The organism is Vibrio sp. CB1-14, from assembly GCF_040412085.2.
GTDB lineage: Bacteria > Pseudomonadota > Gammaproteobacteria > Enterobacterales > Vibrionaceae > Vibrio > Vibrio chaetopteri.
The window spans coordinates 1,672,473-1,730,143 of the sequence record NZ_CP115920.1; the positions used below are offsets into that span (position 1 = coordinate 1,672,473).

Here is a 57,671-nt window from a genome sequence, read left to right on the forward strand (position 1 = left end):
TTGAGAAGGCCAAATCGATTATTGACAGTGGTGAGCTGGGTAAAACCGTGTCGATTATGGGCTGTGCAATGTTTTACAAGCCTGATGATTACTACGATGAAGGCCCATGGCGCAAAGTAAAAGGCGGCGGCCCAATTCTTATTAATATGATCCATGAAATTGGTAATCTCCGTCACTTAGTGGGTGACATTGTTGGCGTTCAAGCGCTCAACTCTAATGCAACGCGTGAATTTGAAGTCGAAGATACCACGGTTATTTCGCTTCGATTTACGAACGGCACACTCGGCTCGTTTTTACTGTCAGACTCTTCAGCAAGTCCTCGCAGCTGGGAGCAAACATCACAAGAGAATAAGTCCTACGCGACGTACGAGACCGAAGATTGCTACCACGTAGCGGGCACCAAAGGTTCGTTGTCTATCCCAACCATGCAAATTAAGACATTCCAAAATGAAGTTACGCCGTCATGGTGGAATGCAATGGAGGAGCGTCAGGAAGAAGTAACAAGAGAAGACCCACTAAAACGTCAGTTGGAACACTTTTGTGCGTTGATCCGTGGCGATGAAAATACCCCACGCGTGAGTGTTTATGATGGCTTGCAAAACTTATTAGTTGTCGACGCCATTATTAAGGCGACCGAAACAGAAGCGTATGTGTCGGTTCAAGATGTATCTGTGTTAATCGATAAATAGGAGCTCAGAATGAAATACTCAATCGCAACGGTTTGTCTATCCGGTACTCTTGAGCAGAAGATGCATGCAGCGGCAAAAGCAGGATTCCATGCTATCGAGATATTTGAAAATGATCTGACTCAATATCGTGGCTCTGCCTCCGATGTAAAGCGCATTGCTGACAGTATGGGCTTGGACATTTTAGTGCTTCAGCCTTTCCGTGATATGGAAGGGATGCCAGATGGTTTGCGCCAGAAGAAATACAAAATGATGGAGCGCAAAATGGAGCTCGCACACCAGCTTGGCACCAAACGCCTAATGATGTGCAGTAACGTACACCCGCGTTCCACAAATAACTTAGACCGCTGCGCGGAAGATCTTTACGCGTTGGCCGAACTGGCTAAGCGTGAAGACTTGGAGCTTGGTTATGAGGCGCTTGCATGGGGACGTCATATTGCTGACTACGATGACGCATGGAATTTGGTGAACATGGTGAACCACCCCAATCTTGGTGTCGTGCTTGATACCTTCCATATGTTCGCACGCGGCAACACGTTAGACACATTACGTAATGATATTCCGGTAGAAAAGATTGCTCTGGTTCAAGTCGCCGATGCGCCAAAAATGCAAATGGACATCTTGCAATACAGCCGACATTACCGATGCTTCCCAGGACAAGGAGACTTTCCGGTCATAGACTTTGTGAAGACGCTGAAGGACAAAGGGTATGACGACTATCTCTCACACGAAGTGTTTAATGATGAGTTTCGAGCCTCTTCCCCTAAAGAGAAGGCCGTTGATGGCATTCGTTCTCTGAAATGGCTAGAAGACCAAACAGACAACTTATTTGAAATGCCGAGTGTGTCTGACCTGAGTTTCATTGAGTTTGCTGTCAAAGATCGAGAGGATAACGCGTTTACTGATGTAATTGAGTCGCTTGGTTTCCAAAAAACGCACAACCATAAAAGCAAAAATGTTGACCTTTATCAGATAGGGGACATCAATCTGATCTTCAATTACGAGAAGAACAGTAATGCGCAAAGCTACCTTGAAGGACATGGTGAGTCGGTATGTGCCTTGGGCGTCTTGACCAAAGATTCAGACCGATTGGCGGAGTTGGCAAAACGCTATAATAGCCCAGCGATATTCCAGGCGCGCCAGGAAAATGAACTAGACATTCCAACGTTAAAAAGCTCAAGTCAGCTTATGATTCATTTACTGGATGAAAATCATGCCGAGAAATTCTACGACGTTGATTTTGTCGCTGTAGAGCCATCTCTGGCCGTCAATGACAACTTATTACGTATCGACCATATTGGTCAGGTCGTGTCGACGGATACGTTATTGTCGAACCTATTTTTCTACAAATCTATCTTTGGCTTTGTTCCTGAAGAGAGCTTTGATCTACCCGATATTAACGGATTGATTACTAGCCGAACCATCAAAAGTCCGAACGAGAAGATTAAGATTGCACTAAACACAACCAATGCTAAGCGCACGTCCGCGCAGAGGTTTCTTAATGAGTCTAATGGAGCGAGTATCAATCAAGTTGCTTTGGAGTGTAAAGATATATTCAAAGCAGCAGAGAACCTTTCGCCTATCTATCAGCTGAAGATCCCCACCAACTATTATCTCGACATACAAGCACAATACGATCTCGATGATGGATTGATTGAGAAGCTGAAACACAACAACATTCTGTACACCGAAGATGAAACGGGCAGCTTTTTCCATTTCTATACAAAAGAAGTGAATGGTCTGTTCTTCGAAGTACTGCAGAGAGTTGATGAGTATAAAAAGTATGGTGAGACCAATGCGTTCATTCGTTTAGCGTCTCAGTCGTACAGCGATTAATGCTCTTGTGACAGCGAATAAATAAGGGTTGATTAGTGACGTTTCTCGGTTGCTGGTCAATTGTTATAAATCTCTCGTCAGTCAACAATTGTTTCGTCAAATAATGTATGTAGATAGAACAAGGTCTGATTCTAAAGCCAACTCGGAAAGAGTTGGCTTTTTTACATCCTCGAAGAAGTAGTTACTGTCGAGTTTGCGCTCTATTGGTGTCGTCAAATGGCCATTTCTGTGTTCGGTGTGCGTTTATGATGAGTGCATCAGCTAACAATGCTCAACAGAAACGAGGAACACGACATGAAAAAGCTAATTACTAACGCGAACGTTTTTAATGGTACTGATGACAAGCTTATCGAGAACGTATCGGTTCTTATTGAAGACAACCTGATTACTCAAATTGGCGACGTCGACCCATCGATCGCTGACGAAATTATTGATGCGAAGGGCGGGATCGTGATGCCTGGGCTAATCGATGCTCACGTTCACATCACGTTATCTGCGGGCTTTACAACGCTTGATGCAATGACAAGAGAAGAGATTGCTATCCGTTCAGCGAAAATATCTCAAGAAATGCTGATGCGAGGGTTTACGACTTGTCGAGATGTTGGTGGCAATACGCTTGGTCTTAAAAACGCCATTGATAGCGGATACGCAACAGGCCCCCGAATTCTGCCATCTCAAGCGGCAATTTCTCAAACTTGTGGCCATTCAGACTATCGCCAAAATCAAGCGCAAGAGCGCCTAGCTAACGGACATGAAGACTCGCCTTTGATGAAAACAGGTACTTTCAAAGCAGCGGTAGAAGCGGCATCTGACTATGGCACTTATGTAGCAGCGCACATCCACACCATTCCGGCAATGAAAAGAGCAGCCGAAGCTGGAGTTAAGTGCTTTGAGCACGCCACGATTATGGATGACGAAGTTGCCCAGATCATCAAAGAGAAAGGGATTTGGGTTGTACCGTCTTACTTCACGTCATCTTTGATTGCTGAGCGCAAAATTCCGCTACCTAACGAAGAGACGTATCGTAAGACCGAGCGCGTTGGCAAGGCGATGTTTAAGTCAGCCGATTTGATTAAGAAGTACCAAATCGAAAACTTGGCGTTTGGCACTGACTGTGTGGGCGCATCGAATGTCCATGAAACTCAGATGCAAGAGCTAGGAGCAATTGAAAAGACGTTCGACACTATTACAGCTCTACGCATGGCAACATCAAACTGTGGACGACTGTTCGAAATGTCTACCTATCAGCACCCATACCAAGAAGGTAAGCTGGGACAAATCGTGGAAGGGGCGTATGCCGACCTTTTAATTATCGATGGCAACCCGTTGGAAGGTGTTGAGTGTGTGATGAGCGATGAGGCTAAGAAAGTGATTATGAAAGACGGTGATATATACAAAAACACGCTGTAGTGATGAGAGAGAAAAGAGCCAGTGTGGCTCTTTTTCGTTAACTGTACGAATTCAGAGGTAGTTTGAAACTATACGATTGAACAGCTAGAACTAGTTTCCTCACAAAGCTATTCTGTATTTCCGGCACTCTATATAGTAACAAGAGGTTAAGAGAGTTTTGCTCCCTTTTAAAACGGTGAAACCCCGATGTTGGTAGCATCGGGGTTTCGAATTTTCTAAAATTCTTGGTTGGTAAGGCCGAGAATCTTTCTATGCATAAGGTTTGGATTAAATCCGATTAATTCCTTGGTAGGGGAATTAGATACGGATGAAGTCCATGTGCTCAACTTTTGGCTTGAACGCGTGACGTTGAACGTCTTGTGGCTTAACCTTAACTTCTTCGCCAGCAACCACTAGAGTGATGCCTTCGTAGAATTCTGGCTTGTCCATTTGGTTTACGATGTCATCGTGGTTTAGAGCAACTGATAGAGGTGCTGCTTCACCACCGTAAACGATTGCTGGGAATTGACCAGCGTGACGTAGGCGGCGGCTCGCACCCTTACCTAGTTCAGTACGTACTACTGCTTCGAATTTCATAGTTTTTACTCTCAAAATAGTAAAATTAACAAATACGTTTTGACATAGCGACCTAGTCAAAACTTAAATCGTTTTAAGGGATCGTAAAGATACTCTCAAAACGAGCGCGGATACTAACATCCATACTGGGGCTCGGCAATAGCAAATTGCTTATATCTCTACTATTTTTCGCCCTTTGCGCGCTTTAGCTTAAGAACTGCGCGCAATCCGCCCATTTTACTCTCTCCAAGCTCTAGTTGGCCACGATAACTGTGCGCCATTTCAGAGACAATATTAAGTCCAAGACCCGTGCCAGGTGTGCTTTCATCCAGGCGAACGCCGCGTTTGGTGACTTCTCGGCATTGCTCTGCTGGAATGCCCGGCCCGTCGTCTTCGATGATGAGTTCGACTTCAGAGTCGTCAATATCATTTGAGTGAACTCGAATTATACTGTTGCCCCACTTGTAAGCGTTCTCTAGTAGGTTGCCAAGCATCTCATCTAAGTCGGCTTTTTCTACAGCGACTTCCAAATCGGTATCCAGCTCGCTAATAAGAGCAATCTCTCGTTCGGCAAAGACCTTGTCAAAGGCGAGTGAGATAGCATCGACGCGCTCGCTAGGTGAAGATTTCACTGCGAGGATGTTCATCGCACCCGCCATACGTGCACGACCTAAGTGGTAATCAATCTGCGCTTGGATTTGAGCGATTTGTGGCTCCAACTTAGCACGGTCTTCAGCAGATAAGCTTTCAAGCTCGTTCTTGAGCACAGATAGCGGCGTTTTAAGTGCGTGTGATAGGTTGCCTGCATGATGCCTTGCTCGTTCAAGAAGCTCCTGATAGTGAAAGAGTAGGGCATTAAGGTCTTTTACCAGCGGCGCGATCTCTTTAGGGTATTGCTCGTCTAATGAGTGCTGTTCGGCAGCCCTTAGACTTTGTAGCTCACGTTGCATTTTCCCTAGTGGACGCAAAGACCAGCTCACCTGGCCAATGATGAGTGCCAATATACCGAAGACCATAACCCCAAGAATGAGCCAGAGCTCACCGGTAAGAGACTCTAGTGTATCATCAATAGGATCTTCATCTTGGCCGATAATAATAGTGACACCGTCACTTGCCTCTGGCAAAAACAAAGTACGCCTTATCGTGATGAGCTTTTCATCTTTGGCGCCAAAGTAATGGGGCTGTTTGTCTTTACCTTTGGTACGCAGTGTTTGATCCCAAAGAGAACGTGAGCGCAGGGTGTCTTGCTTGGTTTCAATTTGCCAGTAGAGACCACTGTATGGCTGAGTGAAGCGAGGATCGGAAAGTTGAGCCGAAAGAATAAGTTGACCTTTGTCGTCGACCTCGAGGTTGGCGGCAATTTCATCCATGGCATGACCAAGTTGAACTTCGAGATCACTGATTAGGTAATCTCGAACTAACCCAGGAATGGATACGCCAGCGGCAATTGTCATCGCGGAGAGCCACAGCGTCGCTGCGAGCAATAGACGAGTTTTGAGACTGAGCTTTTTGGCTCCCTTGCGTAGTCTCTCTTTGGAAAGATTAGGCATTCAATTGATACCCGAGTCCTCGAACGGTTCTTATGACATTTGGAGCGATCTTTTTACGGATGCGTCCGATGAAGACTTCAATCGTATTGGAGTCGCGATCAAAATCTTGTTTGTAAATATGCTCGACCAGTTCAGTACGGGAAATGACTTTGTCGGCATTATGCATAAAGTAAGCAACAACTTTGTACTCAAGTGCCGTGAGACTCACTGCACTGCCTTGCCAAATGACTTTAGACGTTCGTGTATCTAGGCTCAGATCGCCAATTTGCATCAGTGGAGAGGCGTTACCCGAGGCGCGGCGCAGCTGTGCACGGATACGGGCGATGAGTTCAATCATTTCAAATGGTTTGGTGAGGTAGTCGTCTGCACCTGCGTTAAGGCCTTCAACGCGTTGTGTAAGTGTGTCACGAGCGCTAAGGATTACGACTGGCGTGTTAATGCCTTCATCTCGAATACCTTTTAACACTGTTAGGCCATCGATTTTAGGAAGCCCTAGGTCGAGAACAATCGCATCCCAATCTTCAGACGTAGCGCGATAAAGTGCATCAATACCATCTAGAGCCAGCTCAGGTACCCAGCCTGCGCTTTCAAGAGTTTCTAAGATTTGTTCACCCAATCTTGGTTCATCTTCAACAACAAGAATCTTCATTATCTTTCTCTTTTATTTATAGTTGCTTGCGATTTATTTTTTGATAACTCGTTGTAGATTATGGCCTTTGATCTCCATCATCTCCAGTGTCGTTGCATTGTATTCGACTTTTATAACGTCTTGATCATGCAAGAGCTTGAGCTCGTATATCCATTCGTTATCATCTTCTTCAAGCTCGACTTTTATCACGCGACCGTTGAGATCGTTTTCAACCGTCGCAAATAGCTCTGAGAAAGGTTTGATAAGACCTTGTTGAACGGCATCAAAGACTTCGTCTTGATCTTCATCGAACTCTACGCGAGTATCACCCGTTTCTACATCTTGGACTAACTCGTGACCGCTCTGTTTATTAGCAGCTTGGTCGTCAGAGAAAAAGCCTGCGTTTGCCGTTAAAGGTACGACTAGCGAGGCTGAAAGAGCGAGTGTGGCAAAGATTTTATTTACTGGGTAAGGCATAGCAAGATCTCAGCGTTATCAAACATGGTATTAATATAAAGGGCGAAATATGAATCAAACCTGAACAGGTTTTCAGTTTAATTCATCATCGAATACTTTATCGCGCATTTTCCAGAAACGGCCACTTTTACGAGCAATGACAAAAGCGGGCAATCTAAACCTGTGCTGATTGTTTACCACTTTAGTTGGCGAGGTGGCGTCAAACTCACGATGCTTATCCGCCAAATGCGGGCGCACGAATTTAGATAAAAAGGTCTGTTTTTGCTTTTTGGTGCTCAAAGACCAGAACTCACTCACCTGAGCATCGTTGTCGCCAATGTAATTAACACGCAGACTGCTTTTGCCTTTGTCATCCTTATGAACTTGCAGGTTCATGTCGACGCACTCGAAGACTAATGCGTCTTTAAGGTTGAGCGCCTCTTTGAGTTTTTTATCTGGGTCGACCAAGGTAGCGTCGCACTCGTGACAAATTCGAGCGGCAATGTCGTTATCTGCGCCACATTCAGAGCAGTATTTGGCTCTGAATCGATAGTCGCAGTGTTCACGCTCACCAGTCTCTTCATCGGTAAAGTAGCCTTGGCATTTGCGGCCAAAGTGCTCAATTAAAAAACCGTTGGCATCGAGTTTACCCCAAAAGTCATTGTTAAAGCCGCAGGCAGGGCAGGGGATGGTAATGATTTCCGAGTCTGAATCGGGTTTTGGGTTGCCAACTTCAGGTTGATAGAGATCGTATGTGTTTCCTGCATAATCGAGTACTAAACATTCCGTTTTTCCATCAGAAAGGCGAAGGCCACGGCCAACAATTTGCTGATACAGACTGACGGATTCAGTTGGACGCAGTATCGCAATTAAATCGACATGCGGCGCATCAAAGCCTGTGGTTAGTACGGATACGTTGACCAAGAATTTGATTTCTCGCTGTTTGAAGCGGGTTATGATGTCGTCGCGCTCGGGCGTTGGTGTATCGCCTATGACGATTTGACTGGCTTGTTCTGGCAGCAGCGAAAGGATCTCTTGTGCGTGACGCACCGTTGCGGCAAAAATCATCACGCCTTGCTTATCTTCACTGTAGCGGATGATCTGCTCCACAATCTGAGGCGTCGCGCGCTTGGACTGCTCAATCACCAAGTCCATTTCCGACTCCTTGTATTTACCCATGCTGGTGGGCTTTAACTGAGAGAAGTCGTAGCTCAGTACTGGAGCATCAATGAGTTTTGCAGGGGTAAGGAATCCTTCATCCAAAAGGTACTGAATCGGAAGTTCAAAAATACAGTCTTTGAAGAAGCGCGGCTCATCGCTACGCACCAAGCCTTTGGTGTGATATTGGTAAATCCAGCCGACACCAAGGCGATATGGGGTCGCGGTCAGTCCAAGTATTTTTATGCCAGGGTTAATATCGCATAAATGACTGATGACTTTTTGGTAGCTCGATGTTTTGGTCTCTGGCACGCGGTGGCATTCATCGATGACCAGCAATGAGAACTGATTGGCGAATGCATCAAGGTTTCTCACCACAGATTGTACTGAAGCGAAGACGACTTGTTCGGAGGTTTCTTTGCGCCCGAGACCCGCTGAGAATATCGACCCTTTCAGGCCGTAGCCTTCATATTTTGCGTGGTTTTGCTCCACTAACTCTTTAACGTGGGCGAGCACGAGTACTCGACCGCGTGCAAGGCGAGCGAGCTCAGCAATGACCAAGCTTTTACCGGCGCCTGTTGGGAGCACGATGACAGCTGGGGTGTCATTTTTGCGGAAATAATGGATAACGGCTTTAACGGAGTCGGCTTGATAAGGTCGAAGCGTGTACATACGGCTCAGTTTTACTCTACATTTTGAAAAACCCCTCTATAATACCCCACGAAATGAAAACGAGGTATTCATGCGTTTAGATAAGTTTTTGTGTGACGCGTTAGGCGCTACACGTAAAGAAGCCACAAGAATCATCAAGTCAGGTGACGTGACTGTTGATGGCGTGATTCAAAAGAGTGGTGCAATCAAGGTAACAGAAGAGAGCTGTGTTGAGTGGCAAGATCGTGAGGTGCGTATGCAAGGGCCTCGCTACATCATGTTATTTAAGCCTGATGGTTTTGTTTGCTCTCATGAAGATGGTTTTAACCACACGGCCTTTGTGCTGCTTGATGAAGTGAAAATGGAAAATCTCCACTTTGCTGGTCGATTGGACGTGGATACTACCGGCCTGGTGTTAATTACCGATGATGGTCAGTGGTCACACAGAATTACATCGCCAAAACACAAGTGTGCTAAGACTTATCGCGTGTGGTTGGCCGATCCTGTTCAGCCAAACTATCAGCAAGCGTTTGAAGAAGGCATCGAGCTTAGAAACGAAAAAGCGCCAACCCTTCCAGCGCAGCTTGAAATCATCGATGATAACGAAGTGTTATTGACTATTCATGAAGGCAAATACCATCAAGTTAAGCGCATGTTTGCGGCACTTGGCAACAAGGTTGAAGGTCTTCATCGTGAGAGTGTGGGTGAAATTGTTTTGGATGAGATGCTTGAGCCGGGCGAGTATCGTTATCTCACTCAAGAAGAAATTGACTCAGTCTGGAAAAAGTAATACTAATAGTTTGATTTATAAGTTTAGATTCATTTTGTGAACACAGTGGCTGTGAGCCCCTAATCTAATCAGTGCATAGCAGACTGCGCTTTGTGCTGACGACCTTCCTATTCTCGCAGCCAGTTTCACAACCAACCTCACTCAACGGGACGTTGAGTAAAACATGAGCATAAAAGCAAGGAATGCGGCTCATCGACGTTTTAGGAGCGATATGAGTTCTCAAACCACATCGCAGCCCAATACACCCCAACTTGGTTTGTTACTGTTTTTAGTGCTTGGCGCTATTGGTGCATTGACGCCGCTGGCGATTGACATGTACCTCCCTGCGATGCCAACGATCGCGCAGGATATGGGTGTCACCGCTGGCGCTGTGCAAATCACGTTAACCGTGTATACCGCTGGGTTTGCTATTGGTCAGCTTTTGCATGGCCCGCTTGCGGACAGTTTTGGACGCAGGCCTATCTTGTTATTTGGCGTGTTCTTTTTCGGTGTTGCCTCCGCAGTGTGTGCGACCACGACCAGTATTGAATCGCTTACTTTGGTTCGTACTGCGCAAGGGTTTGCTGGTGCTGCTGCCGCGGTGATTATCCAAGCTGTCGTTCGTGACATGTTTGATAAAGAAGACTTCGCGCGCACGATGTCGTTTGTTACCTTGGTTATTACCTTGGCACCTTTGGTTGCACCAATGATTGGTGGTCATCTTGCCGTTTGGTTTGGGTGGCGCTCAATCTTTTGGGTGTTGACCGGCTTTTCGGTGATCGTTATTGCAGCTGTTCTTTGGAAAATTCCAGAGACGCTGGCTCCAGAAAACAGACAACCGCTGCGATTTAGAACCACAATAAAAAATTACCTGCGTCTTTGTCACAACCCAGTTGCGATGGGGCTTATTTTTTCCGGTGCATTTTCATTTGCGGGCATGTTTGCCTTTCTGACAGCCGGTTCGTTTGTCTATATTGATATCTATGGTGTGTCGCCTGATCAATTTGGTTACCTGTTTGGGCTGAACATTGTGACTATGATCATCATGACCAGTTTAAACGGCCGCTTTGTTAAGAAAGTAGGTTTGCACGGTATGCTGCGCTTTGGTATCGGTGTCCAGCTATTTGCTGGCATGGGGCTATTAGTGAGTGGCGTACTTGATCTTGGTATTTGGGGCATTGTGCCGTTTGTGATGCTATTTGTTGGTACGCTGTCTACGATTGGTAGTAATGCTATGGGCTTACTGCTTAGTGGTTACCCGACAATGGCTGGCACAGCTTCGTCGTTAGCGGGTACGTTACGATTTGGCACAGGATCGGTGGTCGGCGCTATTGTGGCGTTTTTACCGAGTGGTACACCGTGGCCAATGATTGCATTAATGGCGATTTGTTCGGTATTATCCGCCGCCTTGTATTGGACGTTTGGAAAGAAAGCGTAATGTCTGCATATTATTCAGAAATTCAAAAGGTCGTGAACTCAGCATTAGAAGAGTTGGCGGCAGAGCACGCAACAGGGAAGTTGATTAACTCACCTGTATCGAATAACCACTTTTTGTTGAGGTGGGTAACACGTGCGATTAAAACTCAGCGTTTTGGTAAAGCGACGAGTGCGAACCTTATCCAATGGCAAAAGACTGGGCGTTCTAAGGGCAATGAGTCGATGCTAGAGCCTACGTTCAAACGCATCTCTGCCTATTACGAAGGCTTCTTCGGTTGCGAGATAGCCCCGATTACTGATGCTAAAATCGAGCAGTTCATTGATGATATGGAACAAGCTGGCTGGGGCGTGTGTACGTCGGAAGTATTGACCGATGGCAGCAAAGTCCAATTCTTCACCGATGGCGCCAACTCGTTTGCTGTGTGTGCTAATCAATGTGATGACTGCTTTGATGGTGAGAACCTAGTGAAACCAATGAGCTGGTTTGTTCGTGGTAACCACGCTGAGTTCGTCACGAAAGCTTATGAGGCTGGATTTATGCTTCACAAAGTGACCGATTATAAGTCGAAAGTGAAATACCACGGTGAGTACCTTGTTTATCCACTTAACCAGGGTACGCAGTTAGCGGAAATTCCGCTTTCATTTAAAGCGTAGCTATTTGGTTTTAAAGAGTTGGTTCAAAAAAGCTGGTTTAGAAAAGCGTAGCTCCATCTTAGTTAATGGGTGCTACGCTTTTTTGTTTCTGAATCAATGTCATACTCGTTTAACTGGGCTTGCTATCTGTTTAGTTAGTTTTGCGAATCGCCTTGCTTTACCAACTATTTAGCTTTACGAACTATTTAGATTTGCGAACAATAGCTCGAACCATGCCTTTAAAAATGAACAGGTGAGCTGGCATCATCGCAAACCAATACAGTAGTCCTAAAAAGCCTTTAGGGTGCCACCAAGCGCTGATGTTTATCTCACGTTTGTCACCATGGTCTGTGATGGTGAACTCTAGCCGTCCAAGTCCAGGCCCTTTCATCCCAAATAGAAGGGATAGAAAGTAAGGCGGCTCGCAGCGAATGACTTTCCATGAATCGATAAAGTCACCCACCTTTAGCCCTGGCCCTTCGGGAGAGCGCCTCACCGGACGACCACCACCAAAGAAGATGTCAAGCCACTCTCGGGTTCGCCAAAGTATATTGGCGAAGAAGTAGCTGTCTTTGGGATCGCCAATGGTTTTAACGACATCCCATAGCTGCTCAGCGCTTTTACTCGTTGTGAAGCTCGCTCCGGTTTTTTTAGGATAATAACCATACCCAGCTTGCCAACGGCTAAGTGCTGCGGGCTCAAAACCCCATACATTGCTGCGAATGAATTCACCGTCCTGCTGAATGCTGGATGCGACGGATTGCTGGTAAGAAATGAGCTCTTGCGGGAAGCGCTGCCTAATCGATTGAGAGTTGGCAATAAAATCATGCTCAAGCCCAGCCAGTAGAGCACGGCCGATACTTGAAGGCACGGATGTGACCACGCCGAGCCAGTAAGAGGCGATTTTTGGGGTGAGAAGTGGTGTTGCCCATAGACGCAACGGCTTGCCTATTTGCTGACAAATGACCTCAAATTGTTGGCGATAGGAGAGTACATCGGGTCCACCGACCTCATAAATCTCGCTATTTGGTTCGGCTTCTTTTGATAGTTCAATAAGATAGTGGTTGAGGTTCTCCAGCGCGATAGGGTTGGCTTTAGAATCCACCCACTTTGGCGCGATAAGCACGGGGAGGTTGTAAACAAAATCGCGCATGATTTCATACGCGGCGGAGCCTGGGCCTATTATCACGCCTGCGCGTAATTCAGTGATGGGTACTGTACTGGTGCGTAGTAACTTGCCCGTTGCTTTACGAGCGGCTAGGTGCGCAGAGTTTCCGGTTTGTGGCTGTATGGCGCTGAGATAAATAACATGCTTTACCTCGCTGATTTCCAGCGCATCGCGAAAGTTTTGTGCGAGCGACAGTTCGTATTCTAGAAAATCATGTCCATGCGCCATTCCATGTACTAGGAAATAGACCAGATCAAATTGCGGAACGAGCGCAAGAGTGGCTTCACGATCGGCTAAGTCTAGGTATTCGAAGGTTAAATGTGAGTGGGGGATAACCCGAGCTTTAAGGTAGTCAATTTGCCGCGCTGCAGCGGTTACTTGATAACCTTGAGCGAGTAAAATAGGGATTAGTTGTGAGCCAACATAGCCCGATGCGCCGAGAACCAAAACTCGTTTCATTTCTATCCCTCGATTTTATTACAAGAAAAACTATCTCTCTAAAACTTAACACATTTTAGAAAATTTTCAGAAAAGCTATTCTGCATAGTCGCTGATTTTTCATTGGCGGAAAAGCAAATTATTGAAGTGCTCTTTTATTATTGAGCGACAGCATATTTTATAAGAATAGCGAACTCGCAGAATAGTCGGGTGATCTAGGGGTTTTTCCTTCCTTGTAGGTCGATTTTAGTGTAGATTCAGTGTCCAAATTTTCGTTTGCGTAAAGAGTTTCAATGCTTAAGTTGTCTGACCTTAGCAAGGGCTACATTGACGGTGGTGAATTCCATCCTGTACTGCAAAGTGCAGAGTTAACACTGGCACAAGGTGAACAACTGGCATTAATGGGTGAAAGTGGCTCTGGAAAGAGTACCTTACTGAATTTAATCGCAGGGATCGATAAAGTAGATTCTGGTGAAATTTGGTACCCTGACTTTGCTATGCATGAAGCGAAAGAGAATAAGCGCACTGCTTATCGCCGCAACAATATTGGTCATATCTTCCAGCAATTTAATTTGCTGCCAACGCTAAACATCGCCGACAATATTCGCTTCTGCCGCCAAATTAAAGGCTTACCTGAAGATCGTGGGTTGTGGCGTCAAATTCTTTCCGCACTCGATTTAATGGCGTTATTAGGACGTTATCCAGAAGAAATTTCCGGTGGTCAGCAGCAACGTGCGGCTATCGCTAGAGCGTTGTATATGGAGCCGAAAATCTTGCTTGCGGATGAGCCAACCGGAAGTTTGGACGAGCGAAACGCTGAGGCGGTCATGCGCTTGTTGACGTCTCTCACTCGACACTTGGAATGTACCTTGCTGGTCGTGACTCACAGTGAAAAAGTGGCGTCGCATCTAGATGGCTCAATTCGCCTTCAAGGAGGGCAATTGCATGTTATGGCCCGTAGTTAAGGCGCTACTGGGACATTATCGTCGCCATCCTCTACAAATTCTTCTCGTTTGGCTTGGTCTAACACTGGGTGTATCACTGCTTGTTGGTGTTACCGCAATCAACCATCATGCTCAGCAAGCCTATGCCAGTGGCGAGCGACTGTTTGCCAATCCGGTTCCTTATCGCATTCGTCCTAAACACGCGGAAACCAAAATCCCGCAAGGTTTCTATATTCAATTGCGCCGTGATGGCTTCAAGCAATGCGTTCCGTTTGATATCCAGAAAGTGACCACTAAAGATGGCTTAGAGCTGAACTTAGTGGGCGCCGATCCTATTTCTCTCCTGCAATTGAAGAACAAGGTCACTATCAGTGACATTGAATCACAAGATTTGATTAAGGTGCCCACCACGATTCTTGTTAGCCATGATCTGTCTGAACTAAAGGGTTGGAAAAATGGCGACTCGATTACTTTAGACAATGGCTTAGTGCTTGGGCCTGTGAAAGTGGATCGAAAAGTCGGCATTAAAGGCATGCAGATTGTCGCGGATATGTCCTTGGTTCGTGCGCTTAAACGTTCTGCGGGTTTGTCTGTCATTGCTTGCGGTGAAATGAGTTCTGGTCAACTAGAACGACTTCGCAAAATGATCCCAAATGGGATGACACTGTCACGCAGTTCTCAATCTGAGCTGGAATCTCTGACCGCCGCTTTTCACACTAACTTGTCAGCGATGAGTATGCTGTCGTTCGTGGTTGGGCTGTTTATCTTTTATCAGGCAATGTCACTGTCATTGGCTCAGCGTCAACCGCTTGTTGGTAGCCTGCGACAAGTCGGAGTGTCTGGTTGGCAATTGGCGCAAGCGCTCTGTATGGAGCTCGCGGTATTGGTCTTCCTAAGCTGGCTATGTGGCAACGTGTTTGGTCTTGTGTTAGCAAACCAACTTATCCCTGCCGTTTCGCAAAGCTTGAGTGATCTTTATGACGCCAATATTGGCTTGAGTATCGAGTGGAGCTGGCAATGGAGCTTGTACAGCTTTGTGCTTGCGATGTCGGGCGCGGTGATTTCTTGTGGCTGGCCTTTGTTCCGCTTGTTGAAGACGCAGCCAGTCCGTTTATCTGCGCGACTTTCTTTAATGCGCTTTACAGGTGCAGAGTTTACTTGGCAGGCATTTTTAGCTTGTGGCCTGTGTGTGGCGGCAGTCGCGATTTATCAGGCTCCGAAGTCTCAAAACTCAGGTTACGCTATTATCGTACTCATGTTACTTAGCGTGGCATTGATTACCCCCTTTATTACTTGGAAGATTTTTACCCTGTTCTCCTACTCACTTCGCTGGGTCAAACTGCGCTGGTTCTTTGCTGATGCAGCGGCGAGTATGAGCTATCGCGGTGTGGCGAACATGGCGTTCATGTTGGCAATGGCGGCGAACATGGGTGTTGAAACCATGGTTGGCAGTTTCCGTGATACCACGGATCGTTGGCTAACTCAGAGATTAGCGGCGGATATTTATGTGTATCCGACCAATAACAGTGCGAATCGCATGAGCCGCTGGTTGGAAGAGCAACCAGAAGTCGAACGCGTATGGTGGCGCTGGGAAGAAGAAATCCCAACCGAATCTGGCTTGATGCAAGTTGTGAGTACTGGTAATTCGGTTGGCGAGATGGATGCATTAACGGTGAAAATAGCGGTGCCAAACTATTGGTATCACCTTCACCATTCTCGCAGCATCATGATCAGTGAGTCTATGGCGCTGAAACGTGATTTGCGCCCGGGAGACTATGTCGACTTGGGAGCGCCGCTAGGGGGTAATTGGCATATTGTTGGCGTCTACTATGACTATGGCAATCCATATCATCAGGTATTGCTGTCGGAAAACCGTTGGCTTGCGAATTTGGCTGGCTCGGGTGATGTCGCCCTGGGTGCGGTGTTAAAAGACAAGACTCAATCGCTGTTTGTCGAGCAGAGGCTTCAATCACGCTTTAGGCTGAGCAGCGAACGTATTTATGATAATACCTCTATCCACAATAAAGCGATGACTACGTTTGATCGCACCTTTGCTATTGCCGATACGCTTGGCAACATCACATTGGTGATTGCCGTGTTTGGTATCTTCTTTGCGACCATTGCCGGGGAGATTACTCGTCAGCGACATACTTCATTACTGCGCTGTCTTGGCGTTTCAGGTAAAGAGTTGGTGATGATAGGTGGCCTACAGCTATTGGTGTTTGGTTTGATCTCCGCAGCGATCGCGATGCCTTTGGGTGTGGCGCTGGCGCAGCTCATTGTCGACATTGTGATTAAGCAGTCCTTCGGCTGGTCACTTGAGCTGCAGATTGTGCCTTGGCAATACTTAGGAACGTGTTTGTGGTCGTTGGCCGCATTGGTTATCGCGGGTGCGCTTCCTGTATTGAAGCTTATTCGCAATACTCCGATTCATTCACTCAGGGATGCGCTATAAATGAATCGAATGCAGAAACTCATTTTAGCTTGTTTGTTGATTGTTGTGGTCGCAGGAACGGTTATCTGGGTGACCAAGCCGGTACACGATGCGATTACAGTAACCAAAACAAGCCAAATTAATGCGGTGTTTGGTTCCCCAGGTAAAAAGGTGTTTGAGCCAGTTTTGCCAGATAGAGAGATCAAGCTACCGCAAGATTTTCGTTTTCATCCAGAGTTTCAGCACGAGTGGTGGCAGTTTGTCGCTCAATTAGAAGATGAAGCAGGGCAAACCTATTGGTTGCGAGTTCGATTCTTCCGTTATGCCAGTGACGATCGCGTTGCTACTGGATGGCAAGATCCTCAAATCTATATTGCTAACGTAGTACTTAATAGTCATCTAGGTATGTTTACTGATCAACGCATAGCTCGTGGCGGTATTGGCCAAGCGGGTGGGTTAAGTCGCCCGTTTCGAGTGTGGATTGATGATTGGTCTTGGCGCTCTTTATCGAGTGAGCCACTGCCGGGTAATTTAAAATTGGCGACCGAGCAATTTGCGGTGAATCTACAGCTTATGGCGGCCGGTCATTATGCTCTGATTGGTGAAAATGGTTACCACAAGAAGCATGACTTACTGCCGCGCGCGTCTTATGCCATTGAGGCTCCATTTGTGAAAACCGTCGGAACTCTGGTGCTCGCGAATGGAAAGGTACTGACGGCTAAAGGCCGAGCTTGGCTCAGCAAAGAGTGGGGCAGTGAGTTAGTTGGTGCGAGCTATGTTGGCGAAGATAACTTTATTCTTTGGCTTAGCGATGATGAAGCATTACTAGTAAGTCGTTATCGATACAAAGATAATATGCCTTACACTAGCGCTGCGATATTGGATCGCCAAGGCAACGTCAAGAATATTCCTACAGACGATATTACTATTCGAGCCGTTAGCTATACCGAATTTGACTCAGGACGGCGCGTCCCACTTAGCTGGCGATTGCGAGTACCTAGCCATGATATAGATGTTGTCATTAAAGCGCGTAAGCGTGATAACTGGGTCAACTTCGTTGTGCCCCAATGGCAAGGGGCTATCATGGCAAATGGCTCCCACCAAGCTCAAGGATTCATGCAATTAAGCGGCTACTAAGCCGCTTTTTTTGTGCGTTACTCAGTTACATCTGACACTTCTTGTTACGCTATCGTGTCATATTGTTGTTCTAGAATGATATTGACGTTGAGTAGACTAAGCTAAGTCATTCATTCATCGCGCCAATCTTTGCTCTATACTGTTACTAATGGTGCTGAATTGGTATACATATCTCGAATCTTGTAAGAGTATTATTCGGTTATTCCTACATTTAACATCCGTAGAATCGATTTTTTATGGTATTTAACTAGATATACAATTTTTAACATTCAAACAATGTGAATAAATATTAAGGGCTTTACATTATGAATGACGTCATTCGTAACTTTTTTAAGATGGAATCTGCAGGGGGCATCATCCTAGTTATTGCTGCGGCAATTGCGATGGTTATCGCCAACTCTCCTCTCAATGAAATGTATCAAGGCGTGCTTCATACCTACGTTTTCGGTCTATCAATTTCACACTGGATCAACGATGGTTTGATGGCAATCTTCTTCTTCTTAATTGGCTTGGAAGTTAAGCGCGAGTTACTTGAAGGCGCTCTAAAGTCAAAAGAGACAGCCATCTTCCCTGCAATTGCAGCTGTCGGTGGTATGGTTGCTCCAGCACTTATTTATGTTTTGTTTAACATGGGTGATGCACAAGCTATGAGTGGCTGGGCTATCCCAGCAGCAACAGATATCGCCTTTGCTTTGGGTATCATGGCACTGCTTGGTAAGCGTGTACCTGTTGCTTTAAAAGTCTTCTTACTGGCGCTTGCTATTATCGATGACTTGGGCGTTATCGTTATTATCGCGCTTTTCTACAGCAGCGACCTATCCACTATCGCATTGACGCTTGGCTTTATAATGACGGCAATACTGTTCGTACTTAATGCTAAGAAGGTGACTAGTATACCTGCCTACCTAGCGGTTGGTGCGGTGCTTTGGGTAAGTGTACTGGCCTCTGGTGTTCACGCGACGCTAGCTGGTGTGGTACTTGGTTTTGCTATCCCGCTTAATGGTAAGCCGGGTGAACATTCACCACTTAAGCATCTAGAGCATGCTCTTCACCCATACGTTGCATTTGGTATTCTTCCTATCTTTGCATTTGCCAACGCAGGTATCTCGCTAGAGGGTGTATCAATGTCAGGACTAACTTCGATGCTACCGCTGGGCATCGCTATGGGTCTTCTAGTTGGTAAGCCACTGGGTATCTTTACCTTCAGCTGGGCGGCAGTGAAACTTGGTGTTGCGAAACTGCCAGAGGGCGTTGACTTCAAACAGATCTTTGCAGTATCAGTGTTGTGTGGTATCGGCTTTACCATGTCTATCTTTATCGCGTCATTGGCGTTTGTAGGTGTGAGCGCAGAGTTTGATACTTATGCAAGACTGGGTATTTTGATGGGCTCAACAACCGCTGCGGTTCTCGGTTACATCCTACTGAACCTATCGCTTCCAAAGGAAGCCGCACCCGAGCCAAAAATTCAATATTAAGCCACTTAGGTATTAAGTACTCAGGCATTAAGTGCTTAGGCATTGCAGTGAGAACAAAACAAACCCAGCTTCGGCTGGGTTTTTTTATGGCTCTAGAAAAACGATAAGCAAAAAAAAGCCCAAACCAACAAGGGTTTGGGCGGATACAAATAGGAGTTAATAAGAAAAAAGCAGCATGTAGTCAACAAAGAGAAAAACAGTGGCATCAGAAACTCATTCTTCGCTGACTACACTTTAATAGACCCACCTGATCGAAATTAGTTCACACAAAAAGCAAAAAAATTAAGAAAACTTCAAAGCCCCTTTAAAACAGCCTCTTGAGAAAGATGTCCGACCAGTATGTGAAAAGTTTGATGTTAATCACTTGTTATCTTGGTGTTGCGGGAGTATATTCAAACATATGTTTGATACGGGCGATTGAAATGACGACGAGACTTACCACTAAAGACAAAATTCTGGACGTCGCTGAAGCGTTATTTGCAGACGGCGGCTTCAACGACACATCACTGCGTACGATCACCAGTAAGGCGAACGTGAATCTAGCATCGGTTAACTACCACTTTGGCGACAAAAAGACGCTCGTTCGCGCGGTACTAAATCGTTACTTGGAAGCCTTTATGCCGGCGGTTGAAACGGCGCTGTACCAACTTAATGAGCGCGAAGACTATGACATGGTTGACGTATTCCAGTCGCTCAAAGAACCATTGCTTGCGCTTAACGATGTTAAGCCGGGTGGTGCGAGCCGCTTTATGTCACTAGTAGGCCGTGGGTATACCGATGTACAAGGTCACCTACGCTGGTTTATCACGACTCGATACACAGAAACATTGGCCATGTTCACTCATTCAGTGATGCGTGCCAATCCTAAATTAGATGCAGAAACCCTGTTTTGGCGTCTGCACCTTACGCTTGGCACCTGCGTATTTACTATGGCGTCGAGTCGGGCGCTCTCTGAAATTGCGCTGAGCTCATTCGAAAAAGAAGTCAGCGCAGAAGCAATTATTGACCAGATTATTCCTTACCTCGCAGCCGGTGTTGCAGCGGAGTAAAACTTTAAAACCAAAACGTATATAGAAACGAAATAATAAAAATACACCTGAACAAAAGGATAGGTATCATGAGCTCTCTACGAAGAAAATGGATCAGTGACCCAGCGTTTAAACTGTTTAAAAAAGTGCTACCGCCATTGTCCGCGACAGAGCGTGAAGCAATGGAAGCGGGTAGTGTTTGGTGGGACGGAGAGCTTTTCTCTGGTAAGCCAAATTTCAAAACGCTGCATCAGTATCCAAAGCCAGTTCTTACCGCTGAAGAACAGTCTTTTATGGACAACGAGCTAGAAACGTTGCTTGCAATGCTCGACGATAACAAGATTGTTAAGGAAGATCGCGACCTACCTAAAGAGGTTTGGGATTACCTGCGCAAAGAGCGTTTCTTCTCTCTGATCATTTCTAAAGAGTTTGGCGGCCGTGAATTTTCACCACTGGCGAACTCAACTATCGTAACTAAGATTGCAACGCGCAGTATTAGTGCGGCTGTATCTGTCATGGTACCTAACTCGCTTGGTCCAGGTGAGCTGCTGTCTCACTATGGTACAAAAGAGCAAAAAGATTACTGGCTACCAAGACTTGCCGATGGTACAGACATTCCATGTTTCGCTCTAACAGGGCCGGAAGCGGGTTCGGATGCGGGCGGTATTCCAGATAAAGGTGTGGTTTGTTACGGTGAGCATGAAGGCAAAGAAGTGCTCGGTATTCGTCTAAACTGGAACAAACGTTATATTACCCTTGCACCGGTTGCAACAGTATTGGGCTTGGCATTCAAGCTTCACGATCCAGATCAGTTACTGGGTGAAAAGGAAGACATTGGTATTACCTGTGCACTTATCCCAGCAGACCATAAAGGTGTAGAAATTGGTGAGCGTCATGACCCACTTCACCTTGCATTTATGAATGGTCCAACACGCGGCAAAGATGTGTTCATTCCTATGGAATGGCTGATCGGTGGCCAAGAGTACGCAGGGCGCGGCTGGCGTATGCTCGTTGAATGTCTATCTGCTGGTCGTGGTATCTCACTTCCTGCGTTAGGTACAGCAATTGGCCACCTAACGACGAGAACAACTGGCGCGTACGCTTATGTCCGTAAACAGTTTGGTATGTCGATTGGTAAGTTTGAAGGCGTAGCAGAAGCGATGGGTCGCATTGGTGGTCTTACTTACCTGCTTGAGGCAACACGAACGCTAACAACAACATCACTGGATATGGGTGAGAAACCTGGGATCGTGACAGCGATTGCTAAGTATCACATGACAGAGATGGCGCGTACGATTCTAAACGATTCAATGGATATCCATGCCGGTCGAGCTATTCAAGATGGCCCAATGAACTATCTTGCATCGAGCTACCTTGGTATTCCTGTCGCGATTACGGTTGAAGGTGCGAATATCCTAACTCGTAACCTGATGATCTTTGGTCAAGGTGCGACACGTTGTCACCCTTACGTTCTACAAGAAATGGAAGCAGCAGCGAATCCAGATGCTAAGCAAGGTGCTGCTGACTTTGATCAGTTACTGTTTAAGCACATTGGTCATGCGACTAAAAATACCTTTGGTGCCTTTGCCGCGGCTCTGACGGGTTCTAAATTTGTCGGCGCACATATGAGCGGTCCAACTAAGGTTTACTACAAAGACTTAACGCGTTTAAGTAAGGCGCTTGCGGTCAGTTCAGACTTCGCGATGCTAACATTGGGCGGCGACCTAAAACGTAAAGAAATGATCTCTGCGCGTTTAGGTGATGGTCTAGCGTATCTATTTATGGCTTCTGCGGCTCTGAAGAAATACGAAGATGATGGCCGTCAGGCATCGGATCTCGACTACGTGCATTATGCGGTTCAGCACTGTTTCCACAACGCGGCTAAGTCGCTAAACGAAGCGTACAAAAACTTCCCAGCTCGTTGGGCAGGTGTCACGCTAAAAGGACTGTTGTTCCCACTAGGCAACCACTTCGAGAAACCATCTGACAATCTAACGCTTGAATTGGCGAAGAGCATGATGGTTCCGGGTGCGCATCGTGACCGCTTGACTCACCTTTGCTACATTGGTGAGCAGCCAAACGACAAGATTGGTTTGATGGAAAACGCGTTCCTAGCGATGTACGACATCCGTGACCTAGAGAAGAAACTGTTTGTCGGCGTGAAAGAGGGCAAAATTGCTCGAAAAGGTCTACTGAAAGATCGCTTGCAGCAAGCTATTGAAGCGAATGTGTTAACAGAGCAAGAGGTCGATAAAATCCTTGCTGCTGATGCACTGCGCTACAAAGCGATTCAGGTTGATCACTTTAGCCACGATTTCTCTGAAGTGAGAACGGATAAAGTTGATAAGCCCAAGCTGAACAGCGTAGCGTAATGGTTCACTGCGTGGCATAAATCAGAACTGTGCCACTTAACGCGAACTAAATGGTCTAAGCGCTCTAGTTTCTAGAGCGCTTTTTTTGTGCGCTATGAGTATGAAAGTGCTCCAACCACTTGGCAAAATCAGAGAAATTGACAGAAATAGGGTGCGAACTGGAAGTGAAACTCTTATCCTACTAGGGATTTTTTGAGGAACTGAATATGATCATCAAACCAAGAATTCGTGGATTTATTTGTACTACTACACACCCAGTTGGTTGTGAAGCTAACGTAAAAGAACAAATCGCTTACACCAAAGCTCAAGGCCCAATTGCAAACGCTCCAAAGCGCGTTCTAGTGGTTGGTTCTTCTAGTGGTTACGGCCTTTCTTCTCGTATCGCTGCGGCGTTCGGTGGTGGTGCAGCAACAATCGGCGTATTTTTCGAAAAACCAGGGACAGAAAGAAAGCCTGGTACAGCTGGCTTCTACAACTCTGCAGCTTTCGACAAGCTAGCGAAAGAAGAAGGCTTGTACTCGAAAAGCGTAAACGGTGACGCTTTCTCTCATGAAGCGAAGCAGAAAGTTATCGACCTAATCAAAGAAGATCTAGGCCAAATCGATATGGTTGTTTACTCACTGGCTTCTCCAGTTCGTAAGCTACCAGAAACAGGCGAACTCGTACGTTCTTCTCTAAAGCCTATCGGTGAGGCATACACATCGACAGCGGTAGACACTAACTCTGACAAGATCATTGAAGCAAGTGTTGAGCCAGCAACAGAGCAAGAAATTGCTGATACTGTTACTGTGATGGGTGGTGAAGACTGGGAACTTTGGGTCAACGCGCTATCTGACGCTGGTGTACTTGCAGACGGTTGTAAGACAGTCGCATACTCGTACATCGGTACCGAGCTAACTTGGCCAATTTACTGGGAAGGTGCGCTAGGTAAAGCGAAAATGGATCTAGACCGCGCAGCGACAGAGCTAAACGCGAAACTGTCTCAAACTGGCGGTAGCGCAAACGTTGCGGTACTTAAGTCTGTTGTAACTCAAGCAAGCTCAGCAATTCCAGTTATGCCACTGTACATCGCAATGGTATTTAAGAAGATGCGTGAAGAAGGTATTCATGAAGGCTGTATGGAACAGATCTTCCGTATGTTCTCACAGCGTCTATACAAAGCAGATGGCAGTGCAGCTGAGGTTGACGATAAGAACCGCCTACGTCTAGATGACTGGGAACTTCGTGACGACATCCAGAAGCACTGTGCTGAACTATGGCCACAAATTACGACTGAAAACTTGAAAGAACTGACGGACTACGTTGAGTACAAAGAAGAGTTCTTGAAACTATTCGGTTTTGGTATTGAAGGCGTAGACTACGAAGCTGACGTTTCAACACTCGTAGAGTTTGACGTTATCGACCTATAATCGAAAGCGATTGAACTAAAATGAATAAGGGGCGCATGATGCGCCCTTTATAGTATCTAGTGAACAGTTGTTTGCAATGAACCGTTGTCTAGGTGCCAGTAAACATCAGGAAAGAATGATGAGGATAGTACCCGCTAGAGTCATCAGGATGTTGGCTATTGCATAAGTACCAGCATAACCCAAAGCAGGAATTGTCGAGCGAGCGTGCTCGTTAACAACATCCATTGCTGGTGCACACGTTCTCGCGCCCACAATGGCACCAATAAGCAGCGCGCGGTTCATCTTAAGCACATAGTTACCAACCAAGTAGGCGAGTACAACGGGTAGTACACTGACTAAAAAAGCAATCAGAATAACCTGAGGGCCGACTTGCGTTAGGTGCTCAAACATTTTGCCACCAGCGCTTAATCCGATACCCACCATAAAGAACATAAGACCGAGATCTTTCACCATGTTCAGTGCCCCTTGCGGTACATAGCCGAAAGTAGGGTGGTTGGCACGCAAAAAGCCTAGGGTAATACCAGACAAAAGTAGGCCAACAGCATTACCTAATCCAAAGGATACTTGGCCAAAACTCATGGTGATTAGGCCAAACATAATGCCAAGGATAAAGAAGCTACAAAACGCCAACAGATCGGCCATTTGGCTATGGATCGAGATAAAACCAATTTTCTCTGCTAAGCCATGCACACGGCTCTTTTCACCACTAACCTGTAGGATATCCCCTTTAGCCAGCACGATGTTAGCGTCCATAGGCATTTCAATTTGAGCGCGAACAACGCGATTCAAGAAACAGCCATACTCTGACAAATTCAGGCTAGAGAGGCTCTTACCTGCAATGTTGTCACTTTTTACTACGATCTCTTCTTCAACAATACGTAGGTCAAGCAAGTTGCGGTCGAATACTTCTTTGCCGTTACGAAAGCTTGGATCCAAACGTGCGTGACTGTCCGGGAAGCCGACTAATGCAATTTCATCACCTTCTTGCAAGATAGCGTCACCATCTGGGTGGGCGAGGATACCGTTGCGTCGAATACGTTCAATGTAGCAACCAGTTTGACGATAAATACCCAGTTCGCGAAGGTTCTTACCATCTGTCCAATCAATCAGCTCCTGACCAACGCGGTAGGCACGAATGATCGGCAGGTACACTTTGCGCTGTCCACTGCCACCTAGCCCGCGCTCTTGCGCAATTTGCTGCGCTGAGTCGTGAAGGTTTTGCTTTTGAAGCTTTGGCAGCAGTTTCGCGAGCATGATCATGCTGATAAGACCAATCAAATAGGCCATCGCGTAACCGACCGAGAGGTTTTCAATCACTAGGTTGAAATCCATACCGCGTGGGATAGTAGCTAAACCGGAGTTCAGTGCATCTTGAGCACCTACGAGAACAGGTGTAGCAGTCAATGCCCCTGCCATTACACCAGCTGATAAGCCGTAATCTAAGCCTAGATAGTGGCTGGCGAAGTAGGTAACCGTGAGCGCGGTCACCAGGACCGTTAAGCTTAAGATCAAGTAGTGTTTGCCATCTCTGAAGAAGATACCAAAAAAGTTTGGACCGGCCTCAATACCAACACAGTAAATGAACAGCATAAACCCGATAGTCAGCGCTTCAGCGTTAAAACTGAATCCGAGGTGTCCCATGATAAGGGAGGTAATCAGCACCCCAATAGAGTTACCGAGTTGAAGGTTGCCAAAGCGAATTTTGCCAAAGGCTAAGCCAATCGCCAGAGCGACGAAGATCAGGAGAATTGGGTTTTGGTCAAGCAAGTTGACGACGTCTATGTTCACTAGTACGACTCAAACAGACAGTGTGAAAGAATGATTAAAGTGTGGCGATTGTAGCGGAAATTTTCAAAAAGATAAGTGAAATTTTTTCGGTTTTGACATTAGTTCAATTGTGGGGGGTAACAAGTTAGAAATCATAATGTTATCCAATAGGTCTTGTTTGATTTATACCAAAGGTGTTCCGAGTCGCAAAAAAGAAAGCCAGCGCAAGGCGCTGGCTTTGAAGATGATTTCGTCAACTATACTTGAGTTGACTGTATGGGCATATTAGTCGAATAGACCCAAGTTTGCTTTAGCGTAAGCTTCAAATTCAGTACAGCCACCGATGTGGTCTTGATCGATGAAAATCTGTGGCACAGTTTCTACTGGCTTACCAACCGTTTTCTCTAGGTCTGCTTTTGAGATGCCTTCTGCATGAATATCAACGTAACGATAGTTAAAATCGTCGCGTTTAGCTTTTAGCGTTTCAGCATGCTCTTTTGCACGAACACAGTAAGGACAACCAGGGCGACCAAAAATAACAACGAACATTCAATTTCTCCTTGAAGACTAAACTTTTTGCGTGAACCAGCAGTACCAAAAACAGGGGTTCATCATTTTGTTGAAAACCACTATGCCTCAAGATGAAAAGGAAATAAAGCGTCATTTGTCTCTTGATGCGATAGGTAAAACCTATCAGCACAGAAGTTGCGCAAATCTCTATGACGCTGGATGAAAACAGGGTGTGATGCTGTGCAAAAGTTGAGTATTTAATCGGGTGACATGCGCTAATTGCTTGGCATAAATCAAAAACTGTCGCCAATGAACATAGCATGCTGACGTTAGCTTTGTATGTTTGCTCTACCGAAAAGACTCGCTAAGGTTTGTTTTTCGTATTGCTGGCGGTATAGGCAATGATTCGAATAGTGAGTTGACGGTGTACCTAAAGGAATCCGGTATGTTTCAGTTTATGACTTCGAGTCGAATTATCTTTGGTGAGGGGGCGCTCCAGTCTTCTTTGTCTATCATCAATCAATTTGGTTACAGCGTACTTCTCGTGACGGGGCAAGACCGTCAGCGTGCTGAGCCAGTCATCCATTATCTTCATAATCAAAACATGCGTTATCAGCATGTCGCTATTCGTGGTGAACCGAACATTACTATGGTTGAAGAGACGGCCATTATGGGGCGTCGTTTTAAACCTGACATGGTGGTTGCCATTGGGGGAGGAAGCGTTCTCGATATGGGCAAAGCACTTGCTGCGATCATTCCTAACCAAGGAGATGTTTACGATTACGTTGAAGTGGTTGGACGCAATGTCCCTCTCAAAACCAAGCCCATTCCTATGATTGCCATTCCTACGACAGCGAGTACCGGGGCGGAAGTGACTAAAAATGCCGTGCTTAAATCGGGTCAAGATAAGGTGAAAGTCAGTTTACGAAGCCCGGATATGTTACCTGATGTAGCCATTGTGGATCCTGTGCTGACTTACGGGACTGATGTCTACACCTCTGGCCGTGGCGCTATGGACGCCTTTACCCATTTAATGGAAGCGTATGTTTGCGGAGAGCCTAATCCACTCACTGATATGGTGTGTGAAGAGGGGCTACGAAGACTTAGCTATTCGATTATTCCAGGCTGTAAGCAAGATAATCCGAAGTCACGCGCAGATCTGTCTTTTGCAGCGATGTTAGGTGGAATGGCGATTACTAACGCAAAACTCGGTGCTGCACATGGCTTGGCATCGGCATTGGGTGGAAAGATTTCTGCACCGCACAGTGTGATTACTGCTCGTCTTGCTCCTCATGTCATGATGGAAAATATTAAAGCTGCGAAGCGAGCAGGGCGCAGTGATGTGCTTAATCGCTATAGAACCATGGCGCAGTTACTTACCGGTAGAAACGATGCCAGCATTGAAGATAGCATTCAATGGGTCAACATGATCTTAGAGCGCCTGTCCTTGCCGCATCTTTCGGATTTTGGCGTGTGCGGAACCTCGTTTGAGCAAGTGGCTGCAGATGCAATGAAGTCTGTCGCCATCAAAGGTAATCCAATCCCTCTAACGGAAGACAGGCTTATCTATATCCTGAATCAAGTGTGCCAGTGTCAGTGTGATGGTCATGCTGAGTCTTCAGAAGATACGACCAATATAGAGTACCGAAATAATCCGGTAGAGACAGACTAGTCCTATTGGGTAAGCTAGAAACGGCATTAACGAAAAAGGGAGGTCAATTGACCTCCCTTTTGAGTGTTTCGGTAGAGGAGCATGAGCTCATCTGCAGACAGTGACTAGTAATAGATAGTCACTAGTAATTTGGTGCTTTGTTGTAGCGAGAATCTTTAAGCGCTTCTTTGACTCGCTTCAGGTTATCTCTAAACCCGCTACCACGACGTAAAGTAAAGCCTGTCGCAAGCACGTCAATAATCGTCATCTGTACTACGCGACTTGCCATTGGCATGTAGACGTCGGTGTCTTCTGGTACATCAACGGTAATAGACAATGAGCTAGCTTTATCCAGCGGCGAATCCTTTGCGGTAATCGCAATAACGGTCGCGCCGTTTTCACGGGCTAGGTGAGCGATTTCTACTTGGCTCTTAGTACGACCGGTATGCGAGATAAGGACGATAACGTCATTATCAGAGCAGTTGATGCAGCTCATTCGTTGCATGACCACATCTTCGTAGCACGAGATTGGGATATTGAAGCGAATAAACTTATTCTGAGCATCACGAGCGACAGACGAAGAGGCACCTAAGCCGAAGAAAGAGATGCGTTTTGCTTGAGTCAGCAAATCAACAGCTCGGTTGATTTGCATTGAGTCCAAACTGTTCTTCGCAACATCAAGACACGCCATCGTAGATTCGAAAATCTTGTGGGTGTAAGCGTCCGGACCATCGTCTTCTTCGACGTTGCGGTTCACGTAAGGTGTGCCGTTGGCAAGACTCTGTGCTAAATGCAGTTTAAAGTCTGGGAAACCTTTTGTGTCGAGTCGGCGACAAAAACGGTTTACCGTCGGCTCACTCACATCTGCCATTTTGGCAAGCGTAGCAATGCTGGAATGAATGGCGGTTTGGGGGGACGCCATAATAACTTCAGCAACTTTACGCTCAGATTTGCTGAAGTTTTCTAAATTCTTTTGGACTTTCTCTAATGTATTCATAGTGTTCACAGGGTAAAGAGAACAACTTGCTGACGCTAATTATCCGGGAGCTTATCTCTCTCATTTGTCTAAACGAAAGACCAAGTTACCGTGATATCGAGTTTTTATAATAGGTCGATCAGCGCCAACTCCATAGCCTCAGTATAAACGAAGCACTCGGTTAGCTGTAACAAAAGCTCACATGAAATCTTTAGAATATGACAGGCATCAAACAAAAAACTGGAAGAAAAAAACAATTGAGTGAAAAACGCTCACTTATTGCCAGTTTCTAGCGCAATTTTACCGTATCACTCCCACAAAACAGAAAGAAAGTTTCATAAGTGTGAGAGTGATAGTGATTTCATATAACCGAGAACGAGAAAGGTTAGTCGCAAATTTTATTGGCTAACGCGTTGAGGGCGGACGTTAATGCTGTTGCGGACTGAGCGATTTCTCGCTGCTCGTCGAGCACATTGCTTAGCACTTCTGTCGAGGTTAATGGGTTTGCCAGTACAACTCGGAACACAATGGTATCGCGACCAGACCAACGTATCGGGTTTAGTTGAGTACGAGAAACGAAAGATAAGCCAGTTTCACGTTGTTTTTTCTGAACAAACTTGGTGAGTTGGTTAAGCAGATCATGCAGCTCATCTCGGTCACGTTCTGAAGCCATTTCCAGTGCTAGCTTAACGTTTTCCGGAACATAGCGGTACGTAAGCAAACATAACTCAGGTTTACTAACGAGTTCAAAATCACTTTGTTTGTCGATTAGCTCGGCAAAGTAGCGGGCTTTTTCGATACTTTGGTTGATCAATAACTCATAACCGGGCCTACTAATGATGTGCATTGCAGCATACACCAACATCGCCATTCCTGAGCGTGATCCTTCAAGAGTATGACGCCCTAAGTCTTTCGAACCTTTACGCAAAATATACTGAGCATGGTGTTGAATGCTCTTCATTGCTTGTGGATCTTTGAACAGTACCATGCCCGCACCCATAGGGATGTAGAGCTGCTTGTGCGCATCGATAGTCACAGAGTCTGCGAGTTCAATGCCGTCTAATATAGTGCGGTATCTATCAGACATAAGTGTCGCACCACCCCAAGCGGCATCAACATGGAAATGACAAGATTCTTCAGCGCAAATCGCAGCGATTTCACGCAGTGGGTCAACATTGCCTGTTTCTGTTGTTCCGGCTACACCGATAACAGCAAATGGGTGAATGCTTTGCTGTTTGAGCTCGGCAAATTTATGCTTGAGATCTTCTGGGCAAATGCGGTTGTATTCATCAGTTTTAACGGCAACGAGACCTTGCTGTCCGATGCCGAGCAAATCAGCCGCTTTTTTTAGCGAATAGTGACCACGTTCAGAGACTAAAATGGCGAGTCCTTCATAGCCGTAGTGTTTCATGGCTTTGAACAGGCCTTGTTTCTCTACCCCTTGGAAATCGCCATCCGCTTTTAGAGCACGATTACGTGCGACCCAAAGTGCCGTTATGTTGGCAATGGTGCCACCAGAGCAAAATGCACCTAAGGAATGTTCTGAGCTGTGCATCCACTTATTGTAGAAAGGCTCCGACTCGGAATAGATCAGCTTGTGAAGCATACCGAGGACTTGACGTTCAAGTGGAGTGAAAGCTTTTGATGTTTCGATTTTCACCAAGTTCTGGTTCAGCGCGATCATGATTTTTGATAGTGGCATCAAAAAGTAGGGTAGTGCTGAAGTCATATGACCAATGAAGCTTGGAGAAGAGGTGTGTACTGAGTGCGAAACCAGGGTATCTAATAGATGTTCAGTATGCGCCGACACGAACTCTGGTTGTTCTGGAATAGCGGCACTAGAGAAGTCTTTTTCTATTTCGTGAAGGGGTTTTTCTTCAGCAACAATATGCTCTCGCAAAAACTGGTTCAAGTTTTTGGATAAACTTTCTTCAATTTGGGTAAGCGTAGAGTCAGGTCCTTCTGGGATAGTGAATATTCGAAGGAGGCTCTCAAAGCTGACATCAGCAATTTTTTGCTCAGATACCATATCGTTATCTACTATTATTCCGTTACTGCAAGCGGCACAATCTAAACCAAATGGGCGTGAATGTCTCGCAAAAAAGTCCTGTTATGCCGATTTTTTGCCGTGCCACAGGGCATTGTTACACCATTTGGTTACTTACAATGCAAAAAGCTGGCGTAACAGCCAGCTTGGTGCGAAAAGTTATACGTTGTCTCGGCTATCGATGAATCAATAGCGTTGACCTATTGATAGCTTATTACTTGCAGTCAATCGTTTCCACTTTTTGAATCGATTGATTATAGCGATTAAGCGCAGTTTCGATTTTCTTTGGGTGGCTAAGCAAATCGGCAAACGCGCTGCGTAGCTCATAATTCTGTGGGTGAGGTGCGGCTTGACGATCGGCGAAGCTCTTAGCTGCCATCTGTCCTAGCTTGTCATTACGTTGTGACAGTGTTTTAACGTCTTGCTGCTCAAGCTGAAGCCAAGTTTCTACAGATTGCTCAGTGGCCACTTTCGCTGGTTCATTGCTTAAGTAGTAGTGAACAGCTTCTCGATTCAGTTCAAAGTGATGCTTTCGGCCTTCTAAAAACCACTGGCTTACTTCATCAAGCTCAGGGTATTCGCTAGTGGTCATTTGTGCTAAGTCCTGGTACCACTGAATGGAAGCGTCGATATAAGCATCATACTTATTGGTGTAGCACTGTGTCGCATCCGCAGACATTGCGCCAAATGAAGTGCTAATCAGTGCGGCAGCAGTGAGCCATTTTTTCATTATTCTAATCCTTTGGTGGGCTAACGAGCGTGGGTTCTTATAATTATACCCAAGCAGGGCAAAATTAGCGGCTGCCTGGGAGATGTTTGCAAGCAAGAATACAGGAATAGATAGGCTTTTCCTGAGACCTACCCTGCAAGAGAAACAAAAAACAGCATCAAAACGGGCACCAATAAGCTCAAAATGAAGCCACTGACGATGGCAACGGGTACACATCTTACACCGCCGCTGCTTTGAATGATGGGTAGAGTAAAGTCCATCGCGGTTGCGCCTGCATAACCAATGGCGGTACAGGGACGTTTGCCTATCAACATAGGTATCATAATCAGTGCGACAAGTTCCCGTAGTAGCTCAATCATAAATGAAGCACCGCCGTAAACAGGGCCGAATGCATCACCAATCAATATGCCTGCGAGCGAATACCACCCAAAACCGGATGCGATGGCTAGGCCTTTATATGGAGAGATATCAAGAATAAGTGCGCCGATAATGCCGCCAACCATCGAGCTTGCCACGATGACGGCTGCAATGGTCATTCCTTGCTTGTTGACCAAAATCTGTTTGAGCGTCAATCCGCTGTTGCGAAGTTGAATGCCAATAAAGAATAGAAGGATGATCAATATCCATTCGCTGGCGGTCTCTACCCAGCCAAGCCCAATGGGAAGTAGCAGCCCGAGCACCAACCCAGAACCGACGACAGCTATTAGCTTGAGTGATTCCATTGCCATTGAAGAGAGTGGCAGTTGATTTTTTAGCTGTTCCGTTTTCAATGGCATGAGTTTGTCAATGAGAGGAAGGCAAAGGAGATTACAACCACCAATCACGATAAAGAACGTCGCGGTAACCGTGATGATGGTTTTAAAGTGACTACCAAAGTTATCGAGCGCGGCGAGACTTAGCCCCATTAAAAATAAGATGACATAAATCAGCCATGAAGTGGCTCGGTTGATGACGTCGAGTTTTTTGGTATTAGAAATAGGAAATAGGTAGCCAATACATAGCGGCGTAAAAATAAACAACATCCCTGAAAACATCGCGTTGAGCCTCTTTTGTTATCCTTAATGATCGCCGCTACTGGCTAATTGTTGACATACCTATTGGTAGAAATGGCGAGTGGCTGAACTACATACCAGTGGAATGGATGACTTCAGCAATTTTGTCCTGAAAATCTTGCTCGCTTAATGACGTTAATTGATACATCACGTCTGCACCATCTACATTAATCTCCACTTCGTGCTCTTCTAACGCATCGTGATCTTGTCTGCGGAACAGTAAAATATGGTTGGCAATGCGAGCAACGTCGAGATACGACACTTCTGGGCGCTCTATCTGCTTAACTCGGTTGGAAGCAACTTCGATAAAATCGCAGTCAAATCCCCAAGTATCAAGAACCTGTTCACTTGTTAGTGAGCAGCGTGATTGGAAAATCTGCATAGCAAGATCAGGGTTTAAGTAGTTGCCCTTTTCTATATAGAGGTGGTACTCGTTGACTAAGCAAAATAGGCCGATATCCGCGAGGAAGCCGACCAATAAGGATTTGTCTTGCTCTAGGTGCGTATACTGTTCGTTAGAAATCTCATGAAACTTTCGTGTTACCAACACCATCACAGCTGCCAACTCGCGCGACACCTTCGCACTATTGACCAATACTTCGTGGCATTCATCTGTTAAGTGAACAGAATGCTTAAGTAGTTCGATGGATTGAGCGGTCACAATATCGCGAACGCGGTAGATACCCAATCTTGAGACCGCCGTATTGAGGTCATTACAAGTGATATTACGGCGATTAAATATGACTGAGTTGGCAACTTTAAGAACGGTTGCTGCAAGTCCAGGGTCTTCTAGTAGGCACTCCGCTATGTCAGCAACACCTGTGGATTCATCGTTACAAAGAGCTTGTATCTTTAGTACGACTTCAGAGATGGGTGGGAGAGTGATTTTCCCAGTATTGATAGATTGCTCGACTAAGTCTGCAAATTCCGTTTCGAGGCTTTCGATGAACAGCTGTTGGTTCTCTGGTAGCCAATAAAAAGATAAGTGGTTCATAAATATTCGAGAGGTTAAGCGATGGAGTCAGTGTACCTGCGCCGGTCTGCAATTGACAATAAGATTAGTGATTTAAATTGGTGCAGTTGAATCGTTTGCTGTTTAGAACATCATTCAATTGCATACGCTAGTGCAATTGGTTGTGTATAGTGCTACTTTGTGAAGTGACTCGCAAATGTTTTTTGGATAACTCGCACAACTGTGACATTGAGCCAGACTTAATTTGCAATGTGAACTATTATAAAAACATATAAAAAAGCCCGGCATTTTATACCACTATAGATTGACCGAGCTGATAACAAATTTGATTTTTTTAGCTGCTATTTCTGGTGATCGATTAATCGGGGTAAAGATTAAGGATCAAAGGAAATGATAGAGCAATCTTTTTACAACTACACGACTCAATTTGGCGAATCGCAAAAACGTTCGATGTTTGGTGGCACTGGGCTCTTCAAGGACGGCGCCATGTACGCATTGATTAGTAACAGTAAAGTGTTTATCCGTGGAGGAAAGGGCTTAGACTCTAAACTTCATGGTCTACAATGCGAGAAATTTCGTCATGTGAAAAAACAATCAACTGCGACGGTAAACTATTACGACATAACCCACTTATTTGAACAGCAAGCTCCTGAGCTTAAGGATTTAGTTCAAAACTCAATCGATAACTCAGTTGATCAGCATTGCAGTAAGAACGCGGTCGAGAATCGCCGTTTGCGAGATTTGCCAAACATGCAACTCACGTTAGAGCGCATGGTCAAGAAGTCGGGTATTAAAGATGTAAAAACATTTTTGGAGCTAGGAGCACCAAGAGTGTTTAATCGAGTGAAGCGCACTTATGGCAACGATGTCGATGTTAAGTTGTTGTGGAAGTTCGCCGGTGCAGTAGATGGGGTACATTGGAAGTTAATCCAAGATCCAATGAAGCAACGTTTATTGGAGCATTGTTCACAAATAGAACAGTGATTGCTGTAGCCTAATGATTGAAATAGAAAGGGATTGATACAAAAAGAGGCCGTGTTGTTAAAACAGCGGCCTCTTTTTTCATCGCTAAGCCAGTAAATAATATTAGAACGCGAAGCGCGCTGTAAACATTAGCTGGTCACCGTAGATGTGGTTAATGCGACCTTCAAGACCTAGAGAGAATAGCTCGGTAGAGTGGAAACGGCCGTATACAGAACCCATCCAACGATCTTTGTCACCAACGTTTAAGTAGCCCGCTTTACCGCCGATTTCCAGCTGTGGACCAAGCCATTGACGTACACCCAAGTTAACTTCCATACCGGTGTCAGTTTTGTGGTGATCGCCACTGTCGTGGATGTGCGCTAGCATTTCACCAGTGAAGTCCGCCCAGTTGTTGACTGGAGCATGGAAACCAACACCACCAGAGAAGTCGTAGTCGCCTTCAAATTTAGAATCGATGCTACCAACGATATGAGCATTTGGGTGAATCGACTTACTGATAGCCGCACCAAACGTCATTGGGCTTGCACCAATTCGAGCTTCTGCGTAGTCGTAGCTGAAGTTACTCATCGTAGCTCGTTGCTCTTCTTGGTTTGCGAATGCTTGCTGCGAAGCGATAACCATCAGAGCAGCTAATAGAGTTTTGCGCATAGTGTCTCTAAACCTTTTTGTTTGAACTTAATTCCATGACCATAAGAGTGCACGTCGCTAGATGCTTATGGCAACTTAAAGTATCCCGCTATGATAAATCAAATTCCCCTTACTGCTCCAACAAAAAGTGCTTCTAACGGGGGCAAAACCTCAAAAATTGACAATGTCATACATATTTCAACCAATAATGGGGCTTTGTGTAAGGAAATGGTAATAAAAAAGGGAGCTATCAAACGCATAACTCCCTAAGTCGTGGCGATTTATTTGACTAATGTGACAATAACAGTCTCTACTCGCCAAAGTTGATGCGATTGTCTGAGATCGCATTGAATATTTGTTCTGTATCCAGCACTCTTGCCCAAGGCATTAAGTCTTGAGTATTAGCAATCATATAGTCCGTAAGCTGCTGCTTTACTACTGCTCGTAGTTCATCGCCTTTCCATGGTTTACTGATATAAAAGTCCAGACAAGCATGATTCACTGCCTCAATAGTATCTTCATGGCCAGCCTGTCCGGTAAGGAGCACTTTTTTACAGGACTTAGCGTGTTCATCTTCACTGAGTTCAATAAGGAAACTGACGCCAGTTTGCTCTGGCATGATATGGTCGCAAAGAATTAACGCTAATCTAGCCCCATCACGAGTATGTTCGGCGATCACTTCTCTCGCTTCGTCGACCGATTCAGCGCCTTCAACGATAAAGTGCTCTTCGAAATCATCCAAATCCTGCAACACACTATCGAGTACTTCGCGCTCATCATCGACACATAAAATTAGATATTCAGTCATAGTGGTGCTCCTTGGTTAGTTTCTGTTGTGTGACAGGTATGTACACGGCCATATTGGTGTATTTGCCAACTTCTGATGTCGCTTCAATCCATCCTTGATGTTGAGCCAATATTTGCTGACAGATGGACAGCCCAATCCCTAAACCGAAGTTACCTTCACGCTTGGTGGTGTAGTTAAGTTCAAAAATACGCTCGAGCTGTGCCTGAGGGATCCCGCAGCCGTTGTCAATGAACTCAAAGCAGTTGTAAAAAACATCATCTCGAGAAACTTGACTGCTGCGTATCGTGAGTTCGCCTTTCTCGGGTAGAGCATCGAGCGCATTGGATATGAGGTTGGTCCATACTTGCTGCAAAGTGATGGGCTTACAAAATATCTCAGGTAGCGATCCGTACTCTTTAATTAGGCTGTGGCGCTTGAGACGGTTTTCAAAGATAACTAACGTATCTTCAATGCCTTCATGTAAATCGACTCGCTCGTAAGATTCATTATCTTGTCTCGAATATCCTTTGAGGCTTTTGACCATATCAGCGATGCGCTGAGCACAAACTTGAATGGATCGCAGCGTGGTGCCGGTAGCTTGAAAACGTTCTAGCTTGCTAAGAGTCTCGGCAAGTTTCGCTGGGTTCGTTATGGCTTGCTTGAGCAGCGCATCGTTGTCGTGAAGGTCGAGGTTCACAAGACGCTTTGCTATGCGTCTATCGCCAATTCGTTCGTTTAGCTCTTTTGAGCGCAGTCTGAGCTCTGAGGTCGAAAGCGGTGAAGAGTGTCTGGACTGTTTGAGTACCTCAAGGCCAATATCAAATGTATTGTCTTCATGTTTGGTGTTGAGTATCTCATCGACTTTTATTGATAAGGTTTCACCGCCGCGCAAAATTGCAGACACAGGGTTATTGAGCTCGTGGGCAACGCCTGCGACGAGTTGGCCTAGCATGGCCATTTTCTCTTGTTCGATGAGTTGCTGGTGTGCCGACTCCAATGACTCCAACGTTTTCTGGAGCTCGAGTTTGGTATTAATGCTTCTTTGTAGGCGGCGGTTGAAGTGGCGCAGCAACAAGTTGGTGAATAGGGGCAATAGGTCGGTATTAGAGTGCATTACCTGAGTGAATACGGTTCGGTCGAGCTTCACTACTTTAGTTGGGGTTAACGTCATTGCAGTGGAGAAAGATTGCTCGCCAGTAACAAATGACATTCCGCCAACTATGCCACCTCTGCTATGTCTTACCACCTCTCGCTGTTGGCCGATATCGTCTTTCTTATATAAAGCAACGTGTCCTTCAACAATAAACCACAAGAATTGGTTCGATTGTCCTTCGGCGGTAAGAAGGTGTTCTGCTGAATATTGCCTAACCGCGCGTGTTTCGTCTTTTTCAGCAAAAAATGCCAATAGCGCTTCGATGACTTGTACAGCGAGCTCGTTGTCAGACAGCTCATGAAAGTCATGAATAAAGCTGGCACGATAAGAGTGCATTTTATTTTCAATATGAGCGCGCAGGATCTTTTGCTGATCAAGGACTTTTCCAAAATCAAGAAGTTGGTCTTTCTCATGGTGTACGACATATTGCGTGAGCTCTTTGACCACCGTCTTGTGCAAACTTACTTGTTCGATAGGGTAGGTTAGGCAGTGATCTAGCCGGCCTTCGTTCACTGCGTTTAAGATAGCTTGAATATCGATAGAGTCGGTTTTGCTGATGAGTATTTTCCGCGCCGACTGTGCGTGAGCGGATTGCTCCAACTGAATCAGGAACTCCCCACCATCAAAAAGACGACTGTGGCGTGCGATGACCATTGCAAGGTGCTGCCCTTGCCGGCCGATTTGCTGCACGAGATCGTGCCCCTCGGAAATCGAGGTCGCCAAATGGATGTCGAAATGCGATTGGTACAAAGATAGCTCGGTATCCAGCTTGTCGAGATTAGCGAAATCGCTATCTAAACACAGTACTGCGTATCGATTGTTTTGCGTCATTGCTCAGCTTATCTCATCAGTCATGATTGATTTTAATATATCAATAAAAAGCAGAGGGTTATGAGAAGTAGGTATGAGATTGGAGATCCTAGCGAGTTGAGTTAGACTGAATGAAATACACTTCACAAACTGTTTAAGTTATCTCTATGAATCAACTAAAGAAGTATGGCGCTATTGGCGGCGCTGTAACCTTGGTATTGTGCTGGCCTTTAGCGGTCGGGCACATAGGACAAAAAGTCGTTGAAGACGGCGTTACTCAGCTAAACAATGAAGGCGTGAGCGCCGAGATTGTCTCCTACGATCGCAGCTATTTGTCATCAGTAGTAGAAACGCGCTACCAGGTACAAGATCCTGTGTTAAAGGAGCAGCTAGAAGTCGATGGCTTGCCGACTGAGCTTGTTGTGAAAAGCGATATTAGCCATGGCTTGTTCAGCCTTTCGGCAAACTCAGTATTGGCAAATTTCCCTGATTTTCCGCTACAAATGAAGACGGTGACTCAGCTCAATGGCAACACCGAGTTTGAGATGACACTGGACAGCTGGAGTTACCAAGGCAACGAGCAGCAAACGGTTAGCATGTCGATTTCTCCGTCTGTGATCACAGGTACTGCTACAGTACTTGGCAAGATGACCTTCCAAGCCAATGTTCCTTCGATTCAACTCGATTTTGAGAATGGAGAGCAGCTACGCATTACAGATGTTGTGGGTAACGGCGTGGGAGTGAAAGAAAACGGCTTTTGGCTGGGTGAGCAAAGTGCATCGATGAAGCACTTTACCATTTTGGATCAGAACCACCAAAGTCTGTTTGATATCGATTCTATGGGGTACACCTTCAAATCGTCTCTCAATACTGAAACGGATCGCATTGATACACAGCATATTTTTGATTTGGCTCAGCTAACTTACCCTGAAGGTGGAGAGCTCAGCGATCTGAATATCGATTTTGCTCTCAATTCCTTAGATCGAGCGTCATTTGAAGGCTTGGTGGATGTGTATCAATCGAACCCGTCAATGGCACAAGCGGATATCAATGTTCTAGCACCATTAATCGAGACACTGTTCGCTCGTGGCTTCCAAGTGTCGATGAATGACATGCACTTTAAAATAGCAGAAGAAGAGTTCAAATCTAAGTGGCTATTAGAAGTACCAGAAGGGACAGACAACGTGTCTCGTGACCCAAGTGTTGTGATGCCGGCTATCCAGGGCAACATGAATGCGTACATGTCACAAGGTATGATTAATGCTCATCCGATGTTGGCTCAGGGGGTTGATGAGCTGGTGGTGATGGATATGGTTCAGCAAAAAGAAGCGGGCTACCAGTTGGATGCCAATATTGAAGCGGGTCAGTTGGTGTTTGCTAACGGTCAACGTATTCCGTTGATTGCATTATTCCTGCCCTTGCTCATGGGACAGCCGATGGGACAATAAACGCGATTAGCGTAATTTTTCACCCGTCAAAAGAAAAGAGGCCATGTGCCTCTTTTCTTGCTTTTTATCTTTTTGAAAACGTGATATTACTTGTGGCTCGATTAAGTATTTTGTTAGGAGTAATGGGGTCATGGAGCCGATGTCAGAGAACGTATTCAATTTCAGCGCAGGACCAGCTGGGTTGCCGCGAGATGTATTAAAAAAAGCGCAATCGGAGCTGCTTGATTGGAACGACTTGGGTACGTCGGTTATGGAGATCAGCCACCGAAGTAAGCCGTTTATTCAGGTTGCAGAAGAGGCGGAACAAGATTTAAGAGATCTGCTAAATATCCCTTCAAATTACAAAGTACTGTTCTGTCAGGGTGGTGCTCGTGCTCAATTCTCAGCGGTACCACTCAACCTGCTTGGCGGTAAGCGAAAGGCGACGTACATCGACGCAGGCTACTGGGCACAAAGTGCGGTAGAAGAAGCGCAAAAATACTGTACACCTATCGTACATCAGGCGAAAACTGAGATTGACGGTAAAACCGCAGTACAGCCAGTGAGTGAATGGGTGATTGACCCGGAATCGGCTTACGTCCATTTCTGTCCAAATGAGACCATCGATGGCATCGAAATTAATGAACTGCCGCAAACCGATTTACCAATCATTGCTGATATGTCTTCGACCATTTTGTCGCGCGAAATCGATGTGAGTCAGTATGGTGTCATTTATGCGGGCGCTCAAAAGAACATTGGTCCTGCCGGTATTTGTATTGCCATCGTACGTGATGATTTGCTTGAGCTTGCAAGCGACGTACTACCAACGTTCCTGAACTACAAAGTTCTCGCTGAAAAAGAGTCGATGTATAACACGCCTCCAACGTTTGCATGGTATTTATCTGGTTTGGTCTTCAAGTGGTTGAAAGAGCTGGGTGGTGTTCAAGCTATCGAGCGTATTAACCGTGAAAAAGCAGCCATTCTTTACGATTACATCGATGCGTCGCCGTTTTACAAGAACCAAGTACACAGCGACAACCGTTCACTCATGAATGTGCCATTCCAATTGGCGAAACCTGAGCTTGACGAAAAGTTCCTAGAATTGGCTGATGAACGTGGTCTGCGTGCGCTCAAAGGGCACCGTGCAGTTGGTGGTATGCGTGCATCTATTTACAACGCGATGCCGCTAGAAGGTGTGCAAGCACTCGTCGACTTTATGAAAGAGTTCGAACAGCAATACGCTTAATTGCTCGTATTTACCTTCATTTGTTAATCAAAAGCCGCGTTCATTACGCGGCTTTTTCGATCTCATTCAACAATCTTCTTCTATCTTTACCATAAAATATCCGATAACCGCTTGGTCACGGAACATGCGACTATTCATATTCTTAGTACACATTCACAGTGATAACACATTATGGATATATTAATTCTTTTCGGCTTAATAGCACTCAACGGTTTGTTTGCGATGTCGGAAATAGCGCTGGTGGCGGCTAAAGGCAGCCGACTGCGAATGCTAGCCGATCATCATGGTGCGGCGCAGGTGGCGCTAAAGCTCAAAGATGATCCGACGATTTTTCTCTCCACGATACAAATTGGTATTACTGCCATTGGTATTCTCAGCGGTATTTGGGGGGAAGCTGTGCTTTCTGCACCCATCATGCATTGGTTGGTCAGTATCGGAGTGGAACCAGAGTTAGCAAGTTTGCTTGCGACGACGGGCGTGGTATTGGTCATCACCTATTTTGCGATTGTCGTTGGTGAGTTGGTGCCAAAACGAATAGCGCAAAATAATGCAGAGCGTATTGCGTTGGTTGTTGCGTACCCAATCCATTGGTTGTCTATAGCGACCAAACCATTTGTGTTGCTGTTGACGCTGTCGACTAATTTGATGTTAAAACTGTTGGGTCAGAAGAATAATAATAGTGACACTGTCACAGAGGAAGACATTGTAGCCTTGGTCAAAGAAGGCTCTGAAAGCGGGGTGATTGAACACCAAGAGCAGGAGATGATAGCCAACTTGCTGCAACTGAATGACCGCTTTGTAACCTCATTGATGACGCCGCGATGTGACATTCACTATCTAGACATCGACCAACCACTTGCTGAAATCCTCAAAGATCTTCGTCAAACGAAACATTCAGTTTGGCCTGTCTGTCGGGGTGGTTTGGACAATTTGATTGGTACTATCTCATCAAAAGTATTGCTCGATGAGTACAGTGAACTGTCGATTGGACGTTTGGTCAAACTATTGCGTAAGCCAAGGTTTGTACCTGAATCTATGAAAGGGCTGTCACTGCTAAGCTATATGCAGCAGACGAGCTGTGAAATGACGTTCCTTGTGGATGAGTATGGTGACATTCAGGGGCTTGTGACGCATCACGATTTGCTCACCTCGATTGCCGGTGAATTAGCCATGACGACACAGCATATTTGGGCACGAAAATGCAAAGATGGCAGTTGGCAACTAGACGGCCTCATCCCAATCGCTGTTTTCAAAAGCAAGCTGAACATTAGTGAACTCGAAGGAGAGGGCAGTGAAGGCTTCCAGACACTAAATGGGTTTCTCACTTGGCTTTCGGGTCGTCTTCCTGAGGAAGGTGAAGCGATTTACTATCAACGATTCGTGTTTGAAGTGATGTCGGTTAAAAATAACCGAATTACTCAAGTCAAGGTTCACGAAGTTGTGCTTGAACAAGAGGGAGAACATTAGGCTCTATCGGGTAGATAAACAAAAGCCCTGGACAACTAACTGTGCAGGGCTTTTTTATTCATGCTAGATAGCGAGCCTAAAGGGTTGCTACGTTTTCAAGGATTACAATGTCTGATGCAGCTCGAAATAGCGACCTTTACGGCTGAGAAGCTCATCATGATGACCAAGTTCAAGTACCTCGCCATCTTCAAGCAAACAGACTTGGTCGAATGACTCTAGGCTCACTAATCGGTGAGTGATAAATACCACGGTTTTGCCGATAAACTGAGTCTCAAACAGTGCCATGATCTGTTGCTCGGTCTTTTTATCTAGACCTTCCGTTGGCTCATCCAATAGCAGTATAGGGGCATCATGCAGTAGGGCACGTGCAATACCGACACGTCGCTTTTCACCACCTGATAGCTGACGACCGCCTTCACCCAGCCAAGCGTCTAAGCCTGTTTCTTCCGTTAGATGTCCAAGATCGACGTTGACGAGCGCAGCGGTTAACTCTTCATCAGTGGCATCTGGTTTTGCCATTGAGAGGTTGTCACGTAGCGTACCATTAAGAATGTCCACTTTCTGACTGACAACGCTAGTTGATTGACGAAGCTGTGCTTCACTCCAAGATTGAATGTTCTCTCCCGCGAGTTCAATCGAACCTTTTTGGACATCCCAGTAACGTGTGATGAGCTGCAATAGTGTTGATTTGCCTGATCCCGTTTGTCCAACGACAGCAAGCTTCTGACCCGCAGGGACGTCAAGATCAATTTCTCGCAGTGCCATCTGGCTTGCACCAGGATAGCTAAAGCTTGCTTGGTTCAGTTTGATTGAGTAAGCATCGCTGTGTGCGGTGTCTTCCTGTGGGAAGATCACATCAGGTTTGGCTAGGATGACCTCGTTCAAGCGCTTCGCCGAGGTTAAGGTTTGTCCTAGGTATTGGAATGCACCCGCAATTGGCATCAGTAGCTCAAAACTTGCCATAGTTGCGAATGCCATCAAGGCGATAAGCGGATCTGGCTGGTTACCACCGACACCGTCTGCGGCAAGCCACAACATAAGAATAAGTAGCCAGCCGTTCGCTAGAATTAGTAGACCCTGTGCGAGTCCAGAGATTTTTGCGTGAATGAACTGGTTTTTAATCAGCTCATCTTGCGCGCTAAGGATAGCGTTGCGGTAACGAGACTCTGCTCCGAATAAGGTCAGCTCACTGTAACCTTGGAGCCAATCAAGCGTTTTGATGCGCAGTTCGGCTTTGTTTAGTGTCAGTGCTTCACCGTTTTTCTTACCTAGTCGATAGAATACCGTTGGCCAGATGAGCAGTAGTAGCATCAAAACTGCGCCCAGCGTCAAACCAAGATCAGCGTCAAACCAGCAAAGGACTGCGGTTAAACACAAGATGCCAAATGCGCCAACCACCATTGGGCTAATCAGTCGCAAATAAACATGATCCATGGCATCAACGTCGGCAACCAAACGGTTGAGCATGTCCGCGTCGCGAATGTTGACCGCTTTTCCAGGGATCAGTGGCGCCAGTTTCTTAAAGAAAAAGATGCGCAGATCGGTAAGCAGCTTAAAGGTAGCGTTGTGGCTAACCACACGCTCTCCCCAGCGACCAGCTGTTCTCGCCATTGCCGCGCCACGAACGCCTGCTCCAGGCAACATGTAGTTGAAGGTTTCTCTTGCTATGGTTAGGCCAGCAACGGCAGATGCCGAAATAAACCAACCAGAAAGCGTTAGCAGACCAATGGAGGCAAACAAGGTACAAAATGCCAATACCATGCCAAGCGATAGGCCAAACCAGTGCTTTTTATATAATTTCAAATAAGGGAGTAGGTCACGCATCTAGATTCCCCTTATCTTGGGATTTGGCGGAGTGGTGTGCCGACAACATGCTTTGGAACAGCCCTGACTGTTTGGCTAGCGCATCATAGTTGCCTTGCTGCTCAATTTGACCTTGATTCATCACTAAGATGGAATCGACATCTTTAAGTTGAGAAAGCTGGTGGGTAACCATTAGGGTTGTTTTGCCGGCCGTGGAAGCATGTAGCCCTTGAGTCACTAATCGTTCACTCTTTGCATCTAGACTTGCTGTTGGTTCATCAAGTAACCAGAATCGGCCGTTTTGAACCATAGCACGTGCCAGAGCCAATCGTTGCGCCTGACCAACTGACAGACCACCTGAGCGATCTGTTACCTGATAATTGAGACCATGCTTTTCGACAAACTCAGCAGAGAAAGAGGCCAGAAGCGCATCATTCACTTGAGTATCGCTAACGTTTGGATTACCCAAAGTCACGTTGTCTAAGATAGAACCATGCAGCAGCATAGGGTTTTGACCGACCCAACTAATGGCATCACGCCATGTTGACTGGTCTACCTCTTTAAGCTCAATGTTGTTGACTTTTAGTGACCCTTGGTAAGGCAAAAATCCTAAAATTGCATTGATTAGGCTAGTTTTACCTGCGCCGCTAGGCCCAACCAATGCGGTTGCCTGATTAGCATTGAGAGTAAACGAAATAGGCCCCACAAGTTTAGTGCCATCTGGACTAAAGACTTCTAGGTGTTCAGCTTGAATGGTCACCGCTTGTTTAGCATCAAGCTTAGTGTTGCCATTTGGCAGTGCAGGCACTTCAAGCTCTAGAAACTCGACAATGCTTTCTGCTGCACCAACTGCTTGGGCTTTAGCGTGGTAGAAGGTGCCAAGATCGCGTAGCGGTTGATAAAACTCAGGTGCGAGGATCAAGATAAAGAGACCCGCGAACAGCGTTACGCCTAAACCATAGTGGCCAAAGTTCAGTTCACCGATATAGCTAAAGCCAAAATACACAGCGGTGATAGCGATAGAGATTGAGGTGAAAAATTCAAGAACGGCAGAAGAGAGGAACGCGAGACGCAGTACATCCATAGTGCGCTTGCGAAAAACTTCTGAAGCGCCATGCAGCACTTCGGTTTCTGCTTTAGTACGGTTGAATAGGCGGATTGTTGTCATGGACTGCAAGCGGTCATAAAAGTGACCAGATAGGCGTTGCAGAGCCTTGAAGTTTTTTCGGTTAGCATCCGCTGCTTTCATTCCCACTAGCGCCATAAACATAGGAACTAATGGAGCCGTGACCAAGAAAATAAGCCCCGCTGCCCAGTTTATTGGGAAGACAACGATCAAAATGATAAAGGGAACGGCAACTGCGAGAGACATCTGTGGAAGGTACTTAGAGAAGAACTCTTGCATTTCTTCTACTTGTTCAAGAACCAGCGTTGCCCAGGTTCCTGCAGGTTTACCTTTGATGTAGCTAGGACCAAGCTGTCTTAGCTTGTCGAGTATGAGCTGACGAATATAAATCCGGATTTGTTCACCACATCTGAATCCAGCAATTTCTCTGCCCCAAGCACAAGCCGCGCGGCCAGCAACGGCGACCATTAGGCCGGCAAAATGTGGGATCAGTTCGTGTTTATCGACTTGATCGATAATAAGTTGATGAAGGATGGTGGCGATGAGCGCAGCTTGCGCCAAAAGGAACAGACTTGAAAGAACGCCGAGCCCTATTGCAATCATAAGCCAGCGCTTGGCAAGCTTACTTTGCTGTTTGAGCCACTTATTCAAGCTCAGTTGTTTTTTCTTATCCATGTAGAAGGCTTAATGAGTATTATTATTAGTAGAACCAGCGATTATACAAAAAGAAACCCAGAGGGGGTACCTATGGGTTTTCAATTTTCGATATTGGTATGCTGATAGGAGGTGAGAGCGACTTATGACTCTTCCGCGTCTAGGAATCGCTCTGCATCAAGTGCAGCCATACAGCCAGTACCAGCTGAGGTAATTGCTTGGCGGTAGTTATGATCCATCACATCACCTGCGGCATAGATGCCAGGAATACTGGTTTGGGTTGCGTTGCCATTGAGGCCTGATTGTACCACGATGTAACCGTTGTTCATCTCTAGCTGGCCTTCAAAAAGCGCCGTGTTTGGTTGGTGACCAATCGCAATAAATGCGCCCATGACATCGACCTTTTCAACAAGATCGGATTGGGTGTCTTTAATACGAACGCCTGTTACACCCATATCATCACCCACCACTTCTTCAAGAGTACGGTCTGTGTGAAGGATGATGTTGCCATTTTCGACTTTGTCCATTAAACGCTTCACCAAAATCTTTTCTGCGCGGAAGCTATCACGGCGATGCACTAAGTGCACTTCTGATGCAATATTGGAAAGATATAAAGCTTCTTCAACGGCTGTATTGCCACCACCAACGACCGCCACTTTTTGGTTGCGGTAGAAGAAACCATCGCAAGTTGCGCAAGCCGATACGCCGCGGCCTTTGAATGCTTCTTCAGAGTCCAGACCCAAATATTTCGCTGATGCACCCGTTGAGATAATAACTGCATCTGCCGTGTAGCTTTGGCTGTCACCAAATAGCTTGAAAGGACGTTCGCTAAAGTCCACGTTATTGATGTGATCGAAGATAATTTCAGTGTCGAACTTCTCTGCGTGGGCTTGCATGCGCTCCATGAGTAGAGGGCCGGTCAGGCCTTCCGCATCACCAGGCCAGTTTTCGACTTCTGTCGTTGTTGTAAGCTGTCCACCTTGCTGCATGCCAGTAACTAATACAGGTTCAAGGTTAGCGCGAGCCGCATAAACTGCAGCGGTATAACCAGCAGGGCCTGAACCTAGGATCAGCAATTTACAGTGTTTTGTGTCAGCCATAGTTTTATCTCACTTTCTCAATTCTTATCAACATCAGTAATGGATGTAGCTTTGCTTCCTAATATATTGGGGTTAGGGGGCAGGAATCAACACTAGATTTGTGCTGTCTGTTGTTATTTTGCTCACTCAGTTAGATAAACGCAGTCGAGAGGCGCGGATTGTCTCTGGTTTTGTAAGTAGCCTTATTTTTGATGTGGTTTAACTCTCTGTTAATCTGTATTTTATTAGTGCTTTGTACTGAAAGTTGATGCAAAAGATCATCGAAAGATACATAACTCTGGCCTGCTGTTTTTGAGGGTAATTTTGACCTAGTGAAGTGTTCTATATTTTGGAGTGCTCAATATCAATGAGCGGTGTTATACACTAATAAATTAAAGCTGTATGGGTTATTATTTCTTATTGTTGTTTGAATTGGATTTAAGCGCTGTAAAAAGTTGATCTGGCAGAATGATTGGTATTTAATGGTTTGTAAATAAAATGTAAACAAAAGATGTTGCAGCATAACAAGGAAAGGAGTTAATGATGCTACACACCAGTGAAAGTACCTTACATCTTACTAGTCTCAGTGGCCGCGCTATTGAGCAGCTTGCACCAACATTTTCAACTCTACCTAATACTCAACATGCGGACGGACAATACCGTTTACGCCGCTATTCGGTTATACAGCACCTTGATGGCAAGATTGTCGATACGGGGTTGAGCAGCTTTGTACAGTCAGAGCACTACAATCACTTTCAAGGTGATGTAGTGAGGCAGTTTGAACCTGTTCTTGAATCGACGTTACAAAGTGATGCGATGGGCGAGCTAGTGTCTCTTTTTGCGGCGACGAATAGCTTGCCTAATGGACAAGAGATTGAGATTCACCAGATCCGTATCGCGGCGCTTTATGATGAAACCGAAGTCGCACCGGAAGGCGTGCACCAAGATGGGTTTGACCATATTGCTCTTGTGGGGGTAGGTCGTCAGAACATCAGTGGTGGTGAAATCATGCTCTACAACAATCATGATGAAGCGCCGTTTTTTAAGAAAGTACTTGTTGATGGTGAAGTGGCTATTTTAGACGACGCTCGTTTGTGGCATAACGCCAAGCCTATTCGTTGTGTCGATGAGCAAAGCGAAGGTTACATGGATGTATTTGTATTAACCGCAAAGGGAGCAAAACATGCACTTCACTCCTGATGAAGCGCGCCGTCAGTTCGCGGCTTTAAGCCAAATGCACAACGATAAGCCGGTCGTATTTTTGGACGGGCCGGGTGGCTCACAAGTGCCTCAGAGTGTGCTGAGTGCGATGAATGAGTATCTCGGTGCTTACAACTCTAATCTAGGTGGTCACTATTTTTCTAGCCAGCGCACTGTGGAGTTGGTGGGGCTTGCCAGAGATTGTGGCCGTGATCTTTTAAACGCGCCAAGTGCCGACAATATTGTATTTGGCGCCAATATGACATCGCTGACATTTCAATTGAGTCGTGCGATTGCCAGAGATTGGCAGCAGGGTGATGAAGTGATTGTGACGGCGCTCGATCATTATTCTAATGTGTCCAGCTGGCAGCAAGCTGCGGAAGATCGAGGCGCCGTTGTTAAGCAAGTAAAGGTAAATACTCAGGATTGCTCGGTCGATTTAGAGCACTTTGAATCTTTGCTATCAGATAAAACCAAGTTGGTAGCTGTAACCTATGCCTCAAACACAACAGGTACGATTACCGATATCAAGCGCATTGTTGAGTTGGCGAAGCAATACGATGCGGCGGTTTATGTAGATGCTGTGCATTACGCGCCTCACAGCCTTATTGATGTACAAGCGTTAGGCTGTGACTTTTTGGCTTGCTCAGCTTACAAATTCTTTGGTCCACATTTGGGAGTGGCTTACATCAGCTCTGATTGGCTGCAGACGCTGAGACCTTATAAAGTTGAACCGGCAACAGATATCGGTCCCGGAAGGTTTGAAACGGGTACGCAGAGTTTTGAAGCGCTAGCAGGCTTTATAGCTGCAGTTGATTATTTGGCATCTTGGGGCGAGGGAGCATCACTTCGTGAGCAGTTAATGGATGCGTTTGAATCCCTTGGTAAGCATGAGGAGCTATTGAGCCGCTATTTTTTAAAGCGGTTGTCTCAAGCCAAAGGTCTTACTCTCTATGGCAGTCAAGATATCAGCCATGCAGTGAGAACGCCAACTTTTGCATTGCGTTCCGACAAATATACGCCAGAGCAACTTGCGAGAGCGCTTGGTGAACAGAATATCTGCGTCTGGAATGGTCACTTTTATGCCCTAGGCCTTGTTAGACAATTAGATCTAGAAGATAAAGGGGGTGTGTTGAGAGTCGGCTTTATGCACTACAACACCTTAGAAGAAGTCGATCACTTCTTTGATGCACTTGAAAGTCTATAAATACCTCTAGAAAAACAGCCCGCTAAATGCGGGCTGTTTGATTTGAGCAAGGCTGTTAGGCGTCGGTGTTCACTTCTACTTCATAAGAAGTGAACTTGCGAATGTTAATCACACCAGTATCTAGAATGAGATACTGACCTTTAATGCCTTGAAGAACGCCGCTGACAACTGGCTCTTTATCAAAGTTATGTGAAGTGATTTTCGTTGGATGTTGCTCAACTTGGTAGCTCAGTGGCGTGATAGCTTCGTCAAGGATTTCGATAGCATCATCACCATATTGAGCGCGAATTTCGTCAATCTTATCCGCTACCAATGGCAGTAGTTGCTGAGCACGCTCAACTAGATCAATAGGCTCTCCATCTTGTTTCAGCAGCGTACGCCAGTTGGTTTTATCTGCGATGTGTTTAGCCAGTTCAACTTCAATCAATCCAGAGATGTGGCGCGTTTTTACTTTAAGAATAGGTAAACCTTGGGTAGCACCTTGGTCAATCCAGCGTGTTGGGATTTGCGTATGACGGGTAATACCCACTTTGAGGCTCGATGTGTTGGATAGGTAAACAAAGTGGTCAACCATACAGTTCGCTTCACCCCACTCAGGCTCGCGACATGTCCCCGCATCGTAATGGCAGGTTTCTGGTTTCATGATACACATGTCGCAGCTGGCAAGCTTTTTCATACACACAAAGCAATGACCTTGCGAATAGCTTTTTTTGGTCTTCTTGCCACAAGATGAACAAAAGATGTTGCCCGTATGGGTTAGGGTAATAGATTTTCCCATCAGAGGCGTCAGTGCGATTTCTTCATCGCCAACCGGAAGGCGGTACTGAACCGTTGAGTCGAGGGAAGCGCGCATTTTTGATAGCGTTCCCGAGGCTAATAGTGACATGACATTACTCTTTTCGTTGTTTTGGTCAGTTTAACAAAAGAGAGTCTGTGGGTCTTTGTAAACATTAACAAAATGGTGTGTGCCAGTAGGTGGTAGCGTGTCCTTTGTCTTTTGCGCAGTACATCGCTTGGTCGGCAACCTTGATAAGCTCCTTAGCGTTAGTGGAAGATTCTGGGTACACAGCGACACCAATACTTAATGACAGGTCATAATTAGAGAGCTTTTCCGACCGCACTAGACTATGAGTAGATTGATGGAGTTTACTGCAAATAGAGTGAATCACGTCCAACTGTTTAAGGTTGGATAGTACGACGATGAATTCATCTCCCCCATAGCGACAAACAAGATCACTTGAACGTAGGTTTTTAGAAAGTAGCTGTGCAACCCCTTTGAGGAATATGTCCCCCACATCATGCCCTTCGCTGTCATTTAACTGCTTGAAGTTGTTGATGTCGATAAACAGCACAGCGAAGTGAAGTTGATTTACTCGATGGTGCTTGACTTCACTTTCAAGTTTTTCATAAAAATCTTTCCTGTTGGGAAGGTTGGTTAGGTCATCAAGACGAGCCATTTCTTGAAACTTCTGTTCGGAATTCTTCAACTTCACATAGTGGGCGTTCAAGTTACTTTGTAGGTAATTGAGAGCGCGTGCTAAATCGCCAATTTCATCCTGAGCATCGTATTTATATGGTGTGCTTTTTTCGAGGGTAATACGCTTTGCAAACTGAGCTATGTTAGTTAATGGAATAGTGATAAAGCGAAACAGAGAGAAGGAGAGGATACTGACAATAGCGATTAAGGATAAGGAGGAGAGTCCCAGTGCTTTTGCCGTTTTGTCCATCCACATTCCACCAATAGTGTCTATTTGTTGTAGTCCGAGAATGTATTCAGTTGACGTGTTGTGAATCTTAAATATTGCAGGCAAGAAGTATGCGTACTGAAGTCGCTCGCTATCTGCGTCATTATCTATTTCAAAAAAGGTGGCTTGATTCTGTTCGATAGTCGGTTTGGCTTCAGGGTGATCGATTTGCAGCTTTTCGATTTTCCCTTTTACAAAAGCAAATTGCTTTTCACTGTTAGGGTGCAACAAGTAGCTACCATCGGTATTGGCAATGGTCAGCATGGTAGGGTTGGAAAGTAGTTGTGTGGCACCTTTAAGTAGCCTCTCTATATCGATGGCAATGAGAAGTGACAGGCCTTGGTCGTTGTTTTTCATCAACGGATAAACAATGAAAATGAATGGTTTAGGATCTGGGTAGGAAATTCGATCGTAGTGAGTGGTAACTGACGACACATAGACCGACCCTTTAGCTGCTGCAGTGGCCTCGATAAACACCGGTATGTGCGATAGAGAGTTAAGCTGACTGCTGTTTACCCGCACAACGTTTCCCGTATTGTCTCGTTCAACGCGAACCAGTTCTTTAGCGATAGGCATGCGGCTAACGATCGAAATACTGGAAAAACTTGGGTTGTGATTGAGAAAAGGGTGCACCGTAGTGGCGAGTTGTGCAGCGCCGGAATTGGTTTTTACTTGTTCTCGAACGAGAGAAACGAGCGTTTCGTTGGCGCGCTCTATGTCTTTCAGTTTTTCTTGCAAAGAGCGATACGCAATGTTGGTACTTTGTGCCATCCTCTCTTCAATATTTTTGATGAGTAATGTTTGTGAGCCTTGATAGCTAAGCCAGGCTATGGCAAAGAAAAATACCAACAGAGAACCGGTTAAAGCGAAACTTATTTTCGTGGAGAGTCTCATGGAGTGAACCTCTCTATATGTTTTAGCACTGTAGAAAGGGACTTTCCGCTATAGACTGCATTCCACATAGCTTCGCGCTTACTTCCTGATTCTACAGGTGACAGCCATATGAGCTTCTCCTGGCTTGTTTGTTGAGAGAATTGCCCCAAGGAGCTTTGCAGACCGTGCCGATCAATCAAACTACGCTGAACCCAGGGCTCCAAGAGAAAGTCTATCCAAAGGTGAGCAAGGTCAGTGTGAGCAGAGTCGGCGAGAATTGCCCAACAATCTACCCATGCAAGAGCCCCCTCATCGGGAATAATGTAGCCGACATTCGCCCCACTTTTACGTAACGCATTGAGTTGCTGGTGCCCATAATTGGCAAACATAAGTGATAGCTCAAACTTGTTGAAAAGCTCCGTTGCTTCATTGACTGAGTCGTAGAAGGTCAGTGCATTTTCTCGAAGCGTTATCAATTGTTCGGCAATTTGTTTGTCATGTTGACTTGGGATCTGAAAAGGATCTGGCAACCCAAGGGCGATAGCAGCGAGACTGACATTATGCGTACCACCATCATATCCCAGGACTTTATTCTGATATATCTGAGACCATAGAGCGCGCCAGGTTCTTGGTGGCTGGTCAACGCGATCTTTACTATAAATTAAGCCCATAGAAGAGAAAGTATAGGGAATGCCGTAAACATCGCTGCTGTATGAAGTTTCTGGGTTACTTGAGAGAGGCGTGAACTGGTCACTGAGCCACTTTAGGTTGCTTATCTTACTGGTATTTATGGGGTCTACTTTCAACAGTTTTATGTAGCGTCTTAATTCTGCTGAGTTTAGGGCTACTACATCATATTGTTTATTTGAATCTTCGATATGATTGCGCAATTCTCGGTCATTATTTATGTAAGTAATTTCCACATCAATACGATGTTTTGTTTTAAACGCAGTTACCACATTCTGGTCTGTATATCCGTGCCATGATAAAACTTTCAATGTGTTTTTTGAATATACATTTGGTGAAATGGTTATTGATATGCACAACAATAGTGCAACTAATAAGGTTTTCATTGAGTACCTACAGCAAAACAACAGATTCCATATAGTTTTTAGACCAATGTAACTTTAGCCGAAAGTACTAAAGAAAAAATAAACTATGGTTTGTTAATATACTTGTCATTAATGGGATTTACATCACAAACCACGGCATTTGTGTGGCATGAATCTCTTAAAATATGCAATAGGTGTGCAACCTGTCTCGAAAGTTGGAATCGGTATGATGTATGTGGCCGGGTGGTACATATATAAAATAATTCGTAAGCATTAGTGACTAATATTAACTGGTAATTTATAAATCTTCTTTTTGTATGTGTGTGGTTTGTATTTTTACCGGCTAGGGTTCTCTATGTTTACTAAAGATAAAATAAAAACATCAGGATACTCAGATGTAAATAAACGAGTCGTTATGTTTATTATCATAATGTCACTCGTTGTAAATGTACTTTTTCTAGTTATTCCTCTGTTCTCAATGCAAGTTTTTGACAGAGTATTATCTTCTGAAAGTCGAGAAACATTGCTTATGCTAGCGATATTTGCTTTGTTTCTGTTGTCAATGCAAGCAATGTTAGACTGGATTAGAGGCCAAATAATGCTGCGTTACGGTTATCGCGTTAATCAGCAATCTTCCGATTTTGCGTTTAGCCTATCAATGTTGCAGTCACAGAGTTCAAATGGAGTCCATAGCCAGCCCTTGAGCGATTTGGTGAAGGTGAAAGACACCATTACATCTCCCGGTATCTTTGCATTATTTGACGCACCCTTTGCCCCTATTTTTCTTGCGGTGATGTATTTAATGCATCCACTTTTAGGCCATTTTGCCCTAGCTGGTGCTGGCGTTTTATTCGCTATCTCAATTGCCAGTATCATCATCACTAAGCGTTTACAGCGCCACTTAAGTCAGCATGGTTCTACCTTTAATTCTTTGACGTCGGATTGGCTTAAGAACGCAGAAATTGTTCAAGCATTGGGAATGAACAGTAACCTTATCGCCAAGTGGCAAAAAGAGTCCATTAACCCTACCGTGGACAAAGCGAACGCAGACAGAGTATCGAGAGGGATCCTTGCACTGGCAAAGTACATTCGTATGCTGCTTCAAATTGGCGTTCTTTGTTTGTCTGTAGTGCTGGTCTTAGATAATGAAGTCGGGGCGGGCGTGTTAATTGCCGCTTCAATGATTATGAGTCGCGTGCTGGCGCCCGTAGAGCAAGCGATACATAACTGGCAGGGCTGGCTCGAGGGATGGAAAGCCCATAAACGACTTCGCAAAGCGTTCCTTGAACAAAGCGAAGATCTCGTAGAACTGCCTAAAATCAAAGGGAAAATTCAGTTTGAAAAGGTCGAGCTCGGTCATCAAGGCACAGAAAAGCCACTACTTGAAAATCTGACATTCACCATACCTGAAGGTGAGTGTGTGGCGATTGTCGGTGGCAGTGGTGTCGGTAAGTCGACGTTGGCCAAAGCCATTTTGGGGATTGTGAAACCTGTTAATGGTGATGTCAGGATTGATGGCGCGACGCTCAATCAACGGGATGTATCAGAGCTTGGGTGGCAAATCGGTTATGTCTCTCAAAATAGTCAATTGCTTTCAGGGACAATCGCGCAAAACATCAGTCGATTTGATGTGAATGCAGAGGCAAAGGACATTGTGGATGCGGCAAAGCTAGCCAGCGTACACGAAATGATTCTCTCTCTCCCTAATGGCTACCAAACCTTGGTGGGCAGTTTAGGGGTGCAGCTATCGGGTGGACAGCAGCAACGTATTGCTCTCGCTCGTGCGCTCTATACCAAGCCATCTTTGCTCATCCTTGATGAACCGGATACTAATTTAGATCACAGCGGCCAAGCCGCATTAGTGGCTCTGCTCGCCCATACACGTCTTCAAAGGATCACCACGATCGTGATCTCTCACCGTATGTCTGTGATTCAGCACTCCAGCCTTTGTATGGTTTTGGGAGGGAACCAACTCCAGCAGTACGGTAAAACACAGGAGGTGCTGAATTTGCCTGCGAAATCTACCCAAATGGGGAGTGTCTCATGATACTGAAACATACCGAATCGTCGCGCACGTTTAACTTATCGCTCAGAGGCTTTGTTCTTTTCGGTTGGGCTGTGCTGCTCGTTTGTGTGGTAGGAAGTGGCTATTGGAGTTACCAAGCCCCACTTAGCTCGGCCTCCCTTGCTCCAGGGAAACTCGTGACCGAATTGGAAAACCAAGAAGTCCAGCACCACACCGGTGGCGTGGTGGAAACGCTACTTGTCAAAGAGGGGCAGAGTGTTGAAAAGGGCGACTTATTGTTGGTGCTGTCTGATCCGTTATTGGTCAGTCAAATGGAGCAGTTGAATCAGCGCAAGTTTATTGTTCAAGCCAGACTCGCGAGAGTCGAAGCCGAGCTTTCTGGTGAGCCCATCAGCTGGAGTAGCAATCAAAGCTTAACGCCGATTCAGGCTCAAATTCAGCGCGATCAAGAGTCATTGTTAAGTCAAAACCGAATGATTTTGAAAGAGCAAATTGCGTCTATTTATCAACAAATCACCCAGTCAGAAAACGATAGCGACAGCTACAAAGCTTGGCTATCCAGCGACAAGCAATCACTGACATTATTGAACGAAGAGATTGAAGCAAACTCGGCACTGCTTGAGAAGGGCTATGTATCTAAAGTGGCGTTTTTAGAGCTAAAGCGTGAGCACTCAAGCTTAAAAGCGCGCATTGCCGAACATCGCACTCGCATTAAGCACGCGCAAAGTAAAATCACTGAATTAGGCTCAGAGCTTGATGCAATGAAAATCGATTTCAGACGCACGGCGCAGCAAAAAAAGCAGGAGTTGGTTGCAGAAGAACAGTCAGTACTAAAGCAGCTCAAAGCCTCTAACACGCTGAATGACCGTATTGAAGTTCGGGCACCAGTGAGTGGTGAAGTGATCAACTTAACCATCCACACCCAAGGCGGCGTCATCGCCCCTGCCAACACAATACTAGAAATTGTGCCAAACAATACGCGGGTGGTGGCGAGCGTCAACATTCAACCCAAAGATATCGAATCGGTGTATGAGGGGTTATCGGCCAATATCCGATTAACGTCATACAGCTTTCGACAAGTCCCAGCGGTCTCAGGTGAGCTCATACACCTCTCTGCGGACAGCATCGTCGATGAGCGGCTAGGTGGTCATTTCTATCAAGGAAAGATAGCCCTCGATGCAACGGAGCTTCTCGATCTTGGCTTAGATCTCAAACCGGGTATGCCGGTAGAAGCGCAAATTGTACTAGAGGAACGCACAGTTCTCGATTATCTCCTCTCTCCATTGATTCAAAGCATGGAGAAGGGGATGAGAGAGATATAGAGCAACGTTGGAAAAGGACAATATTATGGATGTCATAAAATTAGGCGATGGTGAACAAATAGAGACGTATACAGGCAACGATAGTGTATATGTGAGAGGTCAAAAAGGTGCAGACACGATTACTGGCGGTGCAGGTAACGATGTGATCGAAGGAAACCAGGGTAATGATGAACTGAATGGAGGTGCGGGTGACGATATCCTATTTGGCGGTGTGGGTAACGATGAGCTTACTGGTGGAGAAGGAGAAGATACCTTTGCTATGCGCATTACTCATGGTGGTGTGAACACCATCAAGGATTTTGAGGTTGGTACTGATAGTTTGCAGTTTTTAGTGGATCGCAAACACTTTGTTCTTTCCAACGACTTAGCGCGAAATGATAAACATGAGGGTAGGGTTGACGAAAAGCTTGACGGAAAGCTAGAAGGCTTGAATACCAAGTTTTTTGGGGGTGAGTTAAACCTTCAACAAGCCGAGGGTGAAAGTGAAGAGACTTTTGGCTTTGAGAATGCAAATACGTTCGTTGAAAAAGCATTGGGCGAAAAGCTAACCATTAGCCTTGATAGTAATGGTACCTTGGTTCTTACCTTTTTTGAAGGCAACAAAGGTACAACGATCAACTTGGAAGGTCTTGGTGATAATGCACTAATCAAAAGCATTATGGGTGATAAAACTGCACTAGACCCAACTGATAAAGCTGATGCTTTGATGATAGACAATATTGTTGGGGTGCTGACCGGCGACATCCCTGTCTTTGAAGGTTCAGCTGCTGACTACAGCTTTCAAACTTATGGATATATCAGGGTTGTAGATTCAGTCGATGGTCGAGATGGTGAATCGAAAGTCTACATTGAGAACGGACAGAAGATTCAGTTCGGAGATGACATTTATACATGGCAACGTGGTCACAATGCTGGTGATAACATGACAGCAATATCAAATGATGGCACGTTGATGGTTGGTATGCATGGTGTTGACAAATTGATTGGCGGGGATGGTGCCGATGTTTTGATCGGTGACAATGGTACCCACTTTCATTATAAGGGTAGTGGTGACGAATTAAGCGGCGGTGATGGTAACGACATCCTTATTGGTGGGGCTGGAAACGACATACTAGATGGCGGCTTAGGTGAAGATACCGCGGTATTTAGTGGCTCAATCCTAGAGTACAGAGTGGATAAAAATTTCATCAGGGATTTAATCTC

The 57,671-nt window shown here is 45.6% G+C and carries 45 protein-coding genes (2 of these 45 cut by a window edge); 23 read left to right on the forward strand and 22 right to left on the reverse strand.

The genetic code is table 11. The annotated features are described in order from the left end of the window. From PG915_RS07575 to PG915_RS07585, 3 genes are all read left to right on the forward strand, one after another. On the forward strand, positions 1-689 hold the 3' portion of the coding sequence (locus PG915_RS07575; protein WP_353498568.1) for a Gfo/Idh/MocA family protein. It extends 385 nt beyond the left edge of the window; 689 of the gene's 1,074 nt are visible here — the last part of the coding sequence; its start codon lies off the left edge, out of view; it ends in the stop codon at positions 687-689. 9 nt (positions 690-698) lie between these two features. Then, a complete protein-coding gene (locus tag PG915_RS07580; RefSeq protein ID WP_353498569.1) occupies positions 699-2,522 on the forward strand; it encodes a bifunctional sugar phosphate isomerase/epimerase/4-hydroxyphenylpyruvate dioxygenase family protein in 1,824 nt (607 codons plus the stop codon). Between the two features lie 294 nt (positions 2,523-2,816). Further along, positions 2,817-3,932: an amidohydrolase family protein gene (locus PG915_RS07585; protein ID WP_353498570.1), complete on the forward strand. Its 1,116-nt coding sequence runs from the start codon at positions 2,817-2,819 to the stop codon at positions 3,930-3,932. A 297-nt stretch (positions 3,933-4,229) separates the two neighbouring features. Here PG915_RS07585 and rplY read toward each other — a convergent pair whose 3' ends face one another. From rplY to PG915_RS07610, 5 genes are all read right to left on the reverse strand, one after another. Beyond that, positions 4,230-4,508, reverse strand: coding sequence for a 50S ribosomal protein L25 (gene rplY / locus PG915_RS07590; RefSeq protein WP_353498571.1), 279 nt, complete (start codon positions 4,506-4,508; stop codon positions 4,230-4,232). Positions 4,509-4,669: 161 nt separating this feature from the next. Continuing rightward, on the reverse strand, positions 4,670-6,037 hold the full coding sequence (locus PG915_RS07595) for an ATP-binding protein (RefSeq protein ID WP_353498572.1): 1,368 nt from the start codon (positions 6,035-6,037) through the stop codon (positions 4,670-4,672). Continuing rightward, the gene (locus PG915_RS07600) at positions 6,030-6,686 is read right to left on the reverse strand and encodes a response regulator transcription factor (RefSeq protein ID WP_353498573.1); all 657 of its coding nucleotides are present in this window, start codon (positions 6,684-6,686) and stop codon (positions 6,030-6,032) included. Before PG915_RS07600 ends, PG915_RS07595 begins: the two co-directional genes overlap by 8 nt. Before the next feature lie 33 nt (positions 6,687-6,719). Beyond that, a complete protein-coding gene (locus tag PG915_RS07605) occupies positions 6,720-7,142 on the reverse strand; it encodes a PepSY domain-containing protein (RefSeq protein ID WP_353498574.1) in 423 nt (140 codons plus the stop codon). Between the two features lie 72 nt (positions 7,143-7,214). Further along, positions 7,215-8,951 (reverse strand): DEAD/DEAH box helicase, encoded by a 1,737-nt coding sequence (locus PG915_RS07610; RefSeq protein ID WP_353498575.1) that lies wholly within the window; start codon positions 8,949-8,951, stop codon positions 7,215-7,217. 70 nt (positions 8,952-9,021) lie between these two features. Here PG915_RS07610 and rsuA point away from each other — a divergent pair, with 70 nt between their 5' ends. The 3 genes from rsuA (at position 9,022) to PG915_RS07625 (ending at position 11,790) form a co-directional block, all read left to right on the forward strand. Beyond that, on the forward strand, positions 9,022-9,720 hold the full coding sequence (gene rsuA / locus PG915_RS07615; protein WP_353498576.1) for a 16S rRNA pseudouridine(516) synthase RsuA: 699 nt from the start codon (positions 9,022-9,024) through the stop codon (positions 9,718-9,720). Between the two features lie 211 nt (positions 9,721-9,931). Further along, entirely contained in the window at positions 9,932-11,137 is a 1,206-nt protein-coding gene (locus PG915_RS07620) for a Bcr/CflA family multidrug efflux MFS transporter (protein WP_353498577.1), read from the forward strand. Further along, the gene (locus PG915_RS07625; protein WP_353498578.1) at positions 11,137-11,790 is read left to right on the forward strand and encodes a DUF2913 family protein; all 654 of its coding nucleotides are present in this window, start codon (positions 11,137-11,139) and stop codon (positions 11,788-11,790) included. Before PG915_RS07620 ends, PG915_RS07625 begins: the two co-directional genes overlap by 1 nt. Positions 11,791-11,971: 181 nt before the next feature. Here PG915_RS07625 and PG915_RS07630 read toward each other — a convergent pair whose 3' ends face one another. Then, positions 11,972-13,396 carry a DUF2867 domain-containing protein gene (locus PG915_RS07630; protein ID WP_353498579.1) on the reverse strand — a complete coding sequence of 475 codons (1,425 nt, stop codon included), beginning with the start codon at positions 13,394-13,396 and terminating at the stop codon, positions 11,972-11,974. A gap of 272 nt (positions 13,397-13,668) precedes the next feature. Here PG915_RS07630 and PG915_RS07635 point away from each other — a divergent pair, with 272 nt between their 5' ends. From PG915_RS07635 to fabV, 7 genes are all read left to right on the forward strand, one after another. Further along, the gene (locus tag PG915_RS07635) at positions 13,669-14,340 is read left to right on the forward strand and encodes an ABC transporter ATP-binding protein (RefSeq protein ID WP_353498580.1); all 672 of its coding nucleotides are present in this window, start codon (positions 13,669-13,671) and stop codon (positions 14,338-14,340) included. Then, positions 14,321-16,774, forward strand: a complete 2,454-nt coding sequence (locus PG915_RS07640; RefSeq protein ID WP_353498581.1) for an FtsX-like permease family protein — start codon at positions 14,321-14,323, stop codon at positions 16,772-16,774. Before PG915_RS07635 ends, PG915_RS07640 begins: the two co-directional genes overlap by 20 nt. Continuing rightward, on the forward strand, positions 16,775-17,890 hold the full coding sequence (locus tag PG915_RS07645) for a lipocalin-like domain-containing protein (protein ID WP_353498582.1): 1,116 nt from the start codon (positions 16,775-16,777) through the stop codon (positions 17,888-17,890). It abuts the gene before it with no gap. 305 nt (positions 17,891-18,195) lie between these two features. Continuing rightward, positions 18,196-19,365, forward strand: coding sequence for a Na+/H+ antiporter NhaA (nhaA, locus tag PG915_RS07650; RefSeq protein WP_353498583.1), 1,170 nt, complete (start codon positions 18,196-18,198; stop codon positions 19,363-19,365). Positions 19,366-19,787: 422 nt separating this feature from the next. Continuing rightward, the gene (locus PG915_RS07655; protein WP_353498584.1) at positions 19,788-20,414 is read left to right on the forward strand and encodes a TetR/AcrR family transcriptional regulator; all 627 of its coding nucleotides are present in this window, start codon (positions 19,788-19,790) and stop codon (positions 20,412-20,414) included. A 68-nt stretch (positions 20,415-20,482) separates the two neighbouring features. Then, complete coding sequence (locus tag PG915_RS07660) at positions 20,483-22,765, forward strand: acyl-CoA dehydrogenase (RefSeq protein WP_353498585.1); 2,283 nt, start codon at positions 20,483-20,485, stop codon at positions 22,763-22,765. A 206-nt stretch (positions 22,766-22,971) separates the two neighbouring features. Continuing rightward, entirely contained in the window at positions 22,972-24,174 is a 1,203-nt protein-coding gene (fabV, locus tag PG915_RS07665) for an enoyl-ACP reductase FabV (RefSeq protein ID WP_353498586.1), read from the forward strand. A gap of 105 nt (positions 24,175-24,279) precedes the next feature. Here fabV and PG915_RS07670 read toward each other — a convergent pair whose 3' ends face one another. Together PG915_RS07670 and PG915_RS07675 are read right to left on the reverse strand one after the other, a co-directional pair. After that, positions 24,280-25,962: an aspartate:alanine antiporter gene (locus PG915_RS07670; protein WP_353498587.1), complete on the reverse strand. Its 1,683-nt coding sequence runs from the start codon at positions 25,960-25,962 to the stop codon at positions 24,280-24,282. A gap of 264 nt (positions 25,963-26,226) precedes the next feature. Then, positions 26,227-26,490 (reverse strand): GrxA family glutaredoxin, encoded by a 264-nt coding sequence (locus PG915_RS07675; protein ID WP_353498588.1) that lies wholly within the window; start codon positions 26,488-26,490, stop codon positions 26,227-26,229. A gap of 406 nt (positions 26,491-26,896) precedes the next feature. Here PG915_RS07675 and PG915_RS07680 point away from each other — a divergent pair, with 406 nt between their 5' ends. After that, the gene (locus PG915_RS07680; RefSeq protein WP_353498589.1) at positions 26,897-28,123 is read left to right on the forward strand and encodes an iron-containing alcohol dehydrogenase; all 1,227 of its coding nucleotides are present in this window, start codon (positions 26,897-26,899) and stop codon (positions 28,121-28,123) included. 121 nt (positions 28,124-28,244) lie between these two features. Here PG915_RS07680 and PG915_RS07685 read toward each other — a convergent pair whose 3' ends face one another. From PG915_RS07685 to PG915_RS07705, 5 genes are all read right to left on the reverse strand, one after another. Further along, complete coding sequence (locus tag PG915_RS07685; RefSeq protein ID WP_353498590.1) at positions 28,245-29,099, reverse strand: MurR/RpiR family transcriptional regulator; 855 nt, start codon at positions 29,097-29,099, stop codon at positions 28,245-28,247. 364 nt (positions 29,100-29,463) lie between these two features. Continuing rightward, entirely contained in the window at positions 29,464-31,107 is a 1,644-nt protein-coding gene (gene panP / locus PG915_RS07690; RefSeq protein ID WP_353498591.1) for a pyridoxal-dependent aspartate 1-decarboxylase PanP, read from the reverse strand. A 232-nt stretch (positions 31,108-31,339) separates the two neighbouring features. Beyond that, complete coding sequence (locus PG915_RS07695; protein WP_353498592.1) at positions 31,340-31,855, reverse strand: hypothetical protein; 516 nt, start codon at positions 31,853-31,855, stop codon at positions 31,340-31,342. A 128-nt stretch (positions 31,856-31,983) separates the two neighbouring features. Next, positions 31,984-32,889, reverse strand: a complete 906-nt coding sequence (locus PG915_RS07700) for a lysine exporter LysO family protein (protein ID WP_353498593.1) — start codon at positions 32,887-32,889, stop codon at positions 31,984-31,986. Between the two features lie 88 nt (positions 32,890-32,977). Beyond that, on the reverse strand, positions 32,978-33,901 hold the full coding sequence (locus PG915_RS07705; protein ID WP_353498594.1) for an HDOD domain-containing protein: 924 nt from the start codon (positions 33,899-33,901) through the stop codon (positions 32,978-32,980). Positions 33,902-34,270: 369 nt separating this feature from the next. On the opposite strand from PG915_RS07705, the gene PG915_RS07710 reads away from it, so the two are divergent. Next, on the forward strand, positions 34,271-34,864 hold the full coding sequence (locus PG915_RS07710; protein WP_353498595.1) for a TfoX/Sxy family DNA transformation protein: 594 nt from the start codon (positions 34,271-34,273) through the stop codon (positions 34,862-34,864). Between the two features lie 102 nt (positions 34,865-34,966). Here the strand turns inward: PG915_RS07710 and PG915_RS07715 are convergent, their stop codons facing one another. The 3 genes from PG915_RS07715 to PG915_RS07725 all read right to left on the reverse strand — a co-directional run bounded on the left by PG915_RS07715 (position 34,967) and on the right by PG915_RS07725 (position 38,262). After that, on the reverse strand, positions 34,967-35,512 hold the full coding sequence (locus tag PG915_RS07715; protein WP_353498596.1) for a hypothetical protein: 546 nt from the start codon (positions 35,510-35,512) through the stop codon (positions 34,967-34,969). Between the two features lie 289 nt (positions 35,513-35,801). Beyond that, positions 35,802-36,299, reverse strand: a complete 498-nt coding sequence (locus PG915_RS07720; protein ID WP_353498597.1) for a response regulator — start codon at positions 36,297-36,299, stop codon at positions 35,802-35,804. After that, complete coding sequence (locus PG915_RS07725) at positions 36,292-38,262, reverse strand: ATP-binding protein (RefSeq protein ID WP_353498598.1); 1,971 nt, start codon at positions 38,260-38,262, stop codon at positions 36,292-36,294. Before PG915_RS07725 ends, PG915_RS07720 begins: the two co-directional genes overlap by 8 nt. A 146-nt stretch (positions 38,263-38,408) precedes the next feature. Here PG915_RS07725 and PG915_RS07730 point away from each other — a divergent pair, with 146 nt between their 5' ends. The 3 genes from PG915_RS07730 (at position 38,409) to PG915_RS07740 (ending at position 42,381) form a co-directional block, all read left to right on the forward strand. Continuing rightward, positions 38,409-39,689, forward strand: a complete 1,281-nt coding sequence (locus tag PG915_RS07730; RefSeq protein ID WP_353498599.1) for a DUF945 family protein — start codon at positions 38,409-38,411, stop codon at positions 39,687-39,689. 130 nt (positions 39,690-39,819) lie between these two features. After that, positions 39,820-40,914 carry a 3-phosphoserine/phosphohydroxythreonine transaminase gene (gene serC, locus PG915_RS07735; RefSeq protein WP_353498600.1) on the forward strand — a complete coding sequence of 365 codons (1,095 nt, stop codon included), beginning with the start codon at positions 39,820-39,822 and terminating at the stop codon, positions 40,912-40,914. Between the two features lie 171 nt (positions 40,915-41,085). Beyond that, positions 41,086-42,381, forward strand: coding sequence for a hemolysin family protein (locus tag PG915_RS07740; RefSeq protein ID WP_353498601.1), 1,296 nt, complete (start codon positions 41,086-41,088; stop codon positions 42,379-42,381). A gap of 102 nt (positions 42,382-42,483) precedes the next feature. On the opposite strand, the gene cydC is transcribed toward PG915_RS07740, so the two are convergent. From cydC to trxB, 3 genes are all read right to left on the reverse strand, one after another. Continuing rightward, entirely contained in the window at positions 42,484-44,205 is a 1,722-nt protein-coding gene (cydC, locus tag PG915_RS07745) for a heme ABC transporter ATP-binding protein/permease CydC (RefSeq protein WP_353498602.1), read from the reverse strand. Then, positions 44,198-45,985: a heme ABC transporter permease/ATP-binding protein CydD gene (gene cydD, locus PG915_RS07750; RefSeq protein WP_353498603.1), complete on the reverse strand. Its 1,788-nt coding sequence runs from the start codon at positions 45,983-45,985 to the stop codon at positions 44,198-44,200. Before cydD ends, cydC begins: the two co-directional genes overlap by 8 nt. 122 nt (positions 45,986-46,107) lie before the next feature. Further along, positions 46,108-47,064: a thioredoxin-disulfide reductase gene (gene trxB / locus PG915_RS07755; RefSeq protein ID WP_353498604.1), complete on the reverse strand. Its 957-nt coding sequence runs from the start codon at positions 47,062-47,064 to the stop codon at positions 46,108-46,110. A 522-nt stretch (positions 47,065-47,586) separates the two neighbouring features. Here trxB and PG915_RS07760 point away from each other — a divergent pair. Beyond that, positions 47,587-48,243 carry a 2OG-Fe dioxygenase family protein gene (locus PG915_RS07760; RefSeq protein ID WP_353498682.1) on the forward strand — a complete coding sequence of 219 codons (657 nt, stop codon included), beginning with the start codon at positions 47,587-47,589 and terminating at the stop codon, positions 48,241-48,243. Next, a complete protein-coding gene (locus PG915_RS07765; RefSeq protein ID WP_353498605.1) occupies positions 48,227-49,450 on the forward strand; it encodes a cysteine desulfurase-like protein in 1,224 nt (407 codons plus the stop codon). The genes PG915_RS07760 and PG915_RS07765 overlap by 17 nt, the downstream gene beginning before the upstream one ends. A 55-nt stretch (positions 49,451-49,505) precedes the next feature. Here PG915_RS07765 and PG915_RS07770 read toward each other — a convergent pair whose 3' ends face one another. The 3 genes from PG915_RS07770 to PG915_RS07780 form a co-directional block, all read right to left on the reverse strand. Beyond that, positions 49,506-50,336 carry a DUF2797 domain-containing protein gene (locus tag PG915_RS07770; RefSeq protein WP_353498606.1) on the reverse strand — a complete coding sequence of 277 codons (831 nt, stop codon included), beginning with the start codon at positions 50,334-50,336 and terminating at the stop codon, positions 49,506-49,508. 64 nt (positions 50,337-50,400) lie between these two features. Next, positions 50,401-51,966: a diguanylate cyclase domain-containing protein gene (locus PG915_RS07775; RefSeq protein ID WP_353498607.1), complete on the reverse strand. Its 1,566-nt coding sequence runs from the start codon at positions 51,964-51,966 to the stop codon at positions 50,401-50,403. 119 nt (positions 51,967-52,085) lie between these two features. Beyond that, complete coding sequence (locus tag PG915_RS07780) at positions 52,086-53,141, reverse strand: extracellular solute-binding protein (protein ID WP_353498608.1); 1,056 nt, start codon at positions 53,139-53,141, stop codon at positions 52,086-52,088. Between the two features lie 334 nt (positions 53,142-53,475). Here PG915_RS07780 and PG915_RS07785 point away from each other — a divergent pair, with 334 nt between their 5' ends. The 3 genes in view from PG915_RS07785 to PG915_RS07795 are tightly spaced (at most 7 nt apart) and all read left to right on the forward strand, a layout consistent with a single transcriptional unit that may run on beyond the window. Next, on the forward strand, positions 53,476-55,167 hold the full coding sequence (locus PG915_RS07785) for a type I secretion system permease/ATPase (protein ID WP_353498609.1): 1,692 nt from the start codon (positions 53,476-53,478) through the stop codon (positions 55,165-55,167). Beyond that, positions 55,164-56,468 (forward strand): HlyD family type I secretion periplasmic adaptor subunit, encoded by a 1,305-nt coding sequence (locus PG915_RS07790; protein WP_353498610.1) that lies wholly within the window; start codon positions 55,164-55,166, stop codon positions 56,466-56,468. Before PG915_RS07785 ends, PG915_RS07790 begins: the two co-directional genes overlap by 4 nt. A gap of 7 nt (positions 56,469-56,475) precedes the next feature. Continuing rightward, positions 56,476-57,671 carry the 5' portion of a calcium-binding protein gene (locus PG915_RS07795; protein ID WP_353498611.1) on the forward strand. It continues 901 nt past the right edge of the window, so the window shows 1,196 of its 2,097 coding nt (coding positions 1-1,196); the start codon lies at positions 56,476-56,478; its stop codon lies off the right edge, out of view.

Excerpts from the sequence above, each read along its gene's own strand:
- cydD (WP_353498603.1), bottom strand. The coding sequence starts at position 45,985 with ATGGATAAGAAAAAACAACTGAGCTTGAATAAGTGGCTCAAACAGCAA.
- serC (WP_353498600.1), top strand. The coding sequence starts at position 39,820 with ATGGAGCCGATGTCAGAGAACGTATTCAATTTCAGCGCAGGACCAGCT.
- PG915_RS07580 (WP_353498569.1), top strand. The coding sequence starts at position 699 with ATGAAATACTCAATCGCAACGGTTTGTCTATCCGGTACTCTTGAGCAG.
- PG915_RS07760 (WP_353498682.1), top strand. The coding sequence starts at position 47,587 with ATGCTACACACCAGTGAAAGTACCTTACATCTTACTAGTCTCAGTGGC.
- panP (WP_353498591.1), bottom strand. The coding sequence starts at position 31,107 with ATGGTATCTGAGCAAAAAATTGCTGATGTCAGCTTTGAGAGCCTCCTT.
- nhaA (WP_353498583.1), top strand. The coding sequence starts at position 18,196 with ATGAATGACGTCATTCGTAACTTTTTTAAGATGGAATCTGCAGGGGGC.
- PG915_RS07770 (WP_353498606.1), bottom strand. The coding sequence starts at position 50,336 with ATGTCACTATTAGCCTCGGGAACGCTATCAAAAATGCGCGCTTCCCTC.
- PG915_RS07620 (WP_353498577.1), top strand. The coding sequence starts at position 9,932 with ATGAGTTCTCAAACCACATCGCAGCCCAATACACCCCAACTTGGTTTG.
- PG915_RS07765 (WP_353498605.1), top strand. The coding sequence starts at position 48,227 with ATGCACTTCACTCCTGATGAAGCGCGCCGTCAGTTCGCGGCTTTAAGC.
- fabV (WP_353498586.1), top strand. The coding sequence starts at position 22,972 with ATGATCATCAAACCAAGAATTCGTGGATTTATTTGTACTACTACACAC.
- PG915_RS07685 (WP_353498590.1), bottom strand. The coding sequence starts at position 29,099 with ATGAATACATTAGAGAAAGTCCAAAAGAATTTAGAAAACTTCAGCAAA.
- PG915_RS07700 (WP_353498593.1), bottom strand. The coding sequence starts at position 32,889 with ATGTTTTCAGGGATGTTGTTTATTTTTACGCCGCTATGTATTGGCTAC.
- PG915_RS07635 (WP_353498580.1), top strand. The coding sequence starts at position 13,669 with ATGCTTAAGTTGTCTGACCTTAGCAAGGGCTACATTGACGGTGGTGAA.
- PG915_RS07740 (WP_353498601.1), top strand. The coding sequence starts at position 41,086 with ATGGATATATTAATTCTTTTCGGCTTAATAGCACTCAACGGTTTGTTT.
- trxB (WP_353498604.1), bottom strand. The coding sequence starts at position 47,064 with ATGGCTGACACAAAACACTGTAAATTGCTGATCCTAGGTTCAGGCCCT.
- rplY (WP_353498571.1), bottom strand. The coding sequence starts at position 4,508 with ATGAAATTCGAAGCAGTAGTACGTACTGAACTAGGTAAGGGTGCGAGC.
- PG915_RS07605 (WP_353498574.1), bottom strand. The coding sequence starts at position 7,142 with ATGCCTTACCCAGTAAATAAAATCTTTGCCACACTCGCTCTTTCAGCC.
- PG915_RS07680 (WP_353498589.1), top strand. The coding sequence starts at position 26,897 with ATGTTTCAGTTTATGACTTCGAGTCGAATTATCTTTGGTGAGGGGGCG.
- PG915_RS07715 (WP_353498596.1), bottom strand. The coding sequence starts at position 35,512 with ATGCGCAAAACTCTATTAGCTGCTCTGATGGTTATCGCTTCGCAGCAA.
- PG915_RS07595 (WP_353498572.1), bottom strand. The coding sequence starts at position 6,037 with ATGCCTAATCTTTCCAAAGAGAGACTACGCAAGGGAGCCAAAAAGCTC.
- PG915_RS07640 (WP_353498581.1), top strand. The coding sequence starts at position 14,321 with ATGTTATGGCCCGTAGTTAAGGCGCTACTGGGACATTATCGTCGCCAT.
- PG915_RS07600 (WP_353498573.1), bottom strand. The coding sequence starts at position 6,686 with ATGAAGATTCTTGTTGTTGAAGATGAACCAAGATTGGGTGAACAAATC.
- PG915_RS07705 (WP_353498594.1), bottom strand. The coding sequence starts at position 33,901 with ATGAACCACTTATCTTTTTATTGGCTACCAGAGAACCAACAGCTGTTC.
- PG915_RS07710 (WP_353498595.1), top strand. The coding sequence starts at position 34,271 with ATGATAGAGCAATCTTTTTACAACTACACGACTCAATTTGGCGAATCG.
- PG915_RS07675 (WP_353498588.1), bottom strand. The coding sequence starts at position 26,490 with ATGTTCGTTGTTATTTTTGGTCGCCCTGGTTGTCCTTACTGTGTTCGT.
- PG915_RS07660 (WP_353498585.1), top strand. The coding sequence starts at position 20,483 with ATGAGCTCTCTACGAAGAAAATGGATCAGTGACCCAGCGTTTAAACTG.
- PG915_RS07625 (WP_353498578.1), top strand. The coding sequence starts at position 11,137 with ATGTCTGCATATTATTCAGAAATTCAAAAGGTCGTGAACTCAGCATTA.
- rsuA (WP_353498576.1), top strand. The coding sequence starts at position 9,022 with ATGCGTTTAGATAAGTTTTTGTGTGACGCGTTAGGCGCTACACGTAAA.
- PG915_RS07655 (WP_353498584.1), top strand. The coding sequence starts at position 19,788 with ATGACGACGAGACTTACCACTAAAGACAAAATTCTGGACGTCGCTGAA.
- PG915_RS07725 (WP_353498598.1), bottom strand. The coding sequence starts at position 38,262 with ATGACGCAAAACAATCGATACGCAGTACTGTGTTTAGATAGCGATTTC.
- PG915_RS07785 (WP_353498609.1), top strand. The coding sequence starts at position 53,476 with ATGTTTACTAAAGATAAAATAAAAACATCAGGATACTCAGATGTAAAT.
- PG915_RS07630 (WP_353498579.1), bottom strand. The coding sequence starts at position 13,396 with ATGAAACGAGTTTTGGTTCTCGGCGCATCGGGCTATGTTGGCTCACAA.
- cydC (WP_353498602.1), bottom strand. The coding sequence starts at position 44,205 with ATGCGTGACCTACTCCCTTATTTGAAATTATATAAAAAGCACTGGTTT.
- PG915_RS07585 (WP_353498570.1), top strand. The coding sequence starts at position 2,817 with ATGAAAAAGCTAATTACTAACGCGAACGTTTTTAATGGTACTGATGAC.
- PG915_RS07645 (WP_353498582.1), top strand. The coding sequence starts at position 16,775 with ATGAATCGAATGCAGAAACTCATTTTAGCTTGTTTGTTGATTGTTGTG.
- PG915_RS07775 (WP_353498607.1), bottom strand. The coding sequence starts at position 51,966 with ATGGCACAAAGTACCAACATTGCGTATCGCTCTTTGCAAGAAAAACTG.
- PG915_RS07790 (WP_353498610.1), top strand. The coding sequence starts at position 55,164 with ATGATACTGAAACATACCGAATCGTCGCGCACGTTTAACTTATCGCTC.
- PG915_RS07610 (WP_353498575.1), bottom strand. The coding sequence starts at position 8,951 with ATGTACACGCTTCGACCTTATCAAGCCGACTCCGTTAAAGCCGTTATC.
- PG915_RS07730 (WP_353498599.1), top strand. The coding sequence starts at position 38,409 with ATGAATCAACTAAAGAAGTATGGCGCTATTGGCGGCGCTGTAACCTTG.
- PG915_RS07780 (WP_353498608.1), bottom strand. The coding sequence starts at position 53,141 with ATGAAAACCTTATTAGTTGCACTATTGTTGTGCATATCAATAACCATT.
- PG915_RS07695 (WP_353498592.1), bottom strand. The coding sequence starts at position 31,855 with ATGAAAAAATGGCTCACTGCTGCCGCACTGATTAGCACTTCATTTGGC.
- PG915_RS07720 (WP_353498597.1), bottom strand. The coding sequence starts at position 36,299 with ATGACTGAATATCTAATTTTATGTGTCGATGATGAGCGCGAAGTACTC.